Annotated in this window: 58 protein-coding genes and 1 tRNA gene (2 of these 59 cut by a window edge); 24 read left to right on the forward strand and 35 right to left on the reverse strand. The window is 63.3% G+C overall.

Annotation, left to right across the window (positions count from 1 at the left end; genetic code table 11):
* Both D9V28_RS15375 and D9V28_RS15380 read right to left on the reverse strand, forming a co-directional pair.
* A protein-coding gene (locus D9V28_RS15375; RefSeq protein ID WP_121660585.1) for a hypothetical protein crosses the window boundary here: on the reverse strand, positions 1-357 show its 5' end (the start). 576 nt of this gene lie to the left of the window's left edge; the window shows 357 of its 933 coding nt (coding positions 1-357); it begins with the start codon at positions 355-357; the stop codon falls past the left edge of the window.
* A gap of 88 nt (positions 358-445) precedes the next feature.
* On the reverse strand, positions 446-949 hold the full coding sequence (locus D9V28_RS15380; protein ID WP_121660586.1) for a DUF805 domain-containing protein: 504 nt from the start codon (positions 947-949) through the stop codon (positions 446-448).
* A gap of 358 nt (positions 950-1,307) precedes the next feature.
* On the opposite strand from D9V28_RS15380, the gene D9V28_RS15385 reads away from it, so the two are divergent.
* The 3 genes from D9V28_RS15385 to D9V28_RS15395 all read left to right on the forward strand — a co-directional run bounded on the left by D9V28_RS15385 (position 1,308) and on the right by D9V28_RS15395 (position 3,956).
* Positions 1,308-1,748, forward strand: a complete 441-nt coding sequence (locus D9V28_RS15385) for a MarR family winged helix-turn-helix transcriptional regulator (protein ID WP_121660587.1) — start codon at positions 1,308-1,310, stop codon at positions 1,746-1,748.
* 157 nt (positions 1,749-1,905) lie between these two features.
* Positions 1,906-3,408, forward strand: a complete 1,503-nt coding sequence (locus D9V28_RS15390; protein WP_121660588.1) for a DNA-3-methyladenine glycosylase 2 — start codon at positions 1,906-1,908, stop codon at positions 3,406-3,408.
* Positions 3,405-3,956: a methylated-DNA--[protein]-cysteine S-methyltransferase gene (locus D9V28_RS15395; protein ID WP_121660589.1), complete on the forward strand. Its 552-nt coding sequence runs from the start codon at positions 3,405-3,407 to the stop codon at positions 3,954-3,956. Before D9V28_RS15390 ends, D9V28_RS15395 begins: the two co-directional genes overlap by 4 nt.
* An 18-nt stretch (positions 3,957-3,974) precedes the next feature.
* On the opposite strand, the gene D9V28_RS15400 is transcribed toward D9V28_RS15395, so the two are convergent.
* Both D9V28_RS15400 and D9V28_RS16385 read right to left on the reverse strand, forming a co-directional pair.
* On the reverse strand, positions 3,975-5,087 hold the full coding sequence (locus D9V28_RS15400) for a YihY/virulence factor BrkB family protein (protein ID WP_121660590.1): 1,113 nt from the start codon (positions 5,085-5,087) through the stop codon (positions 3,975-3,977).
* Entirely contained in the window at positions 5,071-5,316 is a 246-nt protein-coding gene (locus D9V28_RS16385; RefSeq protein WP_229728178.1) for a hypothetical protein, read from the reverse strand. Before D9V28_RS16385 ends, D9V28_RS15400 begins: the two co-directional genes overlap by 17 nt.
* A 105-nt stretch (positions 5,317-5,421) precedes the next feature.
* On the opposite strand from D9V28_RS16385, the gene D9V28_RS15405 reads away from it, so the two are divergent.
* A complete protein-coding gene (locus D9V28_RS15405) occupies positions 5,422-6,183 on the forward strand; it encodes a glycosyltransferase family 2 protein (protein WP_229728179.1) in 762 nt (253 codons plus the stop codon).
* Here D9V28_RS15405 and D9V28_RS15410 read toward each other — a convergent pair.
* Entirely contained in the window at positions 6,180-6,800 is a 621-nt protein-coding gene (locus D9V28_RS15410) for a flavodoxin family protein (RefSeq protein WP_121660592.1), read from the reverse strand. The two genes, D9V28_RS15405 and D9V28_RS15410, sit on opposite strands and share 4 nt — an antisense overlap.
* Positions 6,801-6,919: 119 nt before the next feature.
* On the opposite strand from D9V28_RS15410, the gene D9V28_RS15415 reads away from it, so the two are divergent.
* Entirely contained in the window at positions 6,920-7,105 is a 186-nt protein-coding gene (locus D9V28_RS15415) for a hypothetical protein (RefSeq protein WP_121660593.1), read from the forward strand.
* Positions 7,106-7,250: 145 nt separating this feature from the next.
* Positions 7,251-7,430, forward strand: coding sequence for a CsbD family protein (locus D9V28_RS15420; RefSeq protein WP_121660594.1), 180 nt, complete (start codon positions 7,251-7,253; stop codon positions 7,428-7,430).
* Positions 7,431-7,505: 75 nt separating this feature from the next.
* Here the strand turns inward: D9V28_RS15420 and D9V28_RS15425 are convergent, their stop codons facing one another.
* On the reverse strand, positions 7,506-8,444 hold the full coding sequence (locus tag D9V28_RS15425) for a DUF1206 domain-containing protein (protein WP_121660595.1): 939 nt from the start codon (positions 8,442-8,444) through the stop codon (positions 7,506-7,508).
* A gap of 80 nt (positions 8,445-8,524) precedes the next feature.
* Entirely contained in the window at positions 8,525-8,791 is a 267-nt protein-coding gene (locus tag D9V28_RS15430; protein WP_121660596.1) for a hypothetical protein, read from the reverse strand.
* A 175-nt stretch (positions 8,792-8,966) separates the two neighbouring features.
* Here D9V28_RS15430 and D9V28_RS15435 point away from each other — a divergent pair, with 175 nt between their 5' ends.
* Positions 8,967-9,626 carry a histidine phosphatase family protein gene (locus D9V28_RS15435; RefSeq protein ID WP_121660597.1) on the forward strand — a complete coding sequence of 220 codons (660 nt, stop codon included), beginning with the start codon at positions 8,967-8,969 and terminating at the stop codon, positions 9,624-9,626.
* Positions 9,627-9,643: 17 nt separating this feature from the next.
* Here D9V28_RS15435 and D9V28_RS15440 read toward each other — a convergent pair whose 3' ends face one another.
* The 4 genes from D9V28_RS15440 to D9V28_RS15455 form a co-directional block, all read right to left on the reverse strand.
* Positions 9,644-10,621: an NAD-dependent epimerase/dehydratase family protein gene (locus D9V28_RS15440; protein WP_121660598.1), complete on the reverse strand. Its 978-nt coding sequence runs from the start codon at positions 10,619-10,621 to the stop codon at positions 9,644-9,646.
* Between the two features lie 61 nt (positions 10,622-10,682).
* Positions 10,683-11,360: a hypothetical protein gene (locus D9V28_RS15445; protein WP_121660599.1), complete on the reverse strand. Its 678-nt coding sequence runs from the start codon at positions 11,358-11,360 to the stop codon at positions 10,683-10,685.
* Positions 11,361-11,417: 57 nt separating this feature from the next.
* Positions 11,418-12,179, reverse strand: coding sequence for an anti-sigma factor (locus tag D9V28_RS15450; protein WP_121660600.1), 762 nt, complete (start codon positions 12,177-12,179; stop codon positions 11,418-11,420).
* The gene (locus D9V28_RS15455; protein WP_229728180.1) at positions 12,163-12,714 is read right to left on the reverse strand and encodes an RNA polymerase sigma factor; all 552 of its coding nucleotides are present in this window, start codon (positions 12,712-12,714) and stop codon (positions 12,163-12,165) included. Before D9V28_RS15455 ends, D9V28_RS15450 begins: the two co-directional genes overlap by 17 nt.
* Before the next feature lie 446 nt (positions 12,715-13,160).
* Between D9V28_RS15455 and D9V28_RS15460 the strand changes: the two genes are divergently transcribed.
* On the forward strand, positions 13,161-13,760 hold the full coding sequence (locus D9V28_RS15460; RefSeq protein WP_229728181.1) for a fasciclin domain-containing protein: 600 nt from the start codon (positions 13,161-13,163) through the stop codon (positions 13,758-13,760).
* Positions 13,761-13,818: 58 nt separating this feature from the next.
* Here D9V28_RS15460 and D9V28_RS15465 read toward each other — a convergent pair whose 3' ends face one another.
* Together D9V28_RS15465 and D9V28_RS15470 are read right to left on the reverse strand one after the other, a co-directional pair.
* Positions 13,819-15,006, reverse strand: a complete 1,188-nt coding sequence (locus D9V28_RS15465; protein WP_121660602.1) for a TerC family protein — start codon at positions 15,004-15,006, stop codon at positions 13,819-13,821.
* Positions 15,007-15,147: 141 nt separating this feature from the next.
* Positions 15,148-16,335, reverse strand: a complete 1,188-nt coding sequence (locus D9V28_RS15470; protein ID WP_121660603.1) for an ROK family transcriptional regulator — start codon at positions 16,333-16,335, stop codon at positions 15,148-15,150.
* Between the two features lie 158 nt (positions 16,336-16,493).
* On the opposite strand from D9V28_RS15470, the gene D9V28_RS15475 reads away from it, so the two are divergent.
* Positions 16,494-18,236, forward strand: coding sequence for a copper homeostasis protein CutC (locus tag D9V28_RS15475; RefSeq protein ID WP_121660604.1), 1,743 nt, complete (start codon positions 16,494-16,496; stop codon positions 18,234-18,236).
* Positions 18,237-18,249: 13 nt separating this feature from the next.
* Here the strand turns inward: D9V28_RS15475 and D9V28_RS15480 are convergent, their stop codons facing one another.
* Entirely contained in the window at positions 18,250-18,738 is a 489-nt protein-coding gene (locus D9V28_RS15480) for a MarR family winged helix-turn-helix transcriptional regulator (protein WP_121660605.1), read from the reverse strand.
* Between the two features lie 133 nt (positions 18,739-18,871).
* Positions 18,872-19,414, reverse strand: coding sequence for a TetR/AcrR family transcriptional regulator (locus D9V28_RS15485; RefSeq protein ID WP_121660606.1), 543 nt, complete (start codon positions 19,412-19,414; stop codon positions 18,872-18,874).
* Between the two features lie 54 nt (positions 19,415-19,468).
* Here D9V28_RS15485 and D9V28_RS15490 point away from each other — a divergent pair, with 54 nt between their 5' ends.
* Positions 19,469-20,437, forward strand: a complete 969-nt coding sequence (locus D9V28_RS15490) for an alpha/beta fold hydrolase (protein WP_121660607.1) — start codon at positions 19,469-19,471, stop codon at positions 20,435-20,437.
* Between the two features lie 64 nt (positions 20,438-20,501).
* On the opposite strand, the gene D9V28_RS15495 is transcribed toward D9V28_RS15490, so the two are convergent.
* From D9V28_RS15495 to D9V28_RS15510, 4 genes are read right to left on the reverse strand one after another with little or no spacing between them, the layout of a single operon-like run.
* Complete coding sequence (locus tag D9V28_RS15495) at positions 20,502-21,278, reverse strand: IclR family transcriptional regulator domain-containing protein (protein ID WP_121660608.1); 777 nt, start codon at positions 21,276-21,278, stop codon at positions 20,502-20,504.
* 10 nt (positions 21,279-21,288) lie between these two features.
* On the reverse strand, positions 21,289-22,461 hold the full coding sequence (locus D9V28_RS15500) for a thiolase family protein (RefSeq protein ID WP_121660609.1): 1,173 nt from the start codon (positions 22,459-22,461) through the stop codon (positions 21,289-21,291).
* Positions 22,458-23,132: a 3-oxoacid CoA-transferase subunit B gene (locus tag D9V28_RS15505; RefSeq protein ID WP_121660610.1), complete on the reverse strand. Its 675-nt coding sequence runs from the start codon at positions 23,130-23,132 to the stop codon at positions 22,458-22,460. Before D9V28_RS15505 ends, D9V28_RS15500 begins: the two co-directional genes overlap by 4 nt.
* A complete protein-coding gene (locus tag D9V28_RS15510; RefSeq protein ID WP_121660611.1) occupies positions 23,129-23,854 on the reverse strand; it encodes a 3-oxoacid CoA-transferase subunit A in 726 nt (241 codons plus the stop codon). Before D9V28_RS15510 ends, D9V28_RS15505 begins: the two co-directional genes overlap by 4 nt.
* Before the next feature lie 161 nt (positions 23,855-24,015).
* On the opposite strand from D9V28_RS15510, the gene D9V28_RS15515 reads away from it, so the two are divergent.
* Positions 24,016-24,684 carry a GAF and ANTAR domain-containing protein gene (locus D9V28_RS15515; protein ID WP_121660612.1) on the forward strand — a complete coding sequence of 223 codons (669 nt, stop codon included), beginning with the start codon at positions 24,016-24,018 and terminating at the stop codon, positions 24,682-24,684.
* Positions 24,685-24,698: 14 nt separating this feature from the next.
* Positions 24,699-25,466, forward strand: coding sequence for a GAF and ANTAR domain-containing protein (locus D9V28_RS15520; protein WP_183086563.1), 768 nt, complete (start codon positions 24,699-24,701; stop codon positions 25,464-25,466).
* A 149-nt stretch (positions 25,467-25,615) separates the two neighbouring features.
* Here the strand turns inward: D9V28_RS15520 and D9V28_RS15525 are convergent, their stop codons facing one another.
* The 4 genes from D9V28_RS15525 to D9V28_RS15540 are packed head-to-tail and all read right to left on the reverse strand — an operon-like array spanning position 25,616 to position 29,353.
* A complete protein-coding gene (locus D9V28_RS15525; RefSeq protein ID WP_121660694.1) occupies positions 25,616-26,290 on the reverse strand; it encodes a TetR/AcrR family transcriptional regulator in 675 nt (224 codons plus the stop codon).
* A gap of 11 nt (positions 26,291-26,301) precedes the next feature.
* Positions 26,302-27,213, reverse strand: a complete 912-nt coding sequence (locus D9V28_RS15530) for a shikimate dehydrogenase (RefSeq protein ID WP_121660614.1) — start codon at positions 27,211-27,213, stop codon at positions 26,302-26,304.
* Positions 27,210-27,512, reverse strand: a complete 303-nt coding sequence (locus D9V28_RS15535) for a Dabb family protein (protein ID WP_121660615.1) — start codon at positions 27,510-27,512, stop codon at positions 27,210-27,212. The genes D9V28_RS15530 and D9V28_RS15535 overlap by 4 nt, the downstream gene beginning before the upstream one ends.
* Positions 27,509-29,353, reverse strand: coding sequence for a bifunctional sugar phosphate isomerase/epimerase/4-hydroxyphenylpyruvate dioxygenase family protein (locus tag D9V28_RS15540; RefSeq protein ID WP_121660616.1), 1,845 nt, complete (start codon positions 29,351-29,353; stop codon positions 27,509-27,511). Before D9V28_RS15540 ends, D9V28_RS15535 begins: the two co-directional genes overlap by 4 nt.
* Positions 29,354-29,484: 131 nt before the next feature.
* Here D9V28_RS15540 and D9V28_RS15545 point away from each other — a divergent pair, with 131 nt between their 5' ends.
* Both D9V28_RS15545 and D9V28_RS15550 read left to right on the forward strand, forming a co-directional pair.
* Positions 29,485-30,243, forward strand: a complete 759-nt coding sequence (locus tag D9V28_RS15545) for an IclR family transcriptional regulator (RefSeq protein WP_121660617.1) — start codon at positions 29,485-29,487, stop codon at positions 30,241-30,243.
* 6 nt (positions 30,244-30,249) lie between these two features.
* Positions 30,250-31,005, forward strand: coding sequence for an IclR family transcriptional regulator (locus D9V28_RS15550; protein ID WP_121660618.1), 756 nt, complete (start codon positions 30,250-30,252; stop codon positions 31,003-31,005).
* A gap of 65 nt (positions 31,006-31,070) precedes the next feature.
* Here the strand turns inward: D9V28_RS15550 and dctP are convergent, their stop codons facing one another.
* Complete coding sequence (gene dctP, locus D9V28_RS15555) at positions 31,071-32,129, reverse strand: TRAP transporter substrate-binding protein DctP (RefSeq protein ID WP_121660619.1); 1,059 nt, start codon at positions 32,127-32,129, stop codon at positions 31,071-31,073.
* A gap of 323 nt (positions 32,130-32,452) precedes the next feature.
* On the opposite strand from dctP, the gene D9V28_RS15560 reads away from it, so the two are divergent.
* Both D9V28_RS15560 and D9V28_RS15565 read left to right on the forward strand, forming a co-directional pair.
* On the forward strand, positions 32,453-33,535 hold the full coding sequence (locus D9V28_RS15560) for a Gfo/Idh/MocA family protein (RefSeq protein WP_121660620.1): 1,083 nt from the start codon (positions 32,453-32,455) through the stop codon (positions 33,533-33,535).
* 21 nt (positions 33,536-33,556) lie between these two features.
* Complete coding sequence (locus D9V28_RS15565; RefSeq protein ID WP_268234443.1) at positions 33,557-34,924, forward strand: FAD-dependent oxidoreductase; 1,368 nt, start codon at positions 33,557-33,559, stop codon at positions 34,922-34,924.
* 70 nt (positions 34,925-34,994) lie between these two features.
* On the opposite strand, the gene D9V28_RS15570 is transcribed toward D9V28_RS15565, so the two are convergent.
* The 7 genes from D9V28_RS15570 to pcaH form a co-directional block, all read right to left on the reverse strand.
* On the reverse strand, positions 34,995-35,444 hold the full coding sequence (locus D9V28_RS15570; protein ID WP_121660622.1) for a type II 3-dehydroquinate dehydratase: 450 nt from the start codon (positions 35,442-35,444) through the stop codon (positions 34,995-34,997).
* Positions 35,445-35,535: 91 nt separating this feature from the next.
* Positions 35,536-36,816, reverse strand: coding sequence for a TRAP transporter large permease (locus tag D9V28_RS15575; protein ID WP_121660623.1), 1,281 nt, complete (start codon positions 36,814-36,816; stop codon positions 35,536-35,538).
* 2 nt (positions 36,817-36,818) lie between these two features.
* On the reverse strand, positions 36,819-37,397 hold the full coding sequence (locus D9V28_RS15580) for a TRAP transporter small permease (RefSeq protein ID WP_121660624.1): 579 nt from the start codon (positions 37,395-37,397) through the stop codon (positions 36,819-36,821).
* Positions 37,398-37,630: 233 nt separating this feature from the next.
* Positions 37,631-38,821 carry a bifunctional 3-oxoadipate enol-lactonase/4-carboxymuconolactone decarboxylase PcaDC gene (pcaDC, locus tag D9V28_RS16390; RefSeq protein WP_121660625.1) on the reverse strand — a complete coding sequence of 397 codons (1,191 nt, stop codon included), beginning with the start codon at positions 38,819-38,821 and terminating at the stop codon, positions 37,631-37,633.
* Positions 38,821-40,017, reverse strand: a complete 1,197-nt coding sequence (locus D9V28_RS15590; RefSeq protein WP_121660626.1) for a lyase family protein — start codon at positions 40,015-40,017, stop codon at positions 38,821-38,823. Before D9V28_RS15590 ends, pcaDC begins: the two co-directional genes overlap by 1 nt.
* On the reverse strand, positions 40,010-40,585 hold the full coding sequence (gene pcaG / locus D9V28_RS15595; protein WP_121660627.1) for a protocatechuate 3,4-dioxygenase subunit alpha: 576 nt from the start codon (positions 40,583-40,585) through the stop codon (positions 40,010-40,012). The genes D9V28_RS15590 and pcaG overlap by 8 nt, the downstream gene beginning before the upstream one ends.
* On the reverse strand, positions 40,578-41,366 hold the full coding sequence (gene pcaH, locus D9V28_RS15600; RefSeq protein ID WP_121660628.1) for a protocatechuate 3,4-dioxygenase subunit beta: 789 nt from the start codon (positions 41,364-41,366) through the stop codon (positions 40,578-40,580). Before pcaH ends, pcaG begins: the two co-directional genes overlap by 8 nt.
* 285 nt (positions 41,367-41,651) lie before the next feature.
* On the opposite strand from pcaH, the gene D9V28_RS15605 reads away from it, so the two are divergent.
* The 4 genes from D9V28_RS15605 (at position 41,652) to D9V28_RS15620 (ending at position 46,834) form a co-directional block, all read left to right on the forward strand.
* Positions 41,652-42,128, forward strand: a complete 477-nt coding sequence (locus D9V28_RS15605; RefSeq protein ID WP_183086564.1) for a DUF2975 domain-containing protein — start codon at positions 41,652-41,654, stop codon at positions 42,126-42,128.
* A complete protein-coding gene (locus tag D9V28_RS15610) occupies positions 42,129-42,377 on the forward strand; it encodes a helix-turn-helix domain-containing protein (protein ID WP_121660630.1) in 249 nt (82 codons plus the stop codon).
* Positions 42,374-46,099, forward strand: coding sequence for an SCO7613 C-terminal domain-containing membrane protein (locus tag D9V28_RS15615; protein WP_121660631.1), 3,726 nt, complete (start codon positions 42,374-42,376; stop codon positions 46,097-46,099). Before D9V28_RS15610 ends, D9V28_RS15615 begins: the two co-directional genes overlap by 4 nt.
* Before the next feature lie 69 nt (positions 46,100-46,168).
* Positions 46,169-46,834: a hypothetical protein gene (locus D9V28_RS15620; RefSeq protein WP_121660632.1), complete on the forward strand. Its 666-nt coding sequence runs from the start codon at positions 46,169-46,171 to the stop codon at positions 46,832-46,834.
* A 161-nt stretch (positions 46,835-46,995) separates the two neighbouring features.
* Here the strand turns inward: D9V28_RS15620 and D9V28_RS15625 are convergent.
* Positions 46,996-47,068 (reverse strand) — tRNA-Arg (locus D9V28_RS15625).
* Between the two features lie 274 nt (positions 47,069-47,342).
* Between D9V28_RS15625 and D9V28_RS15630 the strand changes: the two genes are divergently transcribed.
* Together D9V28_RS15630 and D9V28_RS15635 are read left to right on the forward strand one after the other, a co-directional pair.
* Entirely contained in the window at positions 47,343-49,070 is a 1,728-nt protein-coding gene (locus D9V28_RS15630; protein WP_121660695.1) for a DHA2 family efflux MFS transporter permease subunit, read from the forward strand.
* The gene (locus D9V28_RS15635) at positions 49,067-49,573 is read left to right on the forward strand and encodes a MarR family winged helix-turn-helix transcriptional regulator (RefSeq protein WP_121660633.1); all 507 of its coding nucleotides are present in this window, start codon (positions 49,067-49,069) and stop codon (positions 49,571-49,573) included. Before D9V28_RS15630 ends, D9V28_RS15635 begins: the two co-directional genes overlap by 4 nt.
* A 75-nt stretch (positions 49,574-49,648) precedes the next feature.
* Here the strand turns inward: D9V28_RS15635 and D9V28_RS15640 are convergent, their stop codons facing one another.
* From D9V28_RS15640 to D9V28_RS15650, 3 genes are read right to left on the reverse strand one after another with little or no spacing between them, the layout of a single operon-like run.
* A complete protein-coding gene (locus D9V28_RS15640; RefSeq protein ID WP_121660634.1) occupies positions 49,649-50,458 on the reverse strand; it encodes a carbohydrate ABC transporter permease in 810 nt (269 codons plus the stop codon).
* On the reverse strand, positions 50,451-51,413 hold the full coding sequence (locus tag D9V28_RS15645) for a carbohydrate ABC transporter permease (protein WP_229728182.1): 963 nt from the start codon (positions 51,411-51,413) through the stop codon (positions 50,451-50,453). The genes D9V28_RS15640 and D9V28_RS15645 overlap by 8 nt, the downstream gene beginning before the upstream one ends.
* Entirely contained in the window at positions 51,403-52,749 is a 1,347-nt protein-coding gene (locus tag D9V28_RS15650; RefSeq protein WP_121660636.1) for an ABC transporter substrate-binding protein, read from the reverse strand. The genes D9V28_RS15645 and D9V28_RS15650 overlap by 11 nt, the downstream gene beginning before the upstream one ends.
* A gap of 251 nt (positions 52,750-53,000) precedes the next feature.
* On the opposite strand from D9V28_RS15650, the gene D9V28_RS15655 reads away from it, so the two are divergent.
* A complete protein-coding gene (locus D9V28_RS15655; protein ID WP_121660696.1) occupies positions 53,001-54,437 on the forward strand; it encodes an LLM class flavin-dependent oxidoreductase in 1,437 nt (478 codons plus the stop codon).
* A gap of 27 nt (positions 54,438-54,464) precedes the next feature.
* A protein-coding gene (locus tag D9V28_RS15660) for an acyl-CoA dehydrogenase family protein (RefSeq protein ID WP_121660637.1) crosses the window boundary here: on the forward strand, positions 54,465-54,688 show its 5' portion. It continues 1,006 nt past the right edge of the window; 224 of the gene's 1,230 nt are visible here — the first part of the coding sequence; it begins with the start codon at positions 54,465-54,467; its stop codon lies off the right edge, out of view.

A 54,688-nucleotide genomic window follows, 5' to 3' on the forward strand; every position in this document is an offset into this window, starting at 1 on the left:
GAACCACCAACGGGAACCGAATGACCACAGCGTGCGAGGTGCGACGTCAACCTCGCGCACACCCAAAGCCTTCGGTGCTTGCACGCTCAGGATCGCGAGTGCGACCACCGCGAGGGACCCTGCCACCAGCGGAATAGCGTATATCCACGTTGCGCCCGGGTGTTCTCTCGGAAGCCACCGCGATAGCCAGAAGAGCGTGATGCCGGCGACAGCGATGAGGGAGCTCACCCGGGCGGCGAACGGTCCAGTCCGGGCTGCTTCCGTGGATTTACGCATCAGGTGCAATGCCGGCCCGAGGAAAACCAGGCTGATGATGAGCACGGAAATTTCTTGCACCCACGCGATATTGAACGGCACTATTACTCCCTGAGGACGGGTAATGTATCAACCGAACGATACACAGTTTCGCATCGCAACGGAAGTGGTGCCGCAAAAGCGAGTCGCCTCAGGCGTCGAATCGCGCACCTTCGGCCCGTGGTCCGCGAAGTGCGAACAGGAGCAAAATCCACGAACCCAGCGGGTTAAAAACGAGCAGCGCCCACCAGCCCGCCAAGTTCGAGTCGTGCAACCGCCGCACAGCGACGGCAAACCCGGGGATGACCGTAAGAACCAGCCAGCACCCGGCAAAGGCAAGCGACAGCGCCGCCACGGGTGACGTGGGCGCGTCGGTCGGATGCCAGTTGAACAACTCGAGATTCGCGAAGAACCAGGATCCAAACGGTCCGATCCGCAAGGTGGGCTCCGGCGTGCCGCCCGAAATGATTACGGGAACGAGCAGCTGAGTTGTGGACAGAACGATGATGTTGGCAAGCATCCACCACCAGTACTCGCTGCGACTTGCCCTACCCCGGAGGCGAAACGCTCCGCTCACGAACGCCGCCATCGCCTGAAGAACTGTGGCCCGTCGGATTGGAGCAACGCCAGTGTCGATTGCGGGAATGGAGGTCACGACGCGATCCTAACGGCAGGCGCCGCCGCAGAGGGCCGATCCTGGAGAAGCCTCGCGTCGTCAATTCGAGGATGACTTTGGATGCCATCCTCGCTGCGCGCGAGCGTTTATTTGGGCTATCAAACGTGCCGAGAACAGCTTCCAGAAAAATAACGTTTAGATAACTAGACGCCGTTACCTTTCCGTTATATATTCGAAGAGCGGAAGTTGTTTTGCTGTGGCAGCTACCGCGGAATGTGATTGCAGGACACTCTTGGTGCAAGGGGAAGGCCGGTCGTAAGCCTCTACGACCGGCCTTCAATCCGTTAACCGGCGGTTCGCTCGACACCCCCTAGGCTTGACCTGCAAGGAGGCTCGAATGACAGACCGGGAACTCGCCGTATCGGCGTGGGAATCGTTGTTCCGAGCGCAGGTCGGTGTGCTGCGTATACTCGGCGCTGAGTTTCCCACCAAAGAGATGTCGCTCAACGAGTACGACGTGCTCTTCAACCTGTCGCTGCAGCCCGACCGCCGCGCCCGGCTCCGCGACATCAACCAGCTTGTTCTGCTGAGCCAGCCCAGCGTGAGTCGCCTCATCGACCGGCTTGTGGCGCGCGGCCTGGTCTCGAAACACCCGGACCCCGCGGATAAGCGCGGCACGATCGTTGCAATAACGGATGCCGGCTTCGCCAGTTACCGGGACGCCGCACGACACCACATGGCTACCATCACTGAACTTATGGGCTCAGCACTCTCAGACGACGAGCTCACGCAGCTCAAGCGCCTGACGTCGAAGCTGCGCTCCCCCGACGGCGAATAGCGCGCGCGGTCGCTGCGTCGAAGGACATCGCGCCCGGCGAAGGATGCGCGCGCAGCTTCCGTCCTTTTCCCGGTGCGATCTCCGTACGCTCGGCGCCGGAAACGGCAATGTCCGATTTCCGCTAGCTCCGTGGCATCCGCTGTGAAAAGCTCAAGTCATGGACTTCACTGAGCGCTACACCGCCATCCAGGCGAAGGACTCCCGATTCGACGGGCAGTTCATCACGGCGGTGCGCACGACGGGCATCTACTGCCGCCCGTCGTGCCCGGCCCGGACGCCGAAGCCACAGAACGTCACCTTCTTTCCCACGAGCGCCGCGGCCCATGAGGCCGGATACCGGGCATGCAAACGCTGCCTGCCCGAAGCCGTACCGGGAACTCCGGCGTGGAACCTGCGCAACGACCTCGCCGGCCGGGCCATGCGGCTCATCGGCGACGGCGTGATCGAGCGCGAAGGGGTACCGGGACTCGCCGGTCGGCTGGGGTACTCGAGCCGTCACCTCACCCGGGTGCTCACCGAGGAGCTCGGTGCAGGCCCGCTCGCGCTATCCCGGGCCCTGCGTGCACAAACCGCCCGCACACTGCTGACCTCAACCGACCTGGCGGTGTCCGACGTCGCGTTCGCCGCCGGGTTCGCCAGTATCCGACAGTTCAACGACACGATCACCGAGGTGTTCCAGCTCACTCCGCTGCAGATCCGCAGTCGGCAGAAACATGCCTCCCCTCCTGTGCCTGGCACCCTCGATCTTTCCCTGCCGTTCCGTGCACCACTCGACGCGGCCGGCCTGTTCGGCTGGTTCGTTCCTCGGGCCGTCGCTGGCGTTGAGCTCGCAACGGCGATCAGTTATCGGCGCACCGTGTCGCTTCCAGGCGGCCCTGGCAGCTTCGAAGTGCGACCCGAGGGAACCGCACTGCGACTGCGGGCCACGCTGAGTTCGCTCGGCGACCTGCCCGTGCTCGTGGCGCGGGTGCGGCGCCTGTTCGACCTCGACGCTGACCCCGTCGCCATCGATGCGGCACTCGGATCGGACGCAAACCTGAGAGCAAACGTCGAGGCGACGCGTGGCATCCGTCTCCCAGGTGCGATAGATCCCGAGGAGATGCTGTTTCGGGCGATCATCGGGCAGCAGATCTCGGTCGCCGCCGCGCGGACGCAGTTGAATCGGCTCACAGCCGCGGCGGGAACACCCGTCGACGGCCCGGACGGGCTCAGCCACCTCTTTCCCACCGCCGCGCAGATTGTTACCCACGGCCGCGACGCCATGGTCGGGCCGCGCGCGAAAATCGACACCCTTCTCACCGTTGCCGAAGCGCTCGCGACCGGCGAGTTCTCGATCGGCTTCGGCGACGACGCCGTCGAGCAGCACAGGGCGCTCACCGCGTTTCGCGGCATCGGCGACTGGACCGCCGGCTATCTCAGCATGCGCGTGCTCGGCAACCCCGACGTGTTTCTCCCGGGCGACGTCGCGGTGCGCACCGGCGCGCGAGAGCTCGGGCTGCCAGCCGAAGTGCGAGCGCTCACCCGCGAGGCCGAACGCTTCGCCCCGTGGCGGTCGTACCTCTGCATGCACCTCTGGCGCAGCGCAGCAACAGCCACACCCGTCCGGCGCCGGTCAGCACCGGCCAGTTCCGCCACCCCGACTTCCGAGGAGATCGTATGACCAGCAGCACCCTGCTCCAGACACTTGCGGCGACTGGAGCCAGCACCGCCGCGGTGAGCCAGACGGTCGACACCCCCGATGGCCCGTTCAGCATCATCGCCCGAGAGGATGGCGCCGTTCTCGCCTCCGGCTGGACCGACGACCTCGACGTTCTGGCCACTCGCATCTCGACAGCACTTCGGCCTGCGACAGTTTCGGCTGGCTCCATTTCAGCAACGGATGCCGTCACCGCCTACTACGACGGCGACCTTGCCGCGGTGGAGAACGTGGCCGTCGTGCAGAGTGGTAGGGACTTCCGCCTGCGAGGCTGGAGCGCGCTTCGAAAAATTGCGCCGGGGCATCCGCTCACCTATCGACAGTTCGCCGAAGCCATCGGCAACCCGGCAGCCGTGCGCGCCGCGGCAAGCGTCTGCGCTACGAATGCCCCGGCATTGTTCGTGCCGTGCCATCGTGTGCTGCGCACCGACGGGACGATGGGCGGGTTCGCGTGGGGCACCGACGTGAAGCGTTCGCTGTTGAGCCGTGAGGCGCGGCTGGCGCTCGTCTGAACACGAACGCCAGCCGCACTACTTCTCGATCGGTTCGCGTTCCTGGCGCAGCTTCTTCGCTGCGAGCACGGCCTTCGCCTCGTTCTCGATGGCCGCGTCGATGCGGGCGGTACCGCGCAACGGCAGCTGAACGGCGTATTCGGCCTTGATGCCGGCCTGCAGCTCACGCACCCGCTCGACCTCGGAATCAACCTCGGCACCGTACATCAGCGCCATGTTGCTGAGGTACAGCCACAGCAGGAACACGATGATCCCACCGAGTGTTCCGTAGGTCTTGTTGTAGCTGCCAAAGTTCGAGACGTAAAAGAAGAAACCGAACGTTGCAAGGCCCCAGACGATCAGGGCAGTCAGCGCACCGATGCTCAGCCAGCGGAACCTGTGCTGCTTCACGTTTGGCGTTGCGTAGTAGAGCAGGGCCAGGATCAGCACGGCGAGCATCGCGACCACCGGCCACTTGGCGATGTTCCAGACCAGAACCGCCGTCTCGCCGAGGCCGATGAAGTCGCCAATCACTTCGGCGATGTCTCCGCTGATCACGATCATGAGCGCCATGGCGGTGAGCGTTGTCAGCGCGATGATGGTCACGATCAAGATGACCGGCTGGAACTTCAGGTACGGCCGCCCTTCCTGCACCCCGTAGATCCGGTTCATGCCTCGCGAGAACGCGCCGACGTACCCGGATGCCGACCAGATGGCACCGACGAGACCGATCACAAAACCGATGCCGGCGGCCGGAGTCGCAGTGAGATCTTCAATCGGGCCCCGCAGGGTCTGGACGGTGTCACCCGGCGCAAGCGAGGCGAAAATATCGAGCAAACCTTCGGTCACGTTGTCGCTCTGGTTGATCAGCGACAGGAGCGACACGATAGCCAACATGGCCGGGAACAATGCGAGCACCGCGAAGTAAGTGAGCGACGCTGCGATGTCGGAAACCTGATCCTTACCAAACTCCTGGAAGGCGCGGGAGTAGACGGCAAGCAATCCCTTGAAGGTCAGCTTGGCGCGACGCGGTGCCTCGTCGTCGCCTGGTGCATCCTCGGCGAGTTCAGTGTCCGAGGGAGCAGACGCGATTGCGGTGTCCTTATCCTCGCGTGCGGCCTGGCTGCGCTCATCCTCAGATGGAGTCGCCATGGTCACCCCTCGTGATGGCCAGGGTTGCACCAACCACGATGCTCACGAGCGCGATGCCGACAACGACGAGCATGCCCGTCGACACCTTCTCGCGAATGGCCGAGAGAGTCGAAGCCAGATCCTCTCGGATCTCCTCGAGGTTAAGAATCTGCACCTGCTCGCCCATTTCAGGGCCACGGTCCTTGCGGTCCGTCGGAAGTGTCATCCGCACATCGTTATCGTCAACCATGCCATCACGATATCGGCACCCATAAAGAACGAGGTAGGGGTTGCGAATGCCCCGCTCGAAAGGCAACCCCCAGAAATCATCGGTGCATCTACCTATTCTTGGAGCGTGCCCCGAATCTCCGTCATCATCCCCGTTTACAACGACGCCGAGTTGCTTCGCGCTTGCCTGTCGGCACTCGACGCCCAGACCCGGATGGCAGACGAGATCATCGTTGTCGATAACGCATCGACGGATGCTTCGGCGCAGGTCGCGAGGAACGCTGGCGCCCGCGTCGTTGTCGAGCCGGTTCGCGGCATTCTTGCCGCTACCGCCGCCGGTTTCGACGCAGCCACCGGCGACATCCTGGCCCGGCTCGACGCTGACTCTGTTGCGTCGCCGACCTGGCTGGAAGACATCGAGAGGATCCTCGAGAGCAGACAGGACGCATCAGCTGTCACCGGAACCGCCTCGTTCTACGGGGGCTCGGCGCTCGCCCGCTGGTACGGACGGTGGTGCGATCTCGGCGCGTACTTCACGCTGATCGCTGCCCTGCTCGGCCACCCACCGCTGTTCGGCTCGAACTTCGCGCTGCGCGCAGGCGCGTGGCAGCGCATTCGTAGTGACGTGCACCGCGAACGCAACGACATCCACGATGATCTTGCCCTGAGCTACCAGTTTCGGGCCGATATGAACGTGGTGTTTGACAAGAACCTGGCGATGTCGATCTCGGCCAGACCGTTCGGCTCGTGGGCGAGCTTCAGCCGCCGGGTCATCTGGGGTCTCCGCACGGTGTTCCTCAACTCACGTGAGGAGTCACCGTGGCGGAGGCACGCCGCGCGCCGCGCCGCCGTTTCGGGTGGGGGCAGCCCGATGTCGGTCGAGGCCTAGCTTGCGGATTTCGGGTAGCTGCTGATCTTCAGCGCCGCCGCGAGATGGGCGGCGTTGGCTGCGGCCGCGCTCATGGCAGACGCCGTGACCTGCGGTGTCTCATCGAGATCCTGATAGTCGGTGGTGTGCATAGCTTCGCCGTTCCAGTACGTGACTCCCTGCGCCGGAATCGTATAGCCGTAGTCGTTGAGGGCCTGAAACAGGTCTGCGCTGATTTTGTGCGCTCCGTCTTCATTGCCGACCACGGCAACGACGGCGACCTTGTCGTACAGAATGGGCCGCCCCGTGGCATCCGTCTCGCTTAGTTCAGCGTCGAGACGCTCGACCACTCGGGAAGCGACGCTCGACATGTGCCCGGCCCAGGTCGGAGTGCTCACGAGCAGGATGTCGGCGGCGAGGATGCGTTCGCGGAGAGCAGGCCAGGCGTCACCGTTGCCCATGTCCGTTTGAACTCCTGGCTTCACATCGTGGTCGACGACCCGAATCTTGTCTGTCGTCATGCCGTGCTTCGCCAGTTCGGCGAGGAACTGGTCGGCAATCAGGTCACTGCTCGACCGCTCGGGCGACGGTGTGAGTGTGCAGACGAGGGCAACGGCGTGCAGCGAAGAGGAGTCCATGTGCCCAGTGAACCGACGGGATTTGATCGGCGTCAACCCCTTCGGGTGTGTTTGACGCGGGGCGCACTGCGCAACAGACTTGCCGTTCGACAGTCAGTTTTTTCGACGAGGGAGAGAGAATGTCACACATCGGCGATAACAACCCGGATGCCCCGGACGCCGCGCTTCTCGGGCCGGGAACAACGGCAACCGGCGCTGGGACGGCGCTCGGGTCTGTTCACGAGAGCGCGGAGGGTGAGGACCACATTCCGCCGCTCGACCGGTCATCACACGACGAGACGGCAGCATCTCCTTCCGCCGACTAAGTGCGTACCCGAGCCAGGGCAGGCCGGACTATCGTCCCGGACGACCAGCTTGTCAAGGCCCTTGAGCCGCTTTGAGGCCGGTGCATACGCTGAAAGTGTTCGACCACGAAACAGTGGTTCGCCAACACAAGGAAGCGAGGAGCCTATGGGACTCGGAGATAAAATCGGCAACAGCGCTGAAGAAGCGATGGGCAAGGCCAAAGAAGGTTTTGGCGAAGCCACCGACAACGAAAAGCTTCAGGCTGACGGCCACAAAGACCAAACAAAAGCAAACCTCAAGCAGGCTGGCGAACACGTGAAGGACGCTTTCACGGACAAGAAGTAGCCTGAGAAACGATGGCCCGGTTTTCGTCTTCGGACGGGACCGGGCCATTTTTTGGTTTCTGCAGACGATGCGCGGTCAGCCCTTGGGTGCTTCCCCGCGTTGCAGGCGCCGCCTGTCGCGCCGGGTCACGACCACAAGTGGGCCCTTGCGCAGAAATCGTGCCCGAGCGAACAGGTAGCAGCCGTACGCGATGAACCCGCTGGCCACCATGAAGAGCAGTGCGCCTCCGAACGGGAGCATGGCGACGATGCGGAGGGCGCCGTCGACTCCGCGCGCGGCGGCCGGGTCAGTGAAGGCCGCCGCGAAGAGGAACAGCGCTCCCGAAATGAGAAGGGCGAGGCCCTTGGACGTGTGCCCGACGAGCCCGAGCGTCACGACGACGTGTGAGCGTGCACCGCTCAGCGGCTCGAGCTCTTCGCGGAAGTTTCGCGACAACCCGCGGAAAACCAGGGTGCCGCCGACGATTCCGACGAGGAGCCCCACGGCGGCGAGGAGGAAGACACCGCCCGGCGTGTTGAGAAGGTCAGCACTGAACGCCTGCGATGTTTCTGTCCCGCTCGCGCGTCCGCCGAGGGCATAGAACGCCGTGACGACACCGATTCCCGCATAACCGACGGCCTTGGCGACGTTGGTGAAACGGCGCAGGAGCACGAGCTTTCGATGCACGGATAGAACCTGAGCCGCTTCCGTGCCCTGCAACACGGCCAGGCCGAGGAGCGCGGCGGCAGCTGCCCAGAGCAGGATGGCGCCGCCTGGACTCACAGCGACAGCGGTCAGTGCGCCCGACTGGTCGGCCTTGCCCTGGGTGCCCCAGGCGACGCCGATTGCGATACCACCGATGAGGATGTGAATGACGCCGTTGGCGATGAGGCCTGCGCGAGCGGCGATCCGGACTTTCGGATCGTCATTGGCCCGGCGCGCCGCGTTCTTGATCTGGATCCGCGCCTGTTGTCGCCGCTGCGCCAATCGCTCGGCCACGCCGGTCGCACCCTCGACGTCTGCCGTCTCGCTCACGTCGGCAACGTCGCCGGTTGGCCTGGCCGGCGCGTCGGGATCGCAAAAGTCACATGACCATCATCCCGGTTTGTCTGAGGTCAGCTGTACGTTTTGGCAATGACCCACTGCCCGTCGTCCTGGATGGCGTCGACAACGAGAGACTCGCCGTCTTCGTCGGTGACCTGGAAGCGCCAGCCGATACGCACAACCGGAGCATGGGTGAGAAGGGGGTGAATGAAATCCGATTCGCCGTAGATCCCGGTCGGAGTGTCGGAAACTCGCCACCGTCGGTCCTGCCAGAACATCCGCAGAGGCCGTTCACCGTCGGTCCACACTGTCACTGTCCGGTCTTTCACGCTGTTCATCCTGACCTCCCGAGTCGTAGCTATGTTCGAATGTTAAGGAGCATAGACACCTTTTCTGCGACACGCCAACGCCGCCTTCGAAAAGGCGAGAATTCGAAGCATCCGCTCGCTGACATTGCCTTCTGGTTGCCTCCACCAGAGACTGAAGTGACGACGCGCCCCGGAAGGCGAACTTATGCGAATCCTCCTCATACGCCACGGCCAGACGCCAGCCAACGTGCTCGGTCTTCTTGACACGGCACACCCCGGACCCGGCCTGACCAAACTTGGCCACCAGCAAGCCAGCGCCGTGCCGGACGCCCTTGCCGACGAGAATATCGAAGGGGTGTTCGCTTCTACCCTGCGGCGAACGCAGCTCACAGCCGAGCCACTCGCCCGCGCCCGCAGGCTCGGTGCCCTGGTCACCGACGGCCTTCACGAGATCAGCGCGGGAGCCCTCGAGGGACTCAGCGACGAGAAGTCGCAGATGACGTACGTCGACACGGTCTTCTCGTGGGCGGCGGGTGACCTCTCGCGAACCATGCCGGGCGGATCGGACGGCCATGAGTTCTTTGGACGATTCGACGGCGCCATCGATGCGATCGCCCGGGAGCACTCGGGCACGGTGGCCATCGTCAGTCACGGGGCGGCGATTCGAACCTGGACCGGAGCGCGCGCCGTCAACGTGGACGTGGATTATGCAGCGACGCACCCGCTCTCGAACACCGGAGTGGTTGACGTGACAGGGAGTCCGTCAGACGGGTGGCGGGTAAGCCAGTGGGATGGGAACCCGATCGGCGGGCGCGCACTGCTCGACGTTTCAGCGAACGACCCGACAGGAGATGCGCTGCGCTGACCGCATATCTGCGTTGGTCAGGGCAGGAACGACCTGCCAGAGGTGTCGATCTGACCGCCTGCGATAAGCCACTGGAGACCGTCGGCGATGGCTGCCGCGGAGGTGTAGCGCGGCGCGTAGCCCAAATCGGAGGCCGCGGCCGCGATACTCATCGACGGGCTGCGTGAGATGTGCTCCCGGGATGCCTCTGCGTGCTCGGGCTCAATTCCTGCAAGGAATTCTTCGAACGGAACGTAGACGAGTTGTGCGTCCTGACCGAACCACGAGGCGGCAGTCTCAGCGATTCCTCGCAGCGTCATCGCTCGCTCGGAAACGACGTGGTAGCTCTTGCCAGCGGCGGTGGCCTGGTGCTCGATCGCCTTCTCGAACGCCTGGGCGACATCATCCGCGTGAACATGGTGCACAGTTTCGAGGCCGAGGTTAGGAAGGGTCAGCGGCTTCCCGGCGGCGAGCGCCTCCCAAACGCGGAGGTCGAAGTTGCCGACCGCGTTGACCATCGGCCAACCCGGGCCGGTGATGTGTCCGGGATGCAACACCGTCGCGGGTAACCCACCGCTTTGCGATTCTGCGATCAGGAACGCCTCAACTGCCGCCTTGCCAATGCCGTAATCGCCGATGGGGTGACGGTCGTCAGTTTCCGACGTGGGTACAGCCTTTGCGGGGCCATGCACCCAGATCGTTCCGGCGCTCAGGAGGAACTCGACCCGGCCGCGCAAAGCCCCCGCCAGTTGACGGGCCGAGTCCTCGGTGAAGCACATCATGTCGACGACGATGTCAGCGTTGAGCTCAGCGATGGCTGCGGCGAACGTGCCGTCCGCGTCCCCTGCCTCCCGATCGAGTTCGACGCGCGTGACCTGTTGCCATGCGTCGTCCGCCCGATACGGCGAGCGCTGGCCGCGGCTGACGGCGATGACGACGTGTCCGGCGCGAACAAGCCGGGGCACGAGGTATCCCCCGACGTGTCCGGTCGCTCCGATGACGACGATCCGTGACATGTGTGGCCCTTCTCCCGAGACGTTTTGGGCGAGTTTACGCCAGACGAATCACGTGGACCGGTCACTCCGGCGAGGGAAACTCAGGATGATAAGCGGCGAGCGCAGCACGAAACGTCCGGTTCCCGCCCCAATAGAACAGGCCGAAGTAGAGCACAGCGCCAGCCGCTCCCAGCACCGCTGCCAGCGCCACTAATGAGGTGAAGACAACTGCGGTCGCTGCAATGAAAAGACCCAGGAGCGACGAGTTGATGAGAATGATGAAAGCCATCGTGCTGCCGAGAACCTGACTGATCCCCCGCTTCGGCGTGAAGAAATAGTAGGTCTGCTGAATACCAGCGAAATCGTCGTGCGGCGAGGACATCAGAACCCGATCAAGTCCCGGATCAAGCTCAACATACGCTCCGCGCAGGCGATTCATGGCGACCACATACATGAGGTCCTCCATGCCGATGTTCATGACTCGCAACTGAGTGAGAACGCCCACCAAGACGATGAACGCTAAAACGCCAACCGCGAAAGCAACGAAAGCTTCCGAGAAGTCCGTCGCTTGTCCGACCAGCGCCAGACTGACAAGCCCCGCGGAAACAAGAGTCAGGAAGATGCCGATTCGTGCAAGCACTTCATTTTGAGCGGTGCTGCGAGCCGCGAGCAGTCCCCAGTGCTCGGTCGCGAGCAACTGGGCGCGCACACTCGCCGGTGCGGGTGACTCAAACTGCCGACCAGCTGCATCCTCGGCCATGCCGACATTCTCCGCCTGTTCCTTGGTTTCCGGAAGGAGCGGCGTGATCGGCTTCGCTCAGGAGCTGCGCAACTCCCCACGCACGATCGAGTCCCCGGAGTGAGCGGGGTTGCCGTCGTCCGGCTCCCGGGAGATGTCGACGACCGAATAACGCGACAGGTCCAAATTGCCCGGGACCGAGAACGTCCCTGTGTCACCCTCGACCAGCCCGAGGCTGATCAACCCGGACGTTGCCGGGTCAATCAGCCACACCTCGGTCAGCCCATCGCCTGCCACAGAAAGGTCGATGACCATGCTGCGGGCACCCGAATTGTCCTCTTCCACTCGTGCAGAGCCTGAGGCGTCCCAGTTGGGGAATGGCTCCAGTTCCGCTTCCGCCACCAGCCGCTGATCATCGGGACGTGTGAGAAGTGTCGTTCCGACAATCCCAGCGATGAGGCCGACGACAGCAGCAGCAGCAGCAGCAGCGAGAAGCACAGCACCGCGTTGCCGTTTACCCGGACGTCGCCAACCTCGCGGCCGAGCACGGACAACGTGCGACTCAGCGGTCGGCTTGGCAACCGGTCGGGCTTTTTCTTGCGGAGTCCCGCTGAGGTCAGATGCCAGTTCGAGCTCGGTGTGTACTCCCTTCCAGACTGATTCGGGAGGATCAACCAGGTCGACATCGCCGAGAGATTTGCCGGCCGAGATCAGCCGGTCGAGCGCGGTGAGTTCAGCGGCGCATCGAGGGCAGGTTCGCAGGTGCTCACGTTGTGCGGCGTTTGGTGCTCCGGTACCGAAAGAGTACGAAATCAGCTCGTCGTCATCGAGATGCGTCATCGTCCACCTCCAGTCGTGTTCGCAATTTACCAAGACTCCGTCGGATGTGGCTTTTGACTGTTCCGAGGGGGATGCCCGTCGTGTCCGCGATTTCAGAGTGTGTGAGGTCGCCATAGAACGCGAGAGTCATGACCCTTCTGGGCACGGGATCCAGATGTTCCAGTTCGTTCGCAATCATCATCCGATCGGCCACATCGACGATGTCGGACTCTGCGTCGTCTGCGGTCGCTTGAATCCAGCTCTCCTCAATGCGACGTGCCCGAGCGCGTGCCCTGAGGGCATCGGCGATTCGATTGCGCGTGATCCCGACCAGCCATGCGCCAAGCGCACCCTTCTCGGGGTCGAAGTTGTCACGCCCGCGCCATGCCGAGATGAAAACCTGTTGGGTCACGTCCTCCGCATCGGCGGTAACACCAAGCGCGTGTCGAGCGAGGGAGTAAACAACACGAGACCAACGTGCGTACGCATCCGCGAGCGCACGCTCATCTCCGGCACTGAATCGCTCTGCGATCTCGGCGTCGTCGTGATCCGTCACGTCAATGTGCGACCTTTCGATCCGGAACCGCGAAGGAGGCGCCTGTGTCAGCTGGCAGCTGAGGGAATCGCCCAACTCAGTCTCGACCATTTGCCTCCAACGGACCAGCCCCGGTTTAGTGCCGTGCTGGCGAGCTCCTTCGTCCCACGACGGAGAGCGAGTTGATAAGCGGGATGCGCCGCCGGAGCCCATGACAGAGGCACCCGGACGGGATCCGACGGACGCAACCACGCTTTCATAAGAACTTCGCTTCCCAAGCGGTGTTTGGATGCACCAGCGCTCACATTCGTCCGAACGGGCACCGAGTGAGTCTCGGCCTGAATCGGCCGAGCCACCAGTTGTTGGTGAAAACCGGGGATGGTGTTCGATTCACAACTGTCGTATGCTCCATGGCGGGAGGCACCCATTCGGGGCATGCAAATGCCATGACAAAGGAGTGCCGAACAATGAAGAAAAAGAACACCATCACCATGATCACGGCCGCCGTCGCGGCACTGGTCCTCGTGGGTCCCGTCGCACCGGCCAGCGCCCACGGCCCCGCTCCAAGCGGAACCATCGTCGATGTCGCCGTGGCAGCATCCGGCGGTGGAACACCGGACAGCAACCCTTACGACTACGACCTTCTCGTTCAGGCCCTGGTCGCGACCGGGTTGGCGCCGGTACTCAGCGACACGTCGCGTCGTTTCACCGTGTTCGCTCCGAACGATCGAGCGTTCCTGCGGCTTGTGACTGAGGTGACCGGCTCCGCTCCGGCGAGCGAAGCTGCAGCGCTCACCACCATCACCACGACGCTGACGCTCGACCAGATCAGCGGACTTCTGCTGTACCACGTAGTTCCGGATCGTTCACTCGGTGCGATTGAAGTGCTGGTCTCGAAGTCGCTCACGATGGCGAACGGTGGGGTGGTCAAGCCCCGTCTGACCACGTTGCGCGACGAGAACACGGCTCTTCGCGACCCGCGACTGGTCCTGTCCGGACTGAACATCCGCGCGAGCAACGGCGTCCTGCACACGATTGATCGAGTGCTGGTTCCCGCGGCGCTCTAACGCAGAACGGGTGCTGGCGCGCTCGAAAGAGCTCGCCAGCACCCGTCCGGGCGTCGTGTTATCTGGCCAGTGAAGCGTCGTGCTCCTGGTGAGCTCGCTTCAGCAGTTCCATGAGGTCTTCTTCTTCGTGAGCCGACTGGCGGTACTTGGCAGGCAGCCCACGGATCGCTTCTTCTTCGGCGACCAGCTTGGCGAAGACGCGGTTGCGCTCCTCCTGATCCGTCGTGTACTCAAGGTCGACGTACGCGGTGGCGTGGCGTCGGGCTCCCGAGATCGCCGCGTGCGCTTTGCCCTTCGGACTGATCAGCGATGCGACGACGGTGATCACGAGCACGCCGAGAATGACCGAGAGTGAGAGGCCAGTGCTGATCTCGACAACCGGCACAGGCTCGCCTCCGTTGATGAACGGCACGTTGTTCTCGTGCAGCGCGTGCAGGATGAGCTTGACACCGATGAAAGCGAGAATGGCCGCGAGGCCGTACGACAGGTAGACGAGGCGGTCGAGCAGCCCGTCGATGAGGAAGAAGAGCTGGCGCAGGCCAAGCAGCGAGAACGCCGTCGCCGTGAAGACGATGAAGACGTCCTGGGTGAGTCCGAAGATCGCCGGGATCGAGTCAAGCGCGAACAGAATGTCGGTTCCACCGATGGCGACCATGACGAGGAGCATCGGGGTGAGAACACGCTTGCCGTTCTCCATGGTGAACAGTTTGTCGCCGTCGTAGTGCTCGGAGGTGGGAAGTACCTTCTTCGCAATCCGGATGATGAAGTTATTGGCTCCATCTTCTTCGTCGCCCTCCGGCTTGAGCATGTTGCCGGCCGTGATCAGGAGGATGAGACCGAAGAAGTAGAATATCCACGCGAACGAGTTGATGAGCGCAGCGCCCGCGAAAATGAATCCAGTCCGTGCGATGAGAGCGAAGACGATTCCAAACAGCAGCACCTTCTGCTGATCTTCACGCGGAACCCGGAAGCTCGCCATGATGATCAGGAAGACGAAGAGGTTGTCAACGGACAGCGCCTTCTCCGTGATGTACCCGGCAAAGTATTCGGATCCTGGCACTGAGCCACCGAACACGAAAATGCCAAGGCCGAAGAGAATAGCGATGCCGACATAGATCGACGACCAGATCGCCGCTTCCTTCAGCGTCGGAATGTGCGCCTTCCGAACGTGGAAGATGAAGTCAAACGCCAGTAGCGCCAGGATAAAGACTATTGTCAGTGTCCAGATCAGCGGGGATACCTGCACGTTTTCTACTTTCGTTCGGAGTCAGCTCTGTTCGCACAACGCGCGATGGAGTCAAGTTTACGCGAGCGCGAGTGAACTGTTCCTGAGCGGATGCCACGGGGCAGCCTCCCTCGACCCCGTTACGTTCTGCAGACGCGAACGTCAGGCAGAGGTTCGCACGCCATCGGCCGAAAAGAGCTGATCCAAAAAGATTCGTCCGGCCCCTCGAAGCCCGCCGGTTGCCGCGAACTGCGCGACGTCGATGCTGAGCTGGTCGGTCGCCATCGGGAGGCACTCCGCATAAAGAGTTGCGCGCACACCGGCGACGAACACCGACGAGTCGGCGAGCACTCCTCCGAGCACCAGACGTTCGGGATTGAAGAAGTTGACAATGGTGGCGAGGACTCCACCCGTCATCACCCCGGCGTTGCGGAGAAGTCCTGTAGCCAAAGGGTGCGAGTCCTGCGCAAGCGCAATCATCTCCTCAACCGACTGCACGTTCGTGCCGGCCACCTGCATTTCGCGCACCAGGGCGTTGCCGGATGCCAAAGCGTCAAGGCAGCCGGTCCGACCGCAGGAGCACGGAACCGCCGCCGCTCCGGGAACGACGACGTGGCTGATATCACCTGCCCACCCGTTGCTGCCTGTGTACAAGGCACCCCCACAGACAATTCCGCATCCGATTCCCGACCCAACTTTCACGAGCACCTGGTTGCCGATCGGCTCGCGGCCGTCGAGCAGTTCGCCAGCCGCCATGAGGTTGGCATCGTTGTTGACAAGAATCGGCAGGTCGATCTCGCGTCTCATCAACTCAGGAACCGAGACGCCGTTCCAGCCGGGCATCCGGGATGGTGAGATGACCCGCGACGTTGCTGAGGAGACCGGCCCTGGAACCCCGACCGAGATGCCGCGCAAGCGGGTGTGGCCCGCCAGTTTCGCTTCGTCGACCATGTCAAGCAGGATTTTCAGCGCCCGGGAGAGGACCGCTCGCGGATCGGCCGCAATGTCCAGAGGCGCATGCCGTTCGGTGATGAGCTCCCCTGCGAAGTCAACGAGACCAAACGATGCACGATCGACGCCCAGGTCTATGCACCCAACGAGGCCCGCGTCGCCACGGATCATCAGGTGTCGTGGACGACGTCCACCGCGTGACTCCCCCGGTCCGGTTTCCACGACGTGGCCCTGCTCGATGAGCGCGTCGACGCGGGCCGCGACCGTCGTCGGCGAGAGCCCGGTAATGTTGGCGAGCGCCGCCCGAGAATTGGCCCGCCCGGATCGCAGTGCGGCGAGAACCTCGACGTGCTGGGGCGAATGAAGCGGCACGGTGCCCGATACATCATTCACGGTCATCGACCTCTTTCGATCGTCGTCGCTCGCCGGAGTTAGTCCAGTATTGCAGGAAGTTAGTCGAGTTATACGTGTAAGAATCTGTTGTTGGTCGATCCCCTCCGGAACCAACCGAAATCGCAACGCGACGAACAGCGTGTGAGAAATGTGAAGGCGGCTTGATGACCCAGCGAACCAGCACCAGGCGAGTCCTGACCGAGGTCTGCCTCGACGACCTCGACGGCGCACTCGCCGCGGACCGGGCTGGCGCTGACCGAATCGAGCTGTGTGCGAACCTCGGCGAAGGAGGAACGACGCCGAGCATCGGCCTCATCACGTCGGTACTTCGGTCGGTCGAACGTGTCGGCGTGCAGGTCATCGTCCGCCCCCGTGGCGGCGACTTCGTCTACAGTGACGACGAGATCGCCGTGATGTGTGCGGATCTTTCAGCGATAACGGATGCCACGGCGCACGCACGCACGCCCGTCGGCGTTGTTCTCGGAGCGTTGACCGCGGCAGGCGAGGTGGACGTCCAGGCGATGCAGCGCCTCATTTCCGCAGCGGCTCCGCTCGCCGTCACCTTCCACAAGGCAATCGACGCAACAACCGACGTTCTCGCCGCGTTCGACACCCTCGGCGGCCTCGGAGTGGAACGTGTACTGACCTCGGGCGGACCCGGATCAGCGCTCGACAATCTCGACACCCTCACTGAGCTGGTGCGCCGGTCGGACGCAGGCCGTGGCCCCGGAGTGCTCGTCGGCGGGTCGGTGCGGCCGGCAAATGTACGCTCCATCGTCGACGCAACAGGCGCACACGAAGTGCACGCACGACTGCAACACCCATCACCGCGCGGCGACGGAACCCTGGGAACCAGTTCGAGCAGCGTCGCCGAATTCCTTGCCGCGCTGGACACCCCGGCCCGTCCAGCCGAAACGGCAGCTGAAACGACAGACGAGCCCGCGGCTGTTGTCCCCACCACCGAGGTGGTCCTTGCCCTCGACATCGGAGGTACAAACCTCAAAGCCGCCATTGTCGACACGACAGGGCGCAGCATCGCCTTCCGTTCGATCAGCGCCGGGCAGACAGGCGCCGAGTCGCTCGAACGGATCGTTGCCCTGCTGTATGGGTTACAGACGTCAGCCGAACTCGCCGGGCACTCGGTCGTCGGCGCTGGCGTCGTCACGCCCGGCATGGTTGACGCGGCGAACGGCGTCGTCCGGTACGCCTCAAGCCTCGACTGGACGAACGTTCCCCTTCGTGCCCTTCTGGCCGACGCCCTCGGGGTCCCCGTCGAAATTGAACACGACGTGCGATCAAGTGGGCTCGCCGAGAGCCTGTTCGGCGCATCGGCCGGCGTGGAGAACTCGGTTCTCGTCGCGATCGGCACCGGCGTGGCCGCGTCGATTCGCAGTGGCGGCCACGCCGTCGTTGGCGCGATCACCACAGCGGGCGAACTCGGCCATATCCCCGTCATCCCCGACGGAGAGGTGTGCTCGTGTGGGCAGCGCGGGTGCCTCGAGGTCTACCTGTCCGGCGCAGGGTTCGCCAGGCGTTACGCCGCGCTCGGTGGTAAAGACGGGCTGGATGCCGCAGAGATTGCGGCGCGCCTCGGCTCGGATCCGATTGCCGACCGTGTCTGGACAGAGGGAGTGCACGCATTCGCTCTCGGCCTGTCCTCGCTTACGCTGCTCGTCGACCCATCGATGATCGTCCTCGGCGGCGGAGTCTCGCGGGCGGGCGACGCCCTGCTCGACCCACTGCGGATTGCGTTAGGTGACCTCTTGGCCTGGCGCGACGCTCCTGAGATCCGCCTGTCCGAACTGGGCACATCCGGAGGGCGCATCGGCGCCGCCGTCCTGGCGTTCCGCGCCGCTGGACTTTCCGCTGTCCCCGACACGTGGTCGGTCGCTCATCTTCTCGCCTAGTCGGGAATTCCCGTCAGGAGCCTGACCCCAGCTGCCTGAGCAGCGCGGCGAGCTGGGCGCACTGCTGGTTGGTCAGCAACGACAGCTCCTCGGCCTCGAGTCGAACCAGCGCGATCATGGCGGCGTCCACCCGGGTGGTGCCGTCGGGTGTCAGGCGGGCCAGGTTGCTCCTGCCGTCCTTCGGATTTGCCTTTCGCACGATGAGGCCGCGTTCGGCGAGGTTCTCCAGACGATTGGTCATGGCGGCCGTGCCGATCATGGTCGCGCGCGACAACTCCATCGGACTCATCTCGTGCGGCGGTTCGGCACGGCGGAGTGCGGCAAGAACGTCGAACTCCCAGCTGCTGAGCTCTGCCATCCTGAACGCGTCCGCGCGCAGGTCGTTGAGGCGAAGCGCCACCCGTCGCAGCCGTGACATTACGTCGAGCGGAGTGAAGTCAACGCCGGGGATGCGGTCAGCCCACGCATCGACCAGAAGGTCAACTTCGTCGTCGTCGTTCATGACCGACCGACGTGTTCGGCGTTCCACTGGGCGGGGTTCCGGCGAAGGGGCATGCGCTAAGTTTGCAGACTCCGATGTGATGCACGCAACCCGACGCCGATTTCCTCGGGCGGGGCGCTGGCGCGCGAGCGCGTCAGGCCAACGCGCCGTGCACAACCGCCTCAAAAACGGGTCGTGGATCCGTGAACACCTGACGCGCGATGCGGTGAAGAAGCAGTCCCTCGAAACACGAAGCCATCGCTTCAGCCGCGGCCTCCGGGTCGCTTGCACCCATCTCGGCCAGTGAGGAAACGACGGCTGCACCCAAGGTCGCTCGCCCACGTGACAGCGCTTCGCGAAGTTCGGGGTTGTGGCTGGCTTCCATGAACAACACGAGCCTCGCCGTTGTCAGGTCGCGGTTGTCCACCGAGGTCACCTCGAGCAGGGTGCACATGGCATCAACGAACTCGGCTGGCGAGCGCGGCGTAAACGCGACGGACACCGCCGGCACCTCTCGCTCGACAATCCAGTCGGTGACGCCGGTCAAAAGAGCGGCGCGCGTGCGGAAGTAGTTGGACGCGGAACCCTTGGGAACGAGCGCCCGCTCGTCAACTCTGGCGTGCGTGAGAGCACGGAGGCCGCCCGTTGCCAGCAGGTCAACCGCGGCGTCCAGGATTCGCTCTCGAGTCGACGTCATAGGTCCACTATAAACGCAGTGGACAGATCACTACGGTCGTAGTACGCTCGCCTCATGGGCACATTGAGGCCCGACAACGAACCCGGATCCCAGTCCAGTGCTGGCTCTCCGCACGCCGCCGGGCTATTTCCACACCTTGACGGAGTCACGCACAGCTTTCTCGACGTCGCGGGACTTCGAATGCATGTCGCTGAGGCCGGAGCCGGGACGCCACTCCTCCTCCTTCACGGTTTTCCCCAGCACTGGTGGGGATGGCGGCGGGTGATTCCCGCGCTGGCCGAGAACTTCCACGTCGTCTGTCCAGACCTGCGAGGGGCCGGCTGGACGGACGCACCTCGCGACGGGTACACCAGCGACCAGCTCGTCGCCGACGTACTCGGCCTGCTGGATGCGCTGCACATCGAGAGGACTTCGATCCTCGGGTACGACTGGGGCGGGCACATCGGCTTTCGCATCTGCCTCAACCACCCCGAACGCGTGAGCCGATTCATGTGTCTTGGCACGCCACATCCGTACCCCGAATTCCACGCTCGAGTGCTGCTGTCGATGTGGCGACTGTGGCCGATGTTCGCAACGGCAACACCGCGACTGGGGCCACGGCTTCTGGGCTCTGGACACCAGCGGCTGCCACGTTCGATGATGACGAGCGACACCACAGACCCATCGGTCTGGTCGGCGGACGATCTCGAGCTGTTCCTCGGGCGCATGCGTGAGCCGCAGCGAGCGTTCGCTGGCTCTGCGCTGTACCGAAACTTTCTGATGAAGGAATCCAAGCGAGCGGCGTCAGGCGCCTACCGCGCCACACGGCTTCGCACGCCGACGCTGTCGCTCTACGGCACGGTGCTCTACGGAAATAACGATCCCAAGCGGGAACATCCCGAGATTCTCGGCGGGTACGAGAACTACGCCGAGGATTTCACGCTCGAGCACGTGCCGAATGCGGGCTACTACATTGCCGAGGAACAGCCTCAGGTGGTCATTGATCGCGCACGCGAGTTCTTCGCGGCCGGTTCTCCAAGCTGACGCCAGATCTTATAAACGGATGCCATTGCGCCCGCTTGCGGCGCAGCATCCGTTCGCAAAAAAATCAGAGGTGCGAGAGTCCGGCGCTGATTGACGCCGCCGCGCGGAGAAGAGCTGGGCGATACTCGTCAGAAATGCGTTCGAGGCTCGCCGTCGAGGTCGAGGTGGACACGTTGATTGCGGCGAGAACTGCACCGGTCGGGCCGCGCAGCGGTGCGGCGATCGAGCGCAGGCCCGGTTCGAGTTCCTGGTCGACGAGGGCCCAGCCCTGCTCGCGAACCTGGTCGAGCGTGCCGCGAAGTGCTGCCGAGTCGACGACGGTCTTTTCGGTGAGCGCGGGTCGCTCGATCGACGCCAGGTAGTCGTCAAGCTCGTCCGGGCTGAGACCGGCGAGGAGCACGCGCCCCATCGAGGTGGCGTGTGCAGGAAAGCGGGTGCCGACGGTGATCGACACGGCCATAATGCGTCGCGCTGCGGCCCGAGCGATGTAGACGATCTCGCCGTGATCGAGCACCGACGCCGAGGCGGACTCGTTGAGCTGCCGCGACAGGCTCTCCAGCTGGGGGGTGATGATTTCGGGCAGGCCGAGGCCTGACAGATAGGAGAATCCGAGCTCGAGCACGCGCGGGGTCAGGGCGAACATGCGGCCGTCGGCTCGCACGTAACCGAGCTCGCTGAGGGTGAGCAGGAAACGGCGCGCCGTTGCTCGCGTCAACCCGGTGACCTCGGCGATCTCGCTGAGGGTCATGCTGGGTCGCTCATGCCCGAACGCGCGGATGACGCTCAGGCCGCGCGCCAGCGATTGCACGTACTGGCCGCTCGGTTCCTGATCTTCGGTCATGCACCCAACGCTATCGTTCGAGCACGACCGCGAGCCCCTGGCCGACTCCGATGCAGATCGCCGCCACACCGACTCCTCCGCCGCGACGCTTGAGCTCGTGTGCGAGGTGGCCGATGATGCGGCCACCCGATGCGCCAAGCGGGTGCCCGATGGCGACAGCTCCGCCGTGGATGTTGACCTTGGCAGGGTCGAGTTCAGGCCACAGCCGCAGGCAGGCGAGGCTCTGCGACGCGAAGGCCTCGTTGAGTTCGACCACGTCGACGTCGGCCCAGGTCTTCCCAGCACGGGCGAGGGCCCGGTTGGCCGCCTCAACCGGGGCGATGCCGAACGTGTCCGGGTCGTTGCCGCTCACGCCGCGGCCGATGATGCGAGCGAGCGGCTCAGCGTCAAGCGGCGCGTTCTCTCCGCCGAGAATAAGCATCGATGCTCCGTCGCTGAGCGGAGAAGAGTTGCCGGCAGTGACCGACCCGTTGTCGCGGAAGGCGGGCTTGAGCGGCGCGAGGGATTCGAGCGAGGTGCCGTCGCGGATACCCTCATCGCGCGCCATCTCGGCGCCGGGAATCTGCACAATCTCGCCGTCGTAGAAACCATTCGCCCAGGCCGCTGCGGCGTTGTGGTGGCTGAGCGCCGCGAAAGCGTCCTGCTCTTCACGGCTGATCGAGAACCGTTCGGCCAGCATTTCGGCGGTCTCCCCGAGCGGAACCGTCCACCTGTCCGGCATCTGCGGGTTCACCATGCGCCAGCCCAGCGTCGACGAGTGCAGCGTTTCGTGCCCCGCCGGATACGGCCTCGACGGCTTGAGCATCACCCAGGGAGCGCGACTCATTGATTCGACGCCACCGGCGATCACGAGGTCGGCGTCACCGGTTTCGATTGCGCGGCTGGCCTGGATCACGCTTTCGACGCTGGATCCGCAGAGTCGATTCACCGTGGCGCCCGGAATGGATGTCGGCAACCCGGCAAGCAGGACGGCCATGCGGGCAACGTTCCGGTTGTCTTCACCTGCCTGATTCGCGTCACCGAGGAGAACCTCGTCGATGCGTGTTGGGTCGAGGTCTTGGTGGCGGGCGACAAGAGCGCCAAGGGTGGAACCCGCGAGGTCATCGGGGCGGATGTCGGCAAGCCCCTTTCCATAACGGCCGAACGGCGTTCGGACGGCGTCGTAGATAAAGCTGCCGGTCATGCGTGGCTCCTGTCGGAAGGTGAGAACGTGGTGGCGTCGACCAGGTCGAGCCCGGTGAGCTCTCGCAGCTCCTCGATGGTGTTGTCGCCAAAAAGCTCGGTCACGCTCAGGCCGGAGGGTGACACGTCGAAGATGGCGTGGTCCGTGTAGATCCGGGTGACACAGCGCACGCCCGTCAGCGGATAGCTGCACTCCCGCACAAGCTTCGGCTCCCCCGATCGAGCGAAAAGGTCCGTCATGACGAAGACCTGTTTTGCTCCGATGGCGAGGTCCATCGCACCGCCAACCGCCGGGATCGAGTCGGCTGCGCCGGTAGACCAATTGGCAAGGTCACCGCGCTCAGACACCTGGAACGCGCCAAGAACGCAGACATCGAGGTGGCCGCCGCGCATCATGGCGAAGGAGTCCGCATGGTGGAAATACGCGGATCCCGCCTGCTCGGTCACCGGTTGCTTGCCTGCGTTGATGAGGTCAGGGTCAACTCGTCCGGGTTCAGGCTCCGGTCCCATCCCGAGCATGCCGTTCTCGGTGTGCAGAATCACTTCGAGCCCATCCGGAAGGAAGTTTGCAACTCGGGTAGGCGCGCCGATTCCGAGATTCATCACGGCACCCTCGGGGATGTCGCGAGCCACCCGCGCGGCCAGGGCATCACGGCTGATTCGTGTGGTCATGATGCTGCTCCTTCGGTCGACACAGCTCCGACAAACTCACCCTCGCGAAGCCAGGCACGTTCACCGACCGCAACGACATGGTTGACATAGATTCCGGGAGTGACGACCGACTCCGGATCGATGGCGCCCAGCTCGACTATCTCGTCGACCTGCACCACGGTTGTGGCTGCTGCCGCCGCCATGATCGGCCCGAAGTTACGGGCGGTTTTCCGATACACCAGGTTGCCCCATCGGTCGGCACGCAGCGCGCTGACGAGAGCGACGTCTGCTGGGAGCGCATACTCGAGCACGTACTGCCTGCCGTTGATCTCCCGCGTCTCTTTGCCTTCGGCGAGCGCCGTTCCGACCCCCGTCGGCGTGAAGAACGCTCCGATCCCCGCTCCCGCCGCACGAATGCGCTCGGCGAGATTGCCCTGCGGAACCAGTTCGAGCTCGATTTCACCGGCCCGATAGAGCCCATCAAAGACCTGTGAGTCGACCTGCCTCGGGAACGAGCAAATCATTTTGCGTACCCGGCGGGCGGCGAGGAGGGCCGCCAGTCCCGTGTCGCCATTACCGGCGTTGTTGTTGATGACGGTCAGGTCCTTTGCGCCATGCGCCAGCAGAGCGTCAATCAACTCAACGGGCTGGCCGGCGCGACCGAAGCCGCCGATCATCACGACGGCCCCGTCGGAAATACCGGAAACCGCCTCGTCGAGACCGCTCACTATCTTCGAAATCATGACAATCCGTTCGCAAAGCGAACTTCTGTTCGCACAGCGATACTAGCCTCGACTGGTCGACAAATCCAGAGGCCCCGGGAAACGGACCGGTCGTAGACTGGGCGCATGAAATCTATCGCCGCGGGGAAGCGCCGCGCGGCGTGCGTGACGGTTGGTGAGTAATGAGCGCCGCGCAGACCGAGGCGGACGCCGGCCAGAAACTGGCCGCGCCGTTTCTTGACCTTCTGCCCATCACGGGAGTGGCGATCTCCGTCCTCGATCGCGACCACAAGGCATCCGTTATTCATGCCAGCGACGACACCGCAGCGCAGCTCGAGGAGACGCAATTCACTCTTGGCGACGGACCGCTCTTCGAGTGCTTCGCGACGGCCGGACCGGTGCTTGTGCCATCCGTCAGCGACGACTCGCGATGGCCGCTGTTTCTCTCCCACGCCGATCAGCTGGCGGTCGGCGCTCTCTTTTTCTTTCCGCTCACCCTTGGCGCCGCGTGCATAGGCACCGTGTTGTGTTATCGGGACTCCCCTGGGCACCTGGAGCGGGAGACAGTCGATGTGGGCAGCGGCCTGGCCAGGGCCATCGCCGGCCCCGCTCTTCGACACGCAATTCTGCTCGCCGACGGTGAAGCAGACGCCAAAAACACTCCCACTGAGATGCGGCGTGAGGTGCATCAGGCTACGGGCATGATGCTGGTTCAGCTCGATGTCAGCGCAACCGATGCACTTGCCCGGATGCGAGCGTACGCTTTTGCGCATGGGGTCAGCCTCCGTGAGGTTGCCCGGAGCGTTGTGAGCGGTCACCTCGACTTCTCGACAGAGGGATTGATCACATGAGCAATGGAGACATCGTGGACACGAAATCTCGAGAAGAAAAGATCAATGCGGCATTTGTTTCGATGACTGACGCGTTGATGAGCGAATACGACATCGTCGACCTTCTGTCCACGTTGCTGAATGCCTGCATCGACGTTCTGGACATGGATGCGGGAGGGATCCTGTTGGTAGACGCAACGGGAGAACTCGAATTGGTGGCATCGACGAGCGAGGAAGCGGAGATTGTCGAGACGATCATCGTGGCCGCCGGCGAGGGACCCTGCATCGAGTGTTACGACAAGGCGGAACACGTGAGTGTCCCCGACATCGAGCGCGTTGCCGAGAAATGGCCGAAATTCTACGCCTCTGCCAAACAGCAGGGATTCCTCTCGACATACGCCGTTCCAATGCGGCTTCGGGATGAAGTAATGGGTGTCATGAACATCCTGAGCGCACAGCCCGTCGAAATCTCCGAGGGAGACGGGAAGATCGCGCAGGCGCTCGCGGACCTCGCCGTGCTGGGCGTTCTGCACGAGCGCAACTTCCGTACGCCTGTTGCGGTGACCGAACAACTGCATTTGGCGCTCGACACCCGAATACTGATCGAGCAGGCCAAGGGGGTACTTGCCCAACGTGAGCACCTGACGATGACCGAAGCATTCGACGCGCTCCGGCATTATGCGCGTGTAAACGGGCTGACTCTTCGCCACGTCGCCGAGGCAACGGTGCACCGCACCCTGGCCACGGAGGATCTCATTTCCGACCGCAGCGCTGCGGCACCGGTGCCGCGGTCGATCTCCTAGCTTTTCTGCGGCTGGTCCGGATCCGCCGGCTCGGGATTGCCCTTGTCGAAGAGGGCACCAGACTGCGCGCTGTTGCCGTCCGAACCGGCGGGGCGAGCGCACCGGCACCACCTCCCGGAAGGCTCCAAAGCCCTCACAGTCACCCGGGACTAGGACGAACCCGGGTTGCCGTCCTGCGCGGTCAGGGTCGCGACGACCATGTCACCGATCAGACGGCGGTGTGAGTCCTGAAGCGCTGGATTGAGCAGGTCCCGGTCAAAAATGGCAGCGAACGTGTGGCGATTTGCGACGTGGAAGCACGCAAAGGCGCTGATGATCATATGCACGTCGAGTGCGTCGATGTCACTCCGGAAAACACCTTCGCGCACTCCCCTCTCGATCACTCCCTCGAGGACCGTGATGGCCGTCACGTTCTCACGCAGGATGGTTGGTGACTGCCGAAGGTGCTCAGCACGGTGAATGTTCTCGATGCTGACCAGCTGGATGAATTCCTGATGCGTCGTGTGGTGATCGTATGTCGCTTCGGCCAGCTTTCGCAGCGCTTCACACGGCGACAGTTCCTCGATGCGCACTCCCCGCTCGACATCGCGGATCTGCGCATACACGCGCTCGAGAACGCTGAGGTAGAGACGTTCCTTCGAGGTGAAGTAGTAGTAGATCATCCGTTTGGTTGTTCGAGTTCGCGCGGCGATCTCGTCAACGCGGGCTCCCGCATAACCGTTCGCAGCGAACTCGGCCGTCGCAACATCCAGGATGTCTTCCATCGTTCGAACGGCGCGGGCGGTCGAACCGCTGTCCTGGACCTCGCGCAACTCCCCAACCATGGTCGCTCCCTTCACTCTTGTGAGGCCCGGACGGAGGACTCTTCCGATAGAACGAGGGAGCGAAAATGCTCCTCCATCCTTTCCCGATCAGGTTCTTCGCCGGTGATGATCTGAAGGCTAGCGTAGGCCTGACCGACGGCCATGCGTCCGCCATCAAGCACTGGATGGCCTGCATTCCTCGCCAGGCGAATGAGCTCAGTTTCCAAAGGCCTGTAGACCACGTCCGACACCCATGCGTCCGCGCGAAGCAGCTCGACATCGAACGCGAGCCCCGGGTGGTGCTTCATTCCCATCGGGGTTGCGTGAACCACTCCGCTGGCGTTGGCGATCATTTCCGTCAGCTCGTCGCGCCCGACGATCGCGATGGTCGACCCTGAAAAGTGCTGGCCCATGCGCCGAGCGAGATCCGCCGCTCGAGCCGGGTCCACATCGAACAGGTCGAGCCGACCAACACCAGACGACAGGAGTGCGTAGGCGGTTGCGGCCCCGGCACCACCACAACCAATCTGAACGACGCGGTCGAATGACACTCCGGATAGACCGGCGATCAATCCATCCCGAAAACCCATCCAGTCGGTGTTGTACCCGACCAGGCCCTCGTCCTCGAACACCACAAGGTTGACCGCCCCCAGGTGTTCCGCACGCGGGTCCAACCTGTCGACCACATCGAGTACCACCTGTTTGCACGGGTGGGTGATATTCATTGCGGAGAAGCCCGTACGGCGAGCGTCGGCCAGGAGTTCTCCAACGTCCTCTGCCTGTTTGCCGAGGTCGATGAGATCGATAATCCGATATTCATAGTCGAGACCGAGCGCCGCCGCCTCGACCTCGTGCAGCAGCGGAGTGAAGGATTGTGTGATGCCGGCACCGATCAGTCCGACAAGATAGCGACGTTCGGGTCCGGCGCTCTCAAAGCGAGTCATTCGACATCCGGAATCTCAAAATCGACAGTGGCGAGCGAGACCTTCACTGGAGCGGAAATCCTCAGCACTTCGGCATGTGCCGGGTGCCGGTTGTAGAGCGCGAGTCCGTCGAGGTCATCGAAGTCGGCGACGATGGCGAGCTCGTGCGCGTGTTCACCACCGAGCACATCAACTCCGACGCTCATGCGTTTGAGACTGGGGATCTGCGCGGGCAGCGCACGCAGAAGCGACATCCAGTGTTCACGCTGGTCGACGGTGAACTCGGGCACGAATCGAAAAACGGCGACATGTCGAATCACGCCGGCACCTCCCGCGTCGCGCGTCTCTGCTGGTACTGAGCGGCGAGCCGCACCGGCGCGTTGAGCGCCCCGTAGCCCTCATAGCCATCGCGGCGTTCAACAACTTCGAGGAAGACAGTGCCGATCGGATGCGTGTAGAAGTGAAGAAACTCCCCTGTCTCGTCACGGTCATACATGACATTCAATTTCTTCAACTCGTTGAGCAGTTCTGGATGAACGTCATACCTTGCCTCAATGTCGTCGTAGTAGTTGGCGGGAATGTCGAGGGGATGGAAGCCACGCTCTCGCGCCTCTCGCGCCAGCGCCAGGACGTCAGATGACGCGAAAGCGATGTGCTGGGGAAGAATCGCGTCTTCGTTCGCACCGGAAGGGACGAGGTTGAGCGCGATTCGAACAACACCGTCCGCCGCCCGGAGCACCTGGCTCCGTACGAGGCCCACCGGGGCGGCCACCTCCATCGAGGGTTGAGAGCGCAAGTCCAGCACGGAGTGGAAGAAGAGCACACCAGCGTCGAAGTGCTGCCAGGGCTGGGCGAGGTTGATGTGGTCAACCCTCTCGATGAGCCCGGTGCCTCTGTTGCTTGGTTCCCCGAACTCTCGCACCCACCTCGGCGCTGTCTCTCCTTCCCTCCCGAAGAAGACCTCGGACCCATCTGGCGCCCGAACGCCCACCAGAGGTTCATCGCCCGGGCCTTCCGGTCGGTGTATCTCCGTTGCGAACAAGTCAATGGCCCGCTGGAACGCCGTGGCCGGATTGCGAACAGACAGCCCGATTCCTGCGACCGTTGGGGGCGGTTGGTTCGGCTCGGGTCGACCGAGCACCACTCGCGCTGCCCCCTGCGACCAGAGCTCGACGCTCTTGGAGCGGTGGCGTCCGTGCGAGGAGAAGCCGAGTTGCTCGAGCAACAGTCGCATGTCATCGATCGCGCCTGTCCGCAGCTCCACATAATTGATGTCTGCGGGCGGCTCGACGGCGGGCAGTGGGCGGGCTGACATCTGCTCCGTGCGCCCTCCGGACGACCCGCCCAACCAGGTCAGCGTTTCATCCTCGAGCAAACGGAGCGAGCGCCGTGCGTCTATGGCCGTCGCGCGTGGATCCGACTGCCGGAACGTGTCGTTGAAGATTTCGAGCGAGACCGGTCCGTCATAGCCCGTCCTCACCAGATGGCCCATGAATGCGGCGAGATCGAACCCACCCTCCCCCGGAAAGAGGCGGTGATGACGACTCCACGACAACACATCCATCGACAGAATCGGAGCGTCAGCTAATTGAACGAAAAAGATCTTCGCTGCCGGGATGGTCTCGATGGCCTGCGGGTCGTGGCCTTTTGACAGGATATGGAAACTGTCCAGGCACACTCCGATGCGCGGGTGATCCGCCAGACGCACGATTCGAGCGGCCTGTTCATAGTCGTCGACAAATTTTCCCCACGCGAGGGCCTCGTAGGCCACGCGAACGCCGAAGCGCTCAGCAAGCACCCCGAGCTCGCGCAGCTGCGCAGCCGCGAGCTGCTCGTCCCCACTTCGTGCGGTGGCCACGTTGCTGCACAACAGCATGGTCTCGATGCCGAGGCGATTCATCAGTGAGAATTTCGCTGCCGCGCGTCGCAGATTCTGCTCGAGAAGGTCGGGGCCTACCCCTTCAAAGTCCCGGAACGGCTGGTACAGGTCGAGCGACAGCCCAAGCTCCTGTGCGCGGGCCCGAATTTCCTCTGGCGATTTCGGCGACGCAATCAGATCGGGTTCAAAGATCTCCACCCCATCGAACCCTGCCTCTTTCGCCGCGACGAGCTTCTGGTCGAGCGTGCCCATCAGGCACACCGTGGCGATCGATGTTCGCATGTTCCCTCCAGCAGCACCGACGCTGGTGCCCGAGCGATTCTCAAAAGTTGTTGCAGAAGAACGAACTAACCAGTACGTTCTTCCCAAGCAGGTGGTCAACGACGATCTAACCCGCTCAAAGGAGATGTTCGATGATGAGTTTCGCCGAGTGGAACAAGCCAGTGGGCCCGACAAGCGACTCGGCGTCGGTGCTCGAACGCATCGTCGCAATTCTCGGCGCCGTGAAGGAATCGGATGTGCCGCTGTCGATCACAGCCCTGGCAGCCCGAACCGGAATGCCCAAGTCTTCTGTGTCCCGCCTCGTCGGCGAACTGGTCGAGCAGCGTTATCTTCAACGCACAGACGATGGCATTGGGCTGGGATTCCGACTGTTCGAACTGGGCGTCCGCGCGAGCCTCCCGCGCCGACTTCTCACGGCGGCTGGGCCCGTGATTCGAGAGCTCGTCGAGCTCACAGGAGAGCGGGTCGGGCTTTGGGTGCATCAGGGCACCCACATGATCTCCATCGCAACGGTGGCTGGTCGACTACCGATGCTGCCAGCCAGGGCCGGTATGCGCTCTCCAGCACTGACAACCGCCAGCGGGAAGGCCTACCTTGCGTTCTGCTCTGACCCAGGCGTTGTGAACCAGGCAACTGCACCTCTTGTTCATGCCGCAGCGGACCAGTTTCGGGACGAACTGACTCAAGTGCGAGCGACGGTGGTGGCAACGGACCGTGGGGTCGCCTATCCGGGAATCCTCGCTGTCGCGACGCCAGTGATGTCTTCTGACCGCGTCGTGCTCGGCGCCATCTCCATCGCGGGCCCGAGCGGGGCGATGGACCCTGAACACGTGGGACCACTGGTTCGCGCTGCAGGCATCGCCCTAACCCGCCGGCTCACCGCCGCATAGACGGAAATGCGAAACGCAGACTGGACAACATCCGTAAGCGTTCTCGACCGCGTCACGGCGATCTTCGAGGCATTCGACGAGCACGGCGAAGGTCTTGGCGTTTCGGAACTTGCCCGGCGGGCGAACCTTCCGAAGTCAACGGTGTCCAGGATCGCGGCCGACCTGGTTGGCCAGCGCTTTCTCGATCGAGACGACGGAAAGCTCTACCTGGGTATCCGTTTGTTCGAGCTCGGTCTCACGGTGAGTAAACCGCGAAAGCTCCGGGAAGCCGCCCTCCCATTGATGAACGAACTCCGAATGGCAACAGGCCGAAGCGTCCAGCTCGCCGTTCTTGAGCAGACGGACGTGGTCCTCGTTGCGGTCATCCGCGGGAAACGAGCCCTCACAACGTTAGGACCGGTCGGCTCGCGCCGCCCTGCTCATTCCACGGCAGCAGGGAAGGCGCTTCTCGCGTTCTCCGCTCGGGAGGTTGTCGAAGATGTAGTTCACGGAGGACTCGAGCGGCTCACGGCCAATACCATCTGCGAGCCGGCGAAGCTGGCCGGAGAGCTGACCACCATCCGAAAAACCCGAATAGCGATCGAGCGGGAAGAGTGCGCCAGCGACCTCGTCAGTGTGGCAAGCCCGGTTTTGGGCTACGGCACCACTCCTGTCGCCGCTATCGCCGTTGCCGGGTGCGCGGACGAAATGAATATTGACCACCTGGCTCCCACCGTTCGAGCGGCAGCTGTTGCTCTGAGCCATCGGATCGGCAACGGCTGAATCGGCCGACGACGAGAACGGGGTGGCTGCGGTATCGCAGCCACCCCGTTCGATTGACCGACAGACTATTCGGCCATTTCGCGGATTGCTTTGTAGGCCTCGAGAGTTTCCCCCGAGAAGTACCCTTCGAAGTATTTCTCGGCGTCGCTGATGAAGGCGTCCATGTCGATGTCTTCGGTTTCGACGACTGTGAAGTTGTTGTTTGCCCGGTATTCGTCAAGAATTTCTTCGGTTGCCTCGTCGACGCATTCGCGGTTCTCTGGACGGATCTCGTGGATGGTTTCTTCGAGCAAGGTGGCCTGCTCGTCGCTCATCTTCTCGTAGGTCTTATCGCTGACGAGAATCCAGTGGATGCCCACGTTGTGGTTGTTGAGAACAGCAACGTTGAGCACCTCGTCGTAACTTGACGAGCGGGTTGCGACGATCGGGTTTTCCTGACCGACGGCGATACCCTGCTGCAGAGCCGTGTACAGCTCTTCAACCGCGACAGAAACAGGGTTCGTGACGCCCAACGCTTCAGCGTTCGCGAGGAAGGCTGGCGAGTTGGGGAAGCGAATCGGCACGCCCTCGAGGTCCTCGGGGCTGCGAACCTCGACATCCTTCGTCGTGAATGTGCGGTTGCCGAAGAACCAACCATCAACAATGCTGACGCCTGTCGCTTCCTGGAACGACGAGAACAAATCCTCAGAGCCGTCGTCCGTCCACTTGAAGGCATGGTCCACGTCGTCGAACGCGTATGCAGCATCGACGACACCGATCGGCTCAAATGTGGAACTGAGTGCTGATGCACCTTGCAGGTCGATGTCGATGTCTCCGGCCTGAACCAGGGGGAACCGATCCGCGTCGGGGCCCAGTTGGCTCGCTGGGTACAACTCGACGGTGATTCCGACATCTGCGTCTTCGAGCCGCTCTTTGAGCAGCTCGACGCCGCAGTAGTAGTTCGGCGTCTGCTCGTTCTGACTGGTCGCGACGGTGATGGTGACGGGGTCGTTCGCCGATTCGCTTGAGTCGGCGGTGCTTTCGGGGCTGCCTCCACCGGAACAACCGGTGACAGCGAGCGTCGTGACTGCGAGCACGGACGCGGCCATCAGGCCCCGACGCGTCGATCGGGCTGCTGTGCCCATGTGACTCTCCTCTTTTCAGCGCACTTCTTCGTGCATTGGATGTTATTCAGTCGGTGGCCGGCGCAGCGACATCGAGTCGACGAGCGCCTCGCGTGGTGCGGAAACATCGTCAACCACACTGTCAATGAAGCGGCCCTGTGGCAATGCTGACTCTCGTCTCGCCTGACGCTTTCGTAAAGTGACGTCCCGGCGAGTGGAACAGCCGCGGCAAACCCTGATTTGGCGCCGCACCTCGCGCCGTTGAATGGAACGTTCCTCGGGCGCCTGTGTCGATTCGCCTACGCTGGGCGCGACCGACTTTGAGCCAGGACACGGGAGCGTTCATGACCCCAAATACACCCTCGGTGATTCGCATCGGCGTGATCGGGGCCGGGTTTATGGGCCGTCAGCACGTTGAGTTCATTCGTATGGTGGGTGGGGCCGAGTTGTCAGCCATCGCCGACCCGGTCATCCGTGGCGAGGCGTTCGGGTGCCCTACGTATCCGGATGCCCGTGACATGCTCGATGCCGAAGATCTCGACGCCGTCGTCATCGCTAACCCGAACGCCCTTCATGTGGACACTGCCATCGACTGCCTCTCGGCCGGGGTCGCTGTGCTTCTGGAAAAGCCGGTGGCTGCTACCTATGCCGAATCATTGCGGCTCGTCGACGCGGTTAGCCAGTTCGACGGGCGACTCCTCGTCGGACACCATCGGCGGCATCATCCGGCGGTCACGCGAGCCAAAGAGGCTGTGCAGAATGGCGAGATCGGGCAGCTCGTCGGCGTTAGCGGGATGTGGTCTGCACGAAAGGAGGACAGATACTTCACGGATATCCCCTGGCACACGCAACGAGGCGCGGGAGTCATGCTCATCAACCTGGTGCACGACCTCGATCTGCTGCGCCACCTGTGCGGCGAAGTCGCCGAGGTTCAGGCAATCGTGAGCTCGCAGACTCGTGGCATGGAGGTCGAGGACACGGTGGCGGTCAACCTTCGGTTTGAGAGCGGAGTCGTCGGAAGTTTTCTCGCCTCGGATGCGGGGGTGTCCCCCTGGGGGTGGGACCAGTCCACCGAAGACAACGTTGAGTTTCCATACCTGCCAGACGGCGTTGCTTATTCACTGGTTGGCACCGGCGGCGCTCTCTCGGTGCCGAATCTCGCGAAGTACTCGTACTCTTCCTCCGTGGACGCCGACTGGCATTCTCCGTTGTCGCGCACATACCTGCCCGTGGCGCCGCAGGTGTCGTTCCACGCACAACTCGCGCATTTTCTGGACGTCGTTCGAGGAGCTTCGCCCCTTGTTTCGGTGGAGGATGCGTCACGGACCCTCGCTTTAGTCGAAGCCGCGGCGCTTGCTGCCGCCCGCCGCGGCACTGTCAACGTCGCGCAATTCCGTGCAGAGGCAATGGCTCAGGCACGGCTGTGATTTCATGACGACGAGGTTGTGGTGACGACGACGGTTCGCGAGACCGAAGCGGTCGTGGTCGGCGGCGGGCTCGCTGGCATTACCGCCGCCCACCGCCTCGCTGCACGAGGTGTCCGCGTGGTGCTGCTGGAGAAGCGCGACAAGCTTGGGGGCAGTTCGGCGATGAGCGGTGGCTGGTTTGCCCTGTCAGACACGCCCATCCAGCATCGTGCGAACGTGGAGGACTCAGCCGGATCGTTCCTCAGAGATATGGTCGAGACAGGCGGCGGGTATGCAGATGTTGCCCTGCTTCAGCGCCTGGTAGAACGCCAGAGCGATGTCATCGCGACCATCGACAGGGCGTCCGCGTGGACGGACGAACTCAAAGTAAGCTGGGGGATGTCGGTTCCCCGCGCACATTTGATCCGGATCCGGGACCTGCTCGGTTTTCTGGAACGAGAAGCTGCTTCCGCCGGCGCTTCGATCCTCACGGCGCACCCGGCCGAGAGCATGATGTGGGACGGAGCGCGCGTGACCGGGGTCCGCTCGCAAGCCGGCGACATCGCCGCCAGTCTCGGTGTCGTTCTCACCAGCGGAGGATTTTCGCGCTCCCGCGATCTGCTCGACCTCTTCGTTCCGCACCAGGCGGCAGCCATGCCTTACGGCGGAGCTGGCAACACGGGCGACGGACTACGAATGGCCATGGTGCTTGGCGCAGGTCTGGCAGATGTTGGACACGTCGCGGGAACCTATGGCCAGCATGCAGACACCCGAGATGACGAACATGAGTTGCTCACAGCCAACTACCTCGGAGCGATACTCATCAACGCGAACGGTGACCGCTTCAGTGATGAGTCGGCGTCGTACAAAATCCTGGGTTCAGCAGTGCTCGACCAACCGCAGGGGATGGCCCATCAGGTTTTCGATTCGGTCGTTCGCGGCCGATCGAAGCCGGGTGTTCCCTTGTCAGATATGGAACGGATCGACGAGTTGGGGCATCTCGTTCAGGCGCCGAGTCTGGGCGCGCTCGAGGCGAAACTCGGGATCCCCAGGGGCCGGCTCGAACGCACGGTCGATGTGTACAACAGTGTCGTTGCGGGGATCCGGGCCGACCAGTTCCACCGGAACGGATTGGTTGCCGGAGTGGGTGATCTTGTCCCGGTTCGGGTGCCGCCGTTCTACGCGTATTCTGCCGTGCCCGCGATGACGTCAACGTACGGCGGACTCAAAGTGGCAGCAGACACGTCGGTGCAGCGAATGGATGGCACACGCATCGACCGGTTGTTCGCAGCCGGAGAGGTCACCGGCGGGTTTCACGGAGCGTCATACATGACGGGAACCGCGCTGACCAAAGCCCTCGCGTTCGGCATCGAGGCGGCCGACACAATTGCAGCCCTGAAGAGGCCGTAGCCCGCGGAGCGCGGCTCCGGTCGACGAGGGCGACCCGCTGTCAGTGCTGTCATCGGGTCGCCGTGCGTCTCTAGGCCGTTGCCACAGTCGTCAACCGGTCGGCGGCTCGAATGGCGAGCTCATACCCGAACACACCGGCACCGGCGATCACCGCGCGCGCAGCGGTAGAGGTGAGGGAGTGCCGATGGGCCTCGTCGCGGGCGTGGATGTTCGTGATGTGGATTTCGACGATCGGTGTATTGAGTATGAGCAATGCATCCAGCACGGGTACGGAGCCGAAGCTGAATCCGGCGGGATTGATCACCACTGCCGCCTTCTCGCGATACGCATCGTGGAGCCATTCGACCATCTGGTGCTCCGCATTTGTTTGCTGGAAGAAGAGATCGAACCCCAGCTCCCCCGACACTCGGGTGCAATCGGCTCGGACATCCGCCAGGGACGCACTTCCGTACAACTCAGGCTGTCTCTGACCAAGCATGTTCAGGTTGGGTCCGTTCAGAACGAAAAGCTTCCTCGTCATCGGTGGTTCCTTTCCGCGGGTGCAGGAGCCCACGCTCTGTCGTAGCGGCGGCCTCTAGCGCGCCATGAAGGTGAGAAATGGCATCCGCTCATCACAACAAACCGAGCCAGGTCGGGACGATCGTGACGATCCAAGGGAACACTGTCAACAGCAGGAGCACGACTCCCAGCGGAATGAGGAAGGGGAGGATGCCCCGGAAGAGCTCTCCCATGGGTCTGCGCGTGATCGAGCCAACGACGAAGAGAACAGCTCCCACCGGCGGTGTCAGCGAGCCGATCATGAGGTTCAGGATCATGATGACGCCGAGGTGAACGGGATCGATGCCGTACTCAGCGGCGATCGGCATCAGGATCGGCACGAGCACCAGGATGACCGGGGGCGCCTCGAGGAAGATGCCGAGGAGGATGAGGAGCACGTTCAGGATCAGGAGGAACACTATGGGGTTCTCGGTCAACGATGTGAGCCACTCGCCCAGGTTTCGAGACACTTGTTCTCGCGCCAGCACCTGACCCATGAGGTTCGATGCCCCGAGGATCAGGAGGATTCCGCCGGAGATGACGACGGTTTCTTTGGCGGCTCGCCAGAACACGCGCAACGTGAGGGTGCGATAGAAGAGCCCGAGCACGAGCATGTACGCGGCAGCGATGCCCGCACTCTCGGTCGGCGTGAACATGCCGCTGAAGATGCCGCCCAGAATGATTACGGGAAGGAATGCCGGACCGAGCACCCGCACGACCGACTTACGCAGCTCTGCTCCGTCGAATGGTCGACTCACCGCGACTTTGGGGTGCATCCGCACCCAGATGAAGACGTAGAGAGCGAGCCCGAGGGCCATGAGTCCGGCGGGCAAAATCGAGCCGGCGAACAATGCACCCGTTGAGATGGACGCGGTCGCTGCGAAGAGAACCGCTGGGATGCTTGGCGGCATGACGGTGCTCAGCAGCGAGCCGGATGCTGTCAGCCCAGCCGAGAATCCGTAGGGGTAGCCCGCTTTGAGCATCTGGGGTATCTGCACCTTGCTCGTCGACGCTGCGTCTGCGAGGGCTGAACCGCTGATCCAGGAGAACCCGACAGCTGTGCCCAGGTTGACGTACGCGAGGTTGCCGGGCAGCCGCGGGAGCAGGGCTTTCGCGAAGTCGTACAGCCGGGTTGCGATGCCGAGGTGGTTCGCGACCGTACCGACGAAGATGAACAGCGGGACCGCAAGCAACGGGAAGCTGTTGATGCCGTTGACGATGGCGGAGATCCCGTAACCGGGCGAGAGGCCCTGGCTATAAAAATACAGAAGGCTTGGGGCGATCATCGCGAATGCGACGGGCACCCGAAGCAGGAGCAAAATGACAAGCAGGAGAATGTACAGCCAGAGGTCCATCGTCAGCCGTCCATCTCTGAGATGTCGAGCTTGCGCTCGGGGCGGTTGGCGTAGGGGATTTTCCACGCAGACTGAATCGCTGCCGAGAGAAAGCCGATGAGCGCAAAGACGTAGAGCAGGCCCAGCGGCACGTGTATCGCTGCGCTCGCCCGAGCCCACTCGCTGTCGATCTTCACGTAGGCCTCGTACGCGAGCGCCAGACACGTGACCACCATGATCAGAGCGGAGATAATCCGCAGCGCTACAAACAGCTTGCGGCCGGCGAGAACCCCGTCGAACACTTCGATGACGATGTGGCCGTTACGACCCACGAGGTATCCAGTGGTGATGAACGTCAGAGCGACCATCGACATGAGCGCGAGCTCACCAGCGCCGACCCAACCGACGGCAGGGAAGTAGCGGCTGAGCACCTGGTACATCACGCCAATGAAGATGAGTGTGAACAGGACGACTCCGATGGCGATTTCGACCGCCGACAGTGCGCGGATGAATTTCGACTCCGGCGCTCCCTGTTCAGACGGCGGTGTGCCGAGCGGCTCAGCGGGTTGGTTCTCTGACCCGTCTGGCGTGTTCTCGGTCACAGTTTCACCTCCAGCGGGAGGAGCGTCGAGCTCGATCGCTCAGCGCCCCCCTCGTTGCTCGCCGGGAAATCACGGTGCATCGTCAACCTCTCTGTTGGTTCGGGCCTTGGCGTGCGCACCCGTTCGATCACTCTCTGAGCGTGGCCCTCCGACCGGCACCGCCGAAAACTTGTCTCGCCGAATGGGACACATCGCCCGACGGTGCGCGGCGACCTGTGGCTGATGACCACTGCCTATTTCTCCGGCGCCTGGTTGTCGTCTGTCGTGTCAGCGAACACCTCGCGCATGATTGCGAGTGCGGCGTTCGCCGCGGGGAGCCCGGCATAGAGCGCCGTGTGGAAAATCACCTCGGCGATCTCGTCACGGTGCAGCCCGTTGCGAAGCGCTGCTCGCACATGCATTCTGATCTCGGCGTGATGGCCGCTCGTGACGAGTGAGGCGAGAGTCGCGATGCTGCGCTCCCGGCGCGAGAGTTGCGGGCGTGCCCACACCTCACCCCAGGCGTATCGAGTGATGAAGTCCTGAAACGGAGCGGTTTCCGGTGTAATACCTGCGAGAGCAGCATCGACGTGGTCATCGCCGAGCACGGCGCGACGCACGGCCATGCCCGTCTCGGATGGAGATGCTGCTGTCGGTACGTCGATGGCGTCGAGGAGCAGCGAGGCCGCGACTTGGGGCTTCTCCAACGGCGCAAGATGGGCGGCATCGGTGATTTCGGCGAACCGGGCCCGGGGCAAGGCGTCGGCCAGCGCCTTCATTGAGGCGGTCGTCGCGACGCCGTCATGTTCTCCGCTCACAATGAGCCCGGGAGTCCGGATTTCGCCGAGTGACGCCGTCCGATCAAACCGGCCCAGGGCATCCGTACATAAAGCATACGATTCGTCATCGACGTCGAGGAGCGTTCCAAGCGCCTTGGCGCCGGGACCTGTGGGGTGATTCTCTAGGTAACCGGGCGCGTACCACCGCGCAGCAGCGCCGCCGACGAGTGATGCCGTTCCTGAGCTGCGAACCTGGCTTGCGCGTTCGGCCCAGCCCTGGGTATCACCGATACGCGCTCCGCTGCAGAAGGCTGCGAAGCTCTTGAGCCGTTCGGGATGCGCCGCGGCGAGCTCGATGGCGATGGTGCCGCCGAGGGAAAGTCCAGCGACGTGGAACCGGGCGACGTCGATCTCGTCGACAACATGGAGCGTCGCTTCGGCGAGTTCGCTGATGCTGAACGGCTCCTGCGTGGCCGGGCTGGCCCCATGGCCGGGAAGGTCGACGCGCAGGACGCGCAAAGCCGGGTAGCTCTGCACGAGCTCGGCGACCACCTCGTCCCAGACGGCCGTCGTTGTGCCGAGCGAGGGCAACAGCACGAGCAGCGGTCCGGTGGCGTCCCCTTCAGGAGCCTCGCTGATCGAGCCCAGGAGTCGGGGAACAGTCATCACAGCTCTTTCTGTGCGGGAGTGCGGAATCGGTGGATGGCGGATTCGACGATCCGATCGGATGCTGCGAGGGTTGCCTCGGGATCGCGCTGAAGGTCTGGGCTGAGCGAGCGGTTCTCCTGAATGGCGGGTCGTTCGAATCGGAGTGTGCCGAGCACCCCTGCGACGGCATCGGCGCTCTCGAGCGCGATTCGCAGAAGGTCCCGGAACGCGGCCCATTCCGCGTGCCATTCTCCGGTTGGCCGTGCGTCGTGCGAAACGGCAGCCGAGTGAACGGTTCCAATCAGGCCTGCCGCTCGTAATCCGTTCGCGGTGAGGAGCACAGCGTCGACCGGGTTGCGCTTGTGCGGCATCGCCGAAGACCCGCCGGTCGTCCCGAGCGACACCTCGGCGATCTCGGTCCGTGCAAGAAAGGCGATGTCCCGCCCGATGCGCCCGAGCGTCGCGGCGACAAGGGCTGCGGTCGAAGCGATGCGGAGCACGGCGCTGCGTTCGGCGTGCCAGGAGCGCTCCGGATCGTGGAGATCAAGCGCAGCGGCGAGCGCAGCGCGCAACCGATCCGTGGCCTGTGGCGAACCCACATCGCGGTCGAAGTCCTCGCCGGTGCCGACGGCGCCGCCGAGCTGAACCGCGAAGCGATCGGCGTCGATGGCGTCGATCGCCGCTGTCACTCCGTCCAACCAACCGGCGACTGTCGCACCAACCGTGCTTTGAGCGGCATGTTGGCCGAGGGTGCGCGCGATCGACAGGGTGTCCTTTTCTGCATTCGCCAGAGCCACAAGACTGTCCCCGGCCCCGAGCAGGTGCTCGCGCGCCTTGCTGAGCACGCGTCGCGCCACCAGCATGAGCGCTGTGTCGAGAATGTCCTGGCTCGTCGCACCAGCGTGAACGTGAACACCAGACCCAGGGATGGCGGCCTCCGCCTGGGACCGAAGTTGAGAAACGAGGGGGATGACGGGCACTCCGCCAGCCCGCGTTCCGGCAATCAGATCGTTACGATCAAGCGCATCGGCCCGCAACGAGGCGGCAACCGCATCGAGGTTTTCACCACGCACTTGGGCCCTCGCCAGCACGAGCGCCCGCTCTACATCCACGAGGGCAATAAGCACAGCGTCATCGGACGTCGCCGACGCAGACGACGCGAGTGGTTCGAGCAGCCCCCAGTCGGTCGCGCCGGCGTTCTGGCTCTCAGCCATAAATCTCCGCGTCGAAATCGAGGAAGACGGTTTCGCCCTCTCCCTGCAGTCGTATATCGAAACGGTAGCTGTTCTGCGCGTCCGGCGCAGCAATCAATGTGGGCCGGCGAAGCGGATCGACGGTGGCCAGGAATGGATCACCCTCGTTGCGTTCGACCTCGTCCCCAAAGTAGGCGCGAGTGAACAGGTGATGGGTCAGTCCCCGAGCGAAAACCGTCACGAGAATATACGGCGCCGCATCCGCGCGGGTCGACCCGGGCTTGATCGTTGAAAACTCGAACTCGCCTGCCCGATTGACCGCTGAACGCCCGAACCCGGTGACGGTATGCCCATTCCGGTCGAGACTGCCGCGTTCGGCGATCACGCGGCCGGCTGAGTCGGCGTGCCAGATTTCGATGATGGCATCCGGAATGGCGTCACCGGCCCCGTCATACACGGTTCCGTGCAAGCGAATCGATTCCGGATGCCACGGGGCAGCCACCTGCGGACCACCCGGAAACGGCAGCGCGTAACCAAAAAACGGACCGACCGTCTGAGACGGTGTCTGTCCAAGGGGTGCATCAGGCATGGTCTGAATCCTCCGGTTCCATCCAGGTGGATCGAGGGCCTGTGAGAACCACGTCCCAGCGGTAGCCGAGCGCCCATTCGGGCTCACTGACGTCGTGGTCGTATTGCGCGACCAGGCGCTGGCGCGCGGCCGGGTCGACGATGGACTGGTAGATCGGGTCGAGCCCGAAGAGCGGGTCACCGGGAAAGTACATCTGCGTGACGAGGCGCTGGGTAAAAGCCGAGCCGAAAAAGGAGAAGTGGATGTGCGCCGGTCGCCACGCGTTGCGGTGATTCTTCCAGGGGTACGCCCCGGGCTTGATCGTGGTGAGCCGGTACTCGCCGTTGTCACCGGTGATCAGGCGCCCCACGCCGGTGAAGTTCGGATCGAGCGGAGCCGGATGCTGGTCACGCTTGTGCACATACCGCCCTGACGCGTTCGCCTGCCAAATTTCGACAAGCTGATTCCGCACGGGCCGCCCCTCGCCGTCCAGCACGCGACCGGTCACAATAATGCGCTCGCCGAGCGGTTCACCCGAGTGCTGAATGGTGAGGTCGTTCTCCTCAGCAGCCACATCCGTATGGCCGAATGCGGGTGAAACGAGTTCGATTTCCTCGGGATCCGCCCGCACAAGTTCGTGGGTAGGGTGCCGCAGCATTGTGCTCCGATACGGCGCGAAATTCCGCGGCGGATGTGCCGAGAGCGGCCGGCCCGCTGCTTCCGCTCGAGCGGAATGCTCCGCGTGGATCGCGGCAATCTCCTCAGAGATCGTCTCCTGGTTCTCGGCTGTCGAATTCGGCATGACGTCCTTTCTCAGTTCCGGAGGCCGGCATGGTACTCAACAACACTGCCCCGCCTGTGCCAGCAACAAGTCCGGCGTCCCACTCAGCGGTACGGCCCGGTTCACGAACTTTCGCCCCGAGCTCGATGAGCGAGCTCGGACAGCCGCGTAGACGCCAATTTCGAGGGGCGGATGCCACGTGGTGACGCAACCAGATCCTTACTGTTTTCGCTCTTCTTGTCTGCAACTCCCGATCTCTGTGTATTGTTTGTCGATAGATCCACACCGATAATCGATAGGAGCACCATGGACCGCACGGCGATCCTCACCCTGAAAGCGCTCATCGTCGCTTTGATCGCGCTACTGCTCATCTGCCAGGTGTTCGTAATTCCCGACGTCGCGCAGCAAATGCGTGAGCGGTCGCCGCAGCTCGACTACCTCCAGTTGCCCGGGATTCTTATCTCGGTGGGGTTCCTGTTCTGTGTGCAGGTCGCGCTTCTCTGTGTCTGGCACCTGCTCTCCCTGGTGCGGGCATCCAGCATCTTCAGCGAGGATTCGTTCACCTTTGTCGACGTCATCCTCGGCGCTGTCGTCGTTGCGACCCTCCTCATCGTCGGCTCGTTCATCACTCTCGCCGTTGCTGGTGCAACCTCACCGACCGTGATCATCCTGTGCTGCCTCGGCATCGCCCTCGGTTCGGGGTTCGCGTTACTGATCGTTGTGATGCGAGGGCTGCTGCGCAAGGCCTCCCAGCTCGAACAAGACATGGCTGAGGTGGTCTGAATGCCCATCGTGATCAACCTCGACGTCGAGCTCGCGAAGAAGAAGATGTCCGTCACCGACTTCGCTGCCGCGATCGACATCACCCCGGCGAACGTCTCCGTGCTCAAGAACGGGCGGGCGAAAGCGGTGCGATTCTCCACCCTGGACGCGATCTGCCGCGTGCTCGAGTGCCAACCCGGCGATATCTTCATGTGGGTACCCGACGATGAGGACAGTACCAATGTCGATACGAAGGTTTCGCGCGCATGACCACGCTGCGGGTGGCACGCCCGTGGAGCAGCGACGCGATCAAGCGCCTCCTCGACAGCACCTCGTGCCCCGCCTGCGAGGTCGACGCGCTGGTCGATCGGCGCTGCCACAACTGTGGTGCCGAACTGAGCGACGCCGTGGCCACCGAACTTTGGACAGCTTCGAGAACCGCCGCGGATGCGCTCAAGGCGCGCCAGCAGATACTCGACAGCATTCCCCGTGTCTCGGCGGCCACCGCCCCGAGCCTGGCACCCCAACCACCAACTGACCGGCTGATGCCCGACGACGTTGCGCCTCACCCCGGCGCTGCCACAACGGTTGACCCCAGATCGAGCGCAACCGTGCAGTCCGTGCTGGCCGTCGCCGGTGCCGGGTTGTTCGCAGTCTCCGCGATCGTCTTCACGTTCTTCAACCCCGACCTCACCGACCGCGTAGCGCGAAGTGTGGTCGTTGGCTTGATCACGCTTCTTTTCCTCGGCGGAGCCTGGCTGCTGTCTCGCCGCAAACTGCAGTTCTCAGCGGAGGCCGTTGGCGGTCTCGGAATGGTTTTCGTCGCTCTCGACATCTACGCGTTCTCCGAACTCGCGCCGAGCGGCATCAGCGCGTGGGTCTTTGCCGCAGCCGGAACGCTGGTCAGCGGGACCGTCATGGTCATCGCGGCGACGCGCGCGCGAATTCGCAGCTGGCTTTGGATCTCGCTCGCCGCCATCACCGTCGTTCCCGCGATGGTGGGATACGCGGGTGGAACAACGCTGGCCGCCGCCCTCGGCCACCTCGGCGTGGCCTTCGTCGCACTCATCGTGTTGGGGCGGATACCCGGCCTGGCACGGCGATTCGAGAGCGATCTGCAGTCGGAGCGGATGACCATTGCGACCCTCCAAATCGTCGCAACCGCGGTGGCGCTTGCCCAGGTCTGGTTCATCGATTCCCGGGCAACCGCCGAGTACTGGGTGACGATCACCGCTGTGCTGGTCGCCGTGGCAGTGCTCGCCGCCCTGGCCTCACGACAGCTCGCCAGACGCTTCTGGAGCACCGTGGCCGGAGCAGCCGGGGTGGCGGCAGCCGTCAGCGCCCCTTTCGCCCTGGACCTCGGGGCGTACGGAACGAGCGAGTGGTACCAGGCGGTGCTACCCGCCGCGGGAGCTGCCGCACTGCTCATTCTCGATGCGGTTGTCTCGAGAGCGCGCACGATCGAGCGGCGTGCATTCTTACGGGGTGCGTTTGTCATTGCCGGCATGAGCGTGCTGTCACCGGTCCTTCTCGCTGTGCTGATCGGAGCCGAGACTGTACTCAGCGCCCTCAGCGGATTGGACCAAAGCACACGCGGCCTCGTGGCTCCGAGCGGGGTTCTCGCCGTCGTATTTGGGTTGAGCGCCATGTCAGCAGGGCTCGGAGCATTCTCGCTCATCACTGCGCGCCGAGAATCCGCCTCCTCGAAGGCGGCAGGCACAACCGGCTCAATCGCGATCTGGCTGGGTGCCCTAGCCGGCCTGACCTTCGCCTGCCTGCCCTCGTTCCCACTGTGGTTGCGCATCGCAATCGCGCTTGGCCTGGCCGTTGCGACGAGTGCTGCACTGGTTTCTGTTCCGCGAATCCGGGACGCCTCTCTGGCGATGCACCTCCCCCTCGTGATTGGCAGCCATTTCGCCGTACTGCTTGCCATCGTCTGCTCATTGAGCGACGACGGTGTCACTATTTGGGCCGGCATAGCGATCGTCGCAACCATTGCGGCCATCGCCCGAACCGTGACCAAACGCGCGCGTTTTCTCCACGTCGGCGCTGGCTACGCATACGCCCTCTTCATCTTCGGAACAGCGCTCGACCAGTTGGGCGTCGGCGTCATCCCGATGCTGTGCCTCGTGACGTCACTGGCCTCGATCGGCGCCATCGTGGCCACCTTCCTCCGATGGGTTGCGCCGTCGGCGTGGTACGCCATTCTCGTCGTGACTTCCGTGCCATTCCTGGTCGGCGTCCTGCAGGTGGTCTTCGAACGCAGCGGCTGGACGGCCCTGTCGACGGCCCTCATCTTTGCGCTCGCCCTGACCCTGCTTGTCGCACGTCGTTCTGGCCTTGGCATCGTGCTCCGCACCATCGCTGCTTGCCTGCTCGTGCCGTCACTCGCCGTCGTCGTTGTGTGCCTCGGCGCACAGGTCCTCCTCGGCAGCGCCTCTCCTGTGACGCTGCCTGTCATCGCGGCCCTTGTCGCTCTCGTCCTGCCAAGCACGGGTCTGATCAGCTCGCTTCTGGAGAAGCGCGGTATCAGTTCCCGGGACGCGACTGCCGCCCGCGGTGCAATCGAAGCCTCGACCCTGCTGACTGGCGCGATCGCGGTCGCGCTTGCGCTCGTCCGTGACGCCGCCGGTTTGCCGACGACCTTCATGGTGCTGATCATCATCGGCCTCGGCGCCGCGGCGACATCCCTCTGGGGCAAACGCCGCTATGGCTGGTGGGTCGCTGGCGCCTCCTTCACCGGCGCGCTCTGGTCGCTGTTGGCGCTCGCCGACATCACCGTGCTCGAGCCATATCTCCTCCCGCCGAGCCTGGCGGCCGCGACGATTGGCTTGATCCTCACCGCACGAGGCCACACCGCCATGCCGCTGTACGCGACAGGAATCGTGATGGCGGTCGCACCGACCCTTGTCGCTTTGACGGTATCCGGAACGCCCGTCACCGCACTTGCTCCGTGGCGCGGGTACGGGCTCGTTGCCGCCTCCTGGCTCCTGCTCGGGCTCGGCAACCTCCTCGGGCGCGGTGCCACTGCGCGCGCCGGGTTGTTGCGAACACTCCGAGTACCGACCCTGTTTGTCGCGATTGCCACCGGAGCGGCCGGCGCGATCCAGGGCATCCGATTCGGCCTCGATGCCGACCCAATCGTGACCGGGAGTGTGCCGCTGGTCGTCATTTGCTTCGGAATCGGCGTCGCGGGTGCCTTGCCGGCAGCCGCCGCAGCACGCGCCATCCGCTCGGCCGTGCTTGAGGCCTCGAGTTTGGACGGCAACCGCTGGCTCTATGCACCCGCTGCGGCCTACGTTGCGGTCGCCACGTGGGCTTCGATCGAGCGCGACTGGTTCACGATTTGGGCGATGTGGTCACTGATGATCGCCTACCTCACGTTTGTCGTTCTTATCGCATGGCGGCTTCGCACTCGCTGGACCAGCCTGCCTCCTGTGTGGTTTGTCTTCGCGATCGCGTTTGTCACATCGATTGTGGCGTGGAGCCCGCGAGATCTCCGGGTTGAGTGGTTCTCGTTGCCTTTGGGCCTCTTCCTGCTCGCAGCAGGTGCCGTTGTGCTGCGAGCAGGACACCTCAATCCGGAAAGCGACCGCTGGCGCGGCGGTACCGTCGAGAGTTGGCCCGCAGGGTGGAACGGGTCGTGGGCGCTCCTGGCGCCAGGCCTTGTGACGATGCTGCTGGCGTCGATCGTCGCGACATTCACCGACCCGCTGACCTGGCGAGCCATTCTCGTGATCGTGATTGCGCTCATTGCTATCCTCGTCGGCTCGAGCCTCAAACTCGCGGCGCCGTTCCTGATCGGTATCATCGTGCTTCCCATCGAGAACGTGTTCGTGTTCCTGGTGCAGATCGGTCGGGGAATCGAGTCGATGCCGTGGTGGATAACCCTCGCTGTAGTCGGCGCTGTGTTGCTCATCATCGCCGTCACCTATGAGCGCCGGGCCGGAGAAGAGAACAGCATCGCTGATCGACTGCGCGACCTGCGCTAAGTCAGAGCTTCGATGGGCCCGAAATAGGAGAACCGATGTCGGCTTCCAGCCCGGAAAACGGGGCACCTGGTGACTGAAGCCAGCGAGCCCCTTCAGACCAGCGAAGAGAACCCCTTCGAGGTGTCGAGCACACGACTGCGATGGTGGGGCGCTTTGCGCGTCGTCGGCACACTCGCGTTCGTAGGAGCGGTCCTTGTCGGAGCGGTCACCTTCGTTCAGCCCGATCGTGACGAGGCCTTCGGCTGGGTGACCGTTGTTATCGGCAACTGGGTACCCTCGCCGTTGACTGCCGAGGTCGTGTTGCTCGTAGCTGGCACAGGTGCCTTTCTGACCGCCATGCTCTTCGTTCCCTGCCCGCCGGAACGGCCGTGGCGCGAGCTTCGCATCTTTATCGCGGTTGTGCTGGCGGGAGCCGTTCCCTTGAGCCTCTTCGTCGTTGCGGATGGCTCGAACTACTCGGTGCTGCCAGAGCAGAGCGAAGGCGGGTGTCGGATCGTGGTGCGGGAATATTCATTTTTCCTCCTTGGGGAAGGAAGCGTCGGTATTGTCCAACCGGGGTCAGTGACCGTGGACTGGTTACGCGGCTATCTCGGTGACGACGGATACGCGCCATTTTCCCGCGACACTTACACCCTCGATTGGCACGGCAAAACCGCTGCACTCAGTGTTTTCGGGTCTCCCAACGGCGACGCAGCATGGTTTGCCGAACAACCGTCGATCACTTGTATCCGATAATCACGATGACATAGGCCGGTGCCGAGGCGGCGTCAACGGAGAGCTGGACCCTCTCCCGGTGCGGGCCTAGCGGCAGCGTGGTTCAGCGAGTTCGTGCGCTCACCGCCAACAAAAAAGTCCCGGAGAGACAGCCGTGATCGGCGTCTTTCCGGGACAAAACGTGCGCCCGAAGGGATTCGAACCCCCAACCTTCTGATCCGTAGTCAGATGCTCTATCCGTTGAGCTACGGGCGCATGGGCTTGGCCTCGAGAAACAATGTTCCCCCGCAGGCCGTATTAGAGACTACATGACCGGACGGCTCCACGCCAATCGAGGCGATTACCGAGTACCCGTGGACGCCGCTTCACGGTTGTAGTTGACGATTGTCAATGTTATAGTTGACGTTTATCAACGTCATAGTGAACGTTTATCAACGATCTAGAACGCAATTTCAGGAATCACATGCCTCGACTCTCACGGCCCACGAAGCCGAAAAAATCCAAACCAACGGTCTCCCCCGACGGCACCATGACGCAGCGCCAGGTTCTCGAATCCCTTTCGGGACTCCTCCTCGGCATGTTCGTGTCGATCCTTGCCGGAACCGTCGTCGCCACCTCGCTTCCGCTCATCATCTCCGAGCTTGAGGGCGACCAGTCGGCGTACACCTGGGTCGTGACATCTACGCTTCTCGCCACCACAGTGTCCACTCCGCTGTGGGGAAAGTTTGCTGACCTCTTCAACCGCAAGCTGCTCATCCAACTCTCCCTTGGACTCTTTGTTGTCGGCTCAGCCGCAGCGGGGTTCTCCCAGGACACCAACACGCTCATCCTGTTCCGCGTCTTCCAGGGCATCGGCGGTGGCGGCCTCGCTGCACTGAGCCAGATCATCATGGCTGACATCATCAGCCCGCGTGACCGCGGCAAGTACGCCGGACTCTTCGGCGGCGTGATGGCCGTCGGAACCGTCGGCGGCCCACTCCTCGGTGGACTCGTCACCGACGCATTCGGCTGGCGCTGGAACTTCTTCATCGCACTTCCGATCGCGATCATCGCCATCATCCTGCTGCAGTCGACGCTGCACCTGCCGAAGCAGCCCAAGCGCAAGGTTCACATCGACTACCTCGGCGCCATCCTCATCGCCGCTGGCGTCTCGCTCCTGCTGATCTGGGTGTCGCTCGCCGGCTCGCAGTACGAATGGGTATCCACCCAGAGCTTCGTCATGGTCGGCGGATCCATCCTCCTTCTGGCCGCAGCGATCTTCGTCGAGATCAAGTCGCCCGAGCCGATCATCCCCCTCGGCATGTTCAAGAACCGCACATTCACACTCGCCGTCATTGCGAGCATCGCGGTCGGTGTCTCGATGTTCGGCACCTCGGTCTTCCTTGCGCAGTACATGCAGCTCGCTCGCGGCGCCAGCCCGACCGAGTCCGGTCTCCTCACCATCCCGATGATGGCGGGCCTGCTGATCTCGTCGACGGTCTTCGGTGGCATGATCAGCCGCCGCGGAAAGTGGAAGGCCATCATGGTCACCGGTGCCCTCCTCACGGTCATCGGCTCCGTGCTGCTCGGCACCCTGCAGTACGACACCGCGTTCGTCCTGGTCGGCATTTACATGGCCGTCCTCGGCGCCGGCCTCGGCATGCTCATGCAGAACCTCGTACTCGTTGTTCAGAACTCCATCGAGGTGAAGAACCTCGGAGTCGCAACAAGCGCCGTGACCTTCTTCCGCAGCCTTGGCGGCACCATCGGCGTCTCAGTGCTCGGCTCAATCCTCGGTACCGTTGTCGCACAGAGCATCAAGGAAAACATCGCGGCGCTCGAACCCGCTGACCAGGCCCTCGCAGGCAAATACCTCGGCAGCGGCACCATCCCGCAGATCTCGCAGCTGCCCGATGTGCTCAAGACCGTCGTCGAGAGTGCATACGGATCCGGTGTCGGTTTCGTCTTCCTCTGCGCCGTGCCGCTGACCCTCGTCACCCTCGTCGCCGTCATCTTCATACCGAACGCTCAGCTCGGCACCCTCAACGCCGTTCAGCTCAAAAAGCAGCCAAAAACCGGCGCGATGGCCGTGGTGAATAGGGCGCGCGAGCGCGACGATGCCAATGACACGCTCATCGACGTCTCGACCGCGAGCGTTGCGCTGCCGGCTGTCGGCCTCGCACACCCGACCGGTTCCATCCCGGCAGTGTCGACGACCCAGACGGCGGACACGACCGACACCTCCAACAGCTCTGAGGCTGGGACACTGAGAAGGTGACTCACACTCCGGCAGAGCCAGCGCCTGACCTCGACAGGCACGCAGCGGCCATCGCGAACGTCGAGACCAGCATGGGTGCGATGTCCCGCAAGATCCATTTCATCCTGAAAGAAGCGGCCGCAGCCATCGACCCGTCGCTTCCGCCGGCAGGCTTCCGGCTCCTTCGGCTGATCGAACGGTGCGGATCCATCCAGGCGAGCGTCGCGGCGGACTCGCTCGCCGTCGACCGCAGCGTGATCAGCAGGCAGATCCGCCAGCTCGAAGAGCTCGGCCTGGTCGAAACCCGTACAGACCCGTCTGACGGCAGGGCCCGATTCCTCGTGCTGACCGAAGAAGGCACTCGCCGCATGCGATCCGTGAACCCGACCAGCCGAACGATCATGCACCCGTTGCTCAAGGACTGGGAAGTTGAGGAACTCGAGGCGTTCGCCGCGCAAATTGACCGCCTCAACGAGGCACTCGAGAGCGGCCTCGGCAGTTTCGTCACCCAGGAAAACAGCTAACCTTTCGCACCATTCAAAATCGGATGCTGTCCCGCTCGCTGGCGGGACAGCATCCGATTTTTTGATTCATACGTCCTATTTCACGCTGCCGCTGACGAGCCCGGCGACGAGCCAGCGCTGCAGGAACACGGCAGCCGCGAACACCGGAATCACGCCGATGAGGGACGCCGCCGCGATTTTGCCGAAGTCCTGGATGCGTTCGCCGAGCATCAGCGAGAGCACGACGGGTACTGTCTGAGACTCGGGGCCCTGGGTGAGGAAGGTGGCGAGAACGAACTCGTTGTAGTTGAGCACGGCCACGATCACTCCGACCGCGACGAGGCCAGGCGTCAGCAACGGCACCACAACGCTCACGAGCACTCGGAACGCGCCGGCTCCATCAAGCTGGGCGGCCTCATCGAGTTCGACGGGAAGCTTCTTGACGAATCCCTCGAGCAGCCACACCGCAACGGCAGTGTTGGCGAGCGCGTACACGATCGTCAGCCCGGTCAGCGTGTTGTTGAGCTCGAGCACGCGAAGCAGCGCGAAGAGCGGAACAACCGCGACGATCGGCGGCAGCAGCCACGGGCTGAGGATCGTGTTCGCGAGAGTTTTGCCCCCTGTGCGGTATCGGACCATTGCCCAGGCCGCGGGGAGCGCAATGACAAGCGTGAGGACGGCGCCGCCTAGCGAGGCGATGACCGAGTTGAGGATGCCACGCGGCAGCCGGGACGCGGCGGCATCCACCCAGTTGTTCCATTCCGGCGAACTCGGCCACAGAATGCCGGAGGAGATTTCGCCCTGTTTCATGAACGACACCGAGAGCAGGTACATTAGCGGCACCAGCGTCAGCACCAGGGCAGCGCCGACGGTGAGGTTCGCCAGTCGGCTCGACCGTTTAGTCATTGTGAAGCCTCCTGGTGAGCGCAACGATCGGCAGCGTGACGACGGTCACAACGATGGCGAGCAGCACGGTAATCGTTCCGGCGCGGCCAAGGTCGAACTGTTGCAGCGCGGCCTGATAGATGAGGTATGCCGGAACCGTTGTGGACTGCCCTGGTCCGCCGGCCGTCATGATGTAGACCAGGTCGAAAACCTTGAAGGCCAGGACGATGCGGATGAGAAAGGCCGCGGCGATCGTGCCTGCAACCGCTGGGAGGGTTATCTGGGTGAAGAGACGGAATCCGCCTGCGCCGTCGAGCGCCGCGGCCTCGGTCACCTCGGGATCTTGACCGAGAAGCGCAGCGAAAACCAGAAGCGCGATGAGGGGTGACCATTCCCAGACGTCAGCGATAGCTACGCCCACCAGGGCGAACGTCGGTGAGGCCAGAACGGAGACGGGGTCTCCGGAGTACCCGAAAAAGGTCAGAACCGTGTTGAACAGGCCGCCGGACGGGTTGAAGATCAGTTTCCAGAGGATGCCGACAACGACGGGCGGTGTGATCATCGGCAACAGCAGCAGGGTGCGGATCAGAGCGCCGGAGCGCGCACTGCGGAACAGTGCAACAGCGGTCGCGACCCCGAGCACGACACTGGCCGCCGAGACCAGGAGTGCGTAAATGGTGTTGCGAACGAGGGAAGCAACGACATCCTCGTCGCCGAGGGCCGCCTCGAAGTTCGCCGTACCCACCCACTCCTGGAACGGGCGACCGAGGCTCGACTCAGACAACGCCGTCAGCACGATGAAGATCAGTGGGTAAAGACCGAGTACGACGAGCGAGAGAATACTCGGAGCGATGAACAGCCGATGTGCTGTGGAGTCGCGGGTCCGCCGCTGCTGACGGGGCGCCGGACCACCAGTACCCGGGGGCGTCGGAAGACGACCCCGGGTACTGGTTCCCTCGCTGGTGCTAAGAGCCAAGGATTTCTTCCCATTCGTCCTGAACGCGGTCGAGGGCTTCCTGCGCCGTTCCGCCCTCGCCAGCGATGAGCTTGGCGAGCTCATCAGTCAGGATCTGCGCCAGTTCGGTCGCGTGCTCACCGGTTGGCCACGCAAGAGCGCCCTCGAGCGTCGCCCGGTTCACTCCCTGCAGCTCGGGGTACTCGGTTCCGTAGCTGTCACTCTCGAGCGACGAGATGCGGTTCGGATCGATGCCTGTCGGAGGCGTCGCCGTGAGCAGCGCCTCGTTGACCTCGGATGACGCCGCCCACTCGATGAAGGTCTTGGCGAGTTCGGTCTTCTCCGTGTTTGCGGCAACAACCCAGCTGAAACCGGCCACCAGCGACGCGCGGCTTTCGGTGTTGTCGCCACCCGTTGGCAAGAACGAGACGCCCCACTTGTCGATGACCTCGGATCCGCTCTCCGGGTCCTGCGACCGGACGCCGAGGTCGGTCCAGTTTTCGATGAAGCCGACCTTGCCGGCAAACCAGGCGCTGTTCCCAGCGCCGAAGTCGGTCTCCGCCGGCGTCGGCAGAGCGTAATCGTTGATGTCAACGAGCGACTGCGCCGCGGCGACGGCTTCAGCTGAGTTGATAACCGGCTGCCCGTTGTCGTCGAGGAACTCGCCGCCGAATCCGGCGAGTCGGTTGGCGAAGCTCGCACCGAGGATGAGCGGCGACTTCTGGCCGAAGATCGCGGCGCCGTAGACGCCGTCGCCTTTCTCGTTCTCGGTGATCGTCTTGGACTGCTCGAGGTATTCATCCCACGTGGCTGGCGGTGCGGTGAAGCCGTTCCGCTCAAGAATTTCCTTGTTGTAGAACAGAACGTGGGTGTCACCGTCGAAAGGAACGCCGTACCGTTTGCCGTCGACCTCGCTGTACGGTTCGTAAATCGACGGGATGAAGTCTTCAGTGTCGAGCGCTTCCTCGGAGTCGATCCACTCGGAGAGGTCCTGAATCGCACCGTCAGCTGCGAGGTCACCGAGCGAGACGTACCAGGGGGCAGCCACGTCGATGGTGTTCGCGCCTGATTGCTGGTCGAGTGCGAGCTTCGACCCGATCTCGTCGTAAGGCACGATCACCGGGTTGATCTTCGCGCCGGTCTCTTTTTCGAACTCCGTGGACAACCATTCCGATGCGCCCTCGTGCGACGAAATCAGCAGGACGGTGAGTTCTTCGCCACTGAAGTCGCCGTCGGCGTTGCTGTCACCGCCGCCGGACGCGGAGCAGCCAGCGAGAACGAAAATAGCGGATGCTGTGAGACCGGCTGCGGCGAAAAGTGCGGGTGGCCGGTGTGCCCGGCGGCGTGAAAATGACATGTCGAACTCCTGGGGAATGGGTGCAGGCGCTTCAGGGTGGGTGCTAGCCGAATGTACGGACGACGACGCCCGCCCGATAGTCGAGACGTAAGAATCCGACACGTTTCGTCATGTTTCTTCGCCGCAATCCGGAACATTTCCTTAGGTTTCGCTCGCCCTATCTCGCTCGCGGTCGCGCTGATAGCTTTCGAAGTCCGGCGAGCGGAATCCAGGCATCCGTTCGCGTCGCTTCCCACTCATCGGACGGTCACATGCCTTCACGCATCATTCTCAACGCCTTCGACATGAGCTGTGTCACCCATCAGGCGCCCGGCTTGTGGCGGCACCCGGACAATGACGCTGACCGGTATAACGAACTGGCCTACTGGACCGATCTCGCGCAGACTCTCGAGCGCGGAAAGTTTGACGCCATCTTCCTCGCCGATGTGGTCGGACTCTACGACGTGTACCGCCACTCAGCGGCACCGGCCCTCACGGACGCCGCGCAGGTCCCCGTCGGCGACCCGCTGTTCCAGATTCCCGCGATGGCAGCGGTGACGTCGAAGCTCGGTTTCGGCGTAACCGTCGCGCTGACATACGAACTGCCTTACGCGCTGGCCCGCAAGTTCTCCACCCTCGACCACTTCACTCACGGCCGGATCGGCTGGAACGTCGTCACGTCGTACCTCAACAGCGCCGCGAAAAACCTCGGACTGAGCCAGCAGATCGCCCATGACGAGCGTTACAACCTCGCCGACGAGTTCCTCGACGTCACCTACAAGCTTTGGGAGGGATCGTGGGAAGACGGTGCAGTCGAGCGCAACCGCGAGACCGGCACTTTCACCAACCCGGCCAGGGTGCACCCGATCAACCATCACGGGAAATACTTCGACGTCCCAGGCATCCACCTTTCCGAGCCTTCGCCGCAGCGCACGCCGGTCATCTTCCAGGCAGGCGCATCACCCAAAGGCAGGGACTTCGCCGCTAAGCACGGTGAGGCGGTCTTCATCAACGGGCTGACACCCGAGCTGACCCGCAAGGCGACCGACGACATCCGGGACCGGGCAGAACGATTGGGGCGACCTCGCGAATCGGTGAAGATTCTCACCCTCGCGACGGTCATCACCGCAGAGACCGACGAAGCAGCTCAAGCGAAATATCGCGAATACCAGGAGTACGTCAGCCTGGAGGGTGCTCTCACCCTCTTCGCCGGGTGGACGGGCATCGACCTCTCCGAGTACGACCCGGACGAACCCCTCAAGTACATCGAAACCGACGCGGGACGCTCAGCGCTGGCACTGTTCACCACTGCAGACCCTAATAAGGACTGGACCATCCGCGACATCGCGGAGCACGTTGGGATCGGCGGGATCGGAGCCGTTATCGTCGGATCGCCAACCACGGTCTCCGACGAGCTGGAGCGCTGGGTGGACGTTGCCGGCATCGACGGCTTCAACCTCGCATACGTGATCACGCCAGGGACGTTCGAGGATGTCGTCGACCTGGTGGTGCCCGAGCTGCAAAAGCGCGGCCGGGTCTGGGCCGACTACCCGGATGGCACCCTCCGGGAACGGCTCAACGGCTCCAATTCGCCGTTCGTCCCCGAGTACCACCCGGCGCACCAATACCGCGGCGCGTATGCGTCCTCCGAATCCGCCGAGGACAACACAGCACCGTCGCGCTTTTCCGACACGTTCCAGAACGCCTGAACAGGCGCCGAGACCGAAGGACTTCCCATGGCAGAAATCACCGCAGCGCACCAGGAGCGCATTCATTGGTCGGGCGCAGCGTCTCAGGCAGAACTCGACTCGTGGCAGACGATCGCCGAGGGAGTCGCGCGCGAGCTGGCCGTCGACGTTCTCGAACGTGACCGGGCGAATGAAGACCCGCACCGCGAGTTGCAGTTGCTTCGCGACTCCGGCCTGGTCAATCTTTTGGACCCTGTCGAGTTCGGTGGCGG

The sequence above is a fragment of the Mycetocola zhadangensis genome (assembly GCF_003668565.1).
Lineage (GTDB): Bacteria > Actinomycetota > Actinomycetes > Actinomycetales > Microbacteriaceae > Mycetocola_A > Mycetocola_A zhadangensis.

What these genes read in the sequence shown, in the direction of transcription:
- D9V28_RS15480 (WP_121660605.1), bottom strand. Translation starts at nt 18,738, where the DNA reads ATGAACGACGACGACGAAGTTGACCTTCTGGTCGATGCGTGGGCTGAC.
- D9V28_RS15605 (WP_183086564.1), top strand. Translation starts at nt 41,652, where the DNA reads ATGGACCGCACGGCGATCCTCACCCTGAAAGCGCTCATCGTCGCTTTG.
- D9V28_RS15505 (WP_121660610.1), bottom strand. Translation starts at nt 23,132, where the DNA reads ATGACCACACGAATCAGCCGTGATGCCCTGGCCGCGCGGGTGGCTCGC.
- D9V28_RS15430 (WP_121660596.1), bottom strand. Translation starts at nt 8,791, where the DNA reads ATGAACAGCGTGAAAGACCGGACAGTGACAGTGTGGACCGACGGTGAA.
- D9V28_RS15385 (WP_121660587.1), top strand. Translation starts at nt 1,308, where the DNA reads ATGACAGACCGGGAACTCGCCGTATCGGCGTGGGAATCGTTGTTCCGA.
- D9V28_RS15395 (WP_121660589.1), top strand. Translation starts at nt 3,405, where the DNA reads ATGACCAGCAGCACCCTGCTCCAGACACTTGCGGCGACTGGAGCCAGC.
- D9V28_RS15575 (WP_121660623.1), bottom strand. Translation starts at nt 36,816, where the DNA reads ATGGACCTCTGGCTGTACATTCTCCTGCTTGTCATTTTGCTCCTGCTT.
- D9V28_RS15390 (WP_121660588.1), top strand. Translation starts at nt 1,906, where the DNA reads ATGGACTTCACTGAGCGCTACACCGCCATCCAGGCGAAGGACTCCCGA.
- D9V28_RS15630 (WP_121660695.1), top strand. Translation starts at nt 47,343, where the DNA reads ATGACGCAGCGCCAGGTTCTCGAATCCCTTTCGGGACTCCTCCTCGGC.
- D9V28_RS15550 (WP_121660618.1), top strand. Translation starts at nt 30,250, where the DNA reads ATGCGAAACGCAGACTGGACAACATCCGTAAGCGTTCTCGACCGCGTC.
- D9V28_RS15545 (WP_121660617.1), top strand. Translation starts at nt 29,485, where the DNA reads ATGATGAGTTTCGCCGAGTGGAACAAGCCAGTGGGCCCGACAAGCGAC.
- D9V28_RS15540 (WP_121660616.1), bottom strand. Translation starts at nt 29,353, where the DNA reads ATGCGAACATCGATCGCCACGGTGTGCCTGATGGGCACGCTCGACCAG.
- D9V28_RS15470 (WP_121660603.1), bottom strand. Translation starts at nt 16,335, where the DNA reads ATGACCGTGAATGATGTATCGGGCACCGTGCCGCTTCATTCGCCCCAG.
- D9V28_RS15615 (WP_121660631.1), top strand. Translation starts at nt 42,374, where the DNA reads ATGACCACGCTGCGGGTGGCACGCCCGTGGAGCAGCGACGCGATCAAG.
- D9V28_RS15400 (WP_121660590.1), bottom strand. Translation starts at nt 5,087, where the DNA reads ATGGCGACTCCATCTGAGGATGAGCGCAGCCAGGCCGCACGCGAGGAT.
- D9V28_RS15525 (WP_121660694.1), bottom strand. Translation starts at nt 26,290, where the DNA reads ATGGTTGGGGAGTTGCGCGAGGTCCAGGACAGCGGTTCGACCGCCCGC.
- D9V28_RS15650 (WP_121660636.1), bottom strand. Translation starts at nt 52,749, where the DNA reads ATGTCATTTTCACGCCGCCGGGCACACCGGCCACCCGCACTTTTCGCC.
- pcaDC (WP_121660625.1), bottom strand. Translation starts at nt 38,821, where the DNA reads ATGACTGTTCCCCGACTCCTGGGCTCGATCAGCGAGGCTCCTGAAGGG.
- pcaG (WP_121660627.1), bottom strand. Translation starts at nt 40,585, where the DNA reads ATGCCTGATGCACCCCTTGGACAGACACCGTCTCAGACGGTCGGTCCG.
- D9V28_RS15560 (WP_121660620.1), top strand. Translation starts at nt 32,453, where the DNA reads ATGACCCCAAATACACCCTCGGTGATTCGCATCGGCGTGATCGGGGCC.
- D9V28_RS15435 (WP_121660597.1), top strand. Translation starts at nt 8,967, where the DNA reads ATGCGAATCCTCCTCATACGCCACGGCCAGACGCCAGCCAACGTGCTC.
- D9V28_RS15460 (WP_229728181.1), top strand. Translation starts at nt 13,161, where the DNA reads ATGAAGAAAAAGAACACCATCACCATGATCACGGCCGCCGTCGCGGCA.
- D9V28_RS15570 (WP_121660622.1), bottom strand. Translation starts at nt 35,444, where the DNA reads ATGACGAGGAAGCTTTTCGTTCTGAACGGACCCAACCTGAACATGCTT.
- D9V28_RS15500 (WP_121660609.1), bottom strand. Translation starts at nt 22,461, where the DNA reads ATGACCGGCAGCTTTATCTACGACGCCGTCCGAACGCCGTTCGGCCGT.
- pcaH (WP_121660628.1), bottom strand. Translation starts at nt 41,366, where the DNA reads ATGCCGAATTCGACAGCCGAGAACCAGGAGACGATCTCTGAGGAGATT.
- D9V28_RS15420 (WP_121660594.1), top strand. Translation starts at nt 7,251, where the DNA reads ATGGGACTCGGAGATAAAATCGGCAACAGCGCTGAAGAAGCGATGGGC.
- dctP (WP_121660619.1), bottom strand. Translation starts at nt 32,129, where the DNA reads ATGGGCACAGCAGCCCGATCGACGCGTCGGGGCCTGATGGCCGCGTCC.
- D9V28_RS15445 (WP_121660599.1), bottom strand. Translation starts at nt 11,360, where the DNA reads ATGGCCGAGGATGCAGCTGGTCGGCAGTTTGAGTCACCCGCACCGGCG.
- D9V28_RS15485 (WP_121660606.1), bottom strand. Translation starts at nt 19,414, where the DNA reads ATGACGTCGACTCGAGAGCGAATCCTGGACGCCGCGGTTGACCTGCTG.
- D9V28_RS16385 (WP_229728178.1), bottom strand. Translation starts at nt 5,316, where the DNA reads ATGGTTGACGATAACGATGTGCGGATGACACTTCCGACGGACCGCAAG.
- D9V28_RS15640 (WP_121660634.1), bottom strand. Translation starts at nt 50,458, where the DNA reads ATGACTAAACGGTCGAGCCGACTGGCGAACCTCACCGTCGGCGCTGCC.
- D9V28_RS15515 (WP_121660612.1), top strand. Translation starts at nt 24,016, where the DNA reads ATGAGCGCCGCGCAGACCGAGGCGGACGCCGGCCAGAAACTGGCCGCG.
- D9V28_RS15475 (WP_121660604.1), top strand. Translation starts at nt 16,494, where the DNA reads ATGACCCAGCGAACCAGCACCAGGCGAGTCCTGACCGAGGTCTGCCTC.
- D9V28_RS15410 (WP_121660592.1), bottom strand. Translation starts at nt 6,800, where the DNA reads ATGGACTCCTCTTCGCTGCACGCCGTTGCCCTCGTCTGCACACTCACA.
- D9V28_RS15440 (WP_121660598.1), bottom strand. Translation starts at nt 10,621, where the DNA reads ATGTCACGGATCGTCGTCATCGGAGCGACCGGACACGTCGGGGGATAC.
- D9V28_RS15610 (WP_121660630.1), top strand. Translation starts at nt 42,129, where the DNA reads ATGCCCATCGTGATCAACCTCGACGTCGAGCTCGCGAAGAAGAAGATG.
- D9V28_RS15490 (WP_121660607.1), top strand. Translation starts at nt 19,469, where the DNA reads ATGGGCACATTGAGGCCCGACAACGAACCCGGATCCCAGTCCAGTGCT.
- D9V28_RS15590 (WP_121660626.1), bottom strand. Translation starts at nt 40,017, where the DNA reads ATGGCTGAGAGCCAGAACGCCGGCGCGACCGACTGGGGGCTGCTCGAA.
- D9V28_RS15495 (WP_121660608.1), bottom strand. Translation starts at nt 21,278, where the DNA reads ATGACCGAAGATCAGGAACCGAGCGGCCAGTACGTGCAATCGCTGGCG.
- D9V28_RS15655 (WP_121660696.1), top strand. Translation starts at nt 53,001, where the DNA reads ATGCCTTCACGCATCATTCTCAACGCCTTCGACATGAGCTGTGTCACC.
- D9V28_RS15530 (WP_121660614.1), bottom strand. Translation starts at nt 27,213, where the DNA reads ATGACTCGCTTTGAGAGCGCCGGACCCGAACGTCGCTATCTTGTCGGA.
- D9V28_RS15415 (WP_121660593.1), top strand. Translation starts at nt 6,920, where the DNA reads ATGTCACACATCGGCGATAACAACCCGGATGCCCCGGACGCCGCGCTT.
- D9V28_RS15510 (WP_121660611.1), bottom strand. Translation starts at nt 23,854, where the DNA reads ATGATTTCGAAGATAGTGAGCGGTCTCGACGAGGCGGTTTCCGGTATT.
- D9V28_RS15450 (WP_121660600.1), bottom strand. Translation starts at nt 12,179, where the DNA reads ATGACGCATCTCGATGACGACGAGCTGATTTCGTACTCTTTCGGTACC.